We start from the raw sequence: 57,384 nt of genomic DNA, 5'->3' as shown, positions 1-57,384 counted from the left end.
CGGCGAGATATTTCGCCATGTTGGCTTGCGCCCCGCAGGGCTGACCAGCATCGTAGCGGCGGCAGGCTTCCCAACGCATCAGGCTCGCAGCTTCGACCTCGATGAAAGCTTCGGCGATCGGGAACTGAACCCCCTGATTCTGGCCGATGGGGCGACCGAATACCACGCGTTCCTTTGAATAATCCACGACCCGGTCGGTGAACCAGTAGCCATCACCGATACATTCAGCGGCAATCAGAGTGCGCTCGGCGTTCAGACCGGTCAGGATATATTTGAACCCCTGACCTTCTTCGCCAATAAGGTTTTCTGCCGGGATCTCCAGATTATCGAAGAACAACTCGTTCGTTTCGTGGTTAACCATATTGGCGATGGGCTTGACCTCCATCCCGCTTTCCATGGCAGCCTTGATGTCCACGAGGAAGATCGACATGCCTTCGGATTTCTTCTTGACCTCGGACAGCGGCGTTGTCCGTGCCAGAAGGATCATCAGATCGGAATGCTGCACCCGGCTTATCCAGACCTTCTGGCCATTGATGACGTAACGGTCGCCTTTCCGCACAGCCGTGGTCTTGATCTTCGTGGTGTCGGTGCCAGTCGTCGGTTCGGTCACGCCCATGGATTGCAGCCGCAACTCTCCCGAGGCGAGCTTCGGCAGGATATCCTGTTTCTGCGCCTCGGAGCCATGCCGGACAAGCGTGTTCATGTTATACATCTGGCCGTGGCAGGCGCCCGAATTCCCGCCGGCGCGATTGATCTCTTCCATGATGACGCTGGCCTCGGTCAGGCCGAGACCCGAGCCGCCATATTCTTCGGGGATCAGCGCTGCCATCCAGCCGGCGCGTGTCAGCGACTCGACGAACTCTTCGGGATAGCCACGCTCTTCGTCGATGCGGCGGTGATATTCATCGGGGAATTCCGCGCAAAGTGCACGGATCGCGTCGCGAATATCCTGATAGTGGTCGCTGTCTTGCCGGTACATGCCCTCTCCCCCAATCATCACGCGCGTCAGTCCTGCGGTGCCGACCATATTGGGGGACTCACATCTATCTATCAAATATCTGAATGGACTTTCAGCTATACTTTTGAAGCATGGGTAAGCGGAGAAATTTCAAGCGCCGGAGGCAGAGCGGGCAGCGCGGTCGCCGGGCTGCCCGCCAATAATCGGGTTTTCCAAGGATTTACGGGATCAGACAGGGTCCCAGCTGAACACATCTGCTGAAACGTCCAGCGGAAGAAAGCTCGACCGCAGCGACGGGATGGCATGATTGCGCACGCTGTCGATGTCCCAACCTTCGCCGCGATGAACCGAGCGGACCGGCCGCGGTTGCGAAATGAGGAAGATCTCGTTGTTGCGCACCGCGAAGATCTGCCCCGTGACATCGGCACCGTCGTCCGAGGCAAGATAAAGCGCGACCGGTGCGATCTTTTCGGGGCGCATCTCCTTCATCCTGTTCACACGTTCTTCCTGTTCGGGGCTGTCCACCTTGATCGAAGATGTCATGCGGCTCCATGCGAAGGGGGCGATGCAGTTCGAGCGGATTCCCCAGCGCTGGAGGTCGAGCGCGAGCGATTTCGACAGCGCGGCGATGCCCAGCTTTGCTGCCGAATAATTCGCCTGCGCCAGGTTGCCGATCAGACCCGAGGTCGATGTCATATGGATCAGGCTGCCAGAGCCTTGTTGGCGCATCACGTCGGCTGCCGCCCGGCTGACATTGAATGTGCCGTAAAGATGCACTTTGATCACCGCATCGAAGTTCTCATAGGTCATCTTGTGAAAGAACCCGTCGCGCAGAATGCCGGCGTTATTGACCACCGCATCCAGGCGGCCGAACGCATCGCTTGCCTGCCGGACCATCGCCTGCGCGCCGTCCGGATCCGACACGTCATCGCCATTCGCGACCGCCCTGCCGCCTGTGCTTTCGATCTCTGCCACGACCTCATCTGCGGCAGAGCTGGATTCGCGTTTTCCCTCCAGCGATGCGCCGATGTCATTAACAACCACCGCCGCGCCGGAGTTGGCTGCCTCCAACGCAATGGCGCGGCCAATGCCGCAGCCGGCGCCGGTGATCAGCAGCACCTTCCCTTCAAGAGGTTTCCTATCAGACATGTAACAGCTCCGTTTTATGTTGTTGGGGGTGTAAGGGCAGGGTCCGCTTTGACGGTCCCGCCAAGCACGCAGCGCTCGACCTGTTCTGCCGTGCTCACCAGCGATGCCGCGACCTGATCGAGGGCGGAGTCTTCATTCTGACCCGCGATGGTAATGCTGCTGATACCTAGCCGAGGCGTTCCGGTGGGATCGCTGGCAATGGCCGCGACGATGTCCAAACCGCGAAACAGATTGCCACGATCGGTGGCGAAACCGGTATCCCTCGCATCGAGAATATCCTGCCAATAGCCCGCAAAGCCCGGCGCATTCTGCCAGCGGACACTCTCATATCCCTTCCGTGCCGCTTTTTCGTCAAGCCTCAGCCTGGCCGCATAGCAGCGCCCGACGGCGCCCGCAAAAACCGGCAGGCGGCTATGCGGATGGATCATGGCCTGCACGATGTTCGGGGCAGCAAAACTATCGGTCAGCACGATCCTATGCGCGACGGTGATCTGCCACAGCGCGATCATCACGCCGTGCTTCTGGGCAATCTCGGTCAGCGCTGGACGCAGCAGATCGGATGAACCTGCGCCCAGCAACGGTGCCGCGAATTCCATCAGACCCATCCCGATCTGATAGGTTTTGTCGTCCGGATTGAAGCTCAGAAGTCCCTCATAGCTGAGTGAGCGCAGGATGTTGAACGCCGATGAGACGTTCAGATCTGCCTCGCGCGCGATCTGTGTCGCGCCCATCGGACGGCCGGCCGCGGCCAGCAACCGCATGATGCGCACCGCGTTCTGAACCGCCGGGACAAGCTTATGGTTGGGGTCGCCCATCGATTATTCCCTCAAGAGAATGATATTTACTATACAGAATAATTCTGCTAATTCAAGTCGCGACAATGCACGCACCGATGGGAGGGATGGCAATGGCGGTTGGTGTTGACAGTGACGTTTTCGAACAGCTTCTGACGACGGTAGAGCGATTCGCGCGGGAGCGACTGATCCCCGCCGAGCGAAGGGTCGAGGATGAAAATGACATCCCCGAGGAAATCATTGCCGAGATGAAGGAGATGGGGCTGTTCGGCCTGTCCACCCCAGAGGAGTATGGCGGGATCGGTCTGAACGTCCCGCAGGAAGCGCGTCTGATCGAGACGCTGTGCTATGCCTCGCTGACGTTCCGGTCTCTGATCGGGACAAATGTCGGAATCGGCTCTCAGGGTATCGTCATGGACGGAACGGAAGAGCAAAAGCGGCAATGGCTGCCTGGCATTGCCAGCGGCGATGTGATCGCGTCCTTTGCCCTGACCGAGCCCGATAATGGATCGGACGCGGGCGGTATCCGGACATCCGCGCGGCGCGATGGCGACGCGTTCGTGATCAACGGGACCAAGCGTTACATTACCAACGCGCTGCGGGCCGGCGTCTTTACCGTCTTTGCGCGCACGGATCCTGATAAGTCAGGGGCGGATGGCGTGTCCGCCTTTATCGTCCCCGCCGACACCCCAGGGATCACGGTGGCGCCTGCCGACCGGAAAATGGGTCAGCGCGGCACAAAGACCTCGGACGTGATCTTCGAGGATGTGCGCGTTCCCGAAAGCGCGATCCTTGGCGGACCGGAACGGCTGAACAAGGGCTTTCGCACCGCGATGAAAGTGCTGGATCGTGGCCGGATCCATGTCGGCGCCATGGCGGTTGGGCAGAGCCAGCGAATGCTGGACATCGCGACGGATTACGCGCTTGAGCGCAAGCAGTTCGGCAAGCCCATCGGAGAACATCAGCTGGTGCAGGGGCTTCTGGCCGACAGTCAGGCCGAACTCCATGCGGCGCGCGCGCTGGTGCGTGCCTCTGCCGATACGTTCGACCGTGAAGGCAAGGCGATCCTCGAGGCATCCTGCACGAAATATTTCTGCACCGAGGCTGCTGGCCGCATCGCTGACCGCGCTTTGCAGGTCCACGGCGGCGCGGGTTATATGGCCGAATACGATATCGAACGGCTCTATCGCGATATCCGGCTGCTGCGCATCTATGAAGGAACGAGCCAGATACAGCAGCTTGTGATCGCAAGACGCACGCTGGCGCAGCGGGCGGGCTGATCGTGACCCGGCCCGCAGCCCGCTCGCTGGACGAAATGCCGCCGAGATCGCGATTCTCGGACTTTCTGGGCATCGAGATCCTGACCTGCACCCCAGAGGAAGTCGTCTGTCGCATGACGATCACGGAGGATATGGGAAATCGAAACGGGGTGCTGCATGGCGGTGCGCTGATGACCCTCTCGGATACGGCGGCGGGCACGACTGCGTTCATAAATACACCGAGCGGGGTCACCAACACGACGGTCGAGGCAAAGACGAATTTCCTGCGTCCGGTGAAAGTTGGGGCAGTGCTGACGGCACGCTGTGTGCCGCTACATGCAGGGCGCAGCATGATGGTTTTGCAAGTCACCATGACGCGCGATGACGGCAAGATAGTCGGTGTGACCACACAGACTCACATGTTGATGCAGTGGAAAGACCGACCCCAAGCGGAGGAGGAAAAAAGATGAGTGGGACCGATATCGACAGGCTGGGGCCGCAAGCCGCGTATGAGGCGCATCTGGCCGCAGGACGTTTCATGATCCAACGTTCCGCAAGCACCGGCGAGTGTGTCTTCTGGCCGCGCGTCACGACGCGGAGCGGCGCCACAGATCTTGAATGGATCGAAGCGCAGGGGACCGGGACTGTCTACGCCATCACGGTGAATCGGTCCCGAAGCGGCTCGTATAATGTCGCGCTGATCGATCTCGATGAAGGAGTGCGGATGATGTCCACGCTCCCCAACGTTGAAACGGCGCCGATCGGATCGCAGGTCAGGGCGCGGATCGAAGACGGGGCCGATGGTCCGCGTGTCGTTTTCGATCCCATCGGAGAGGATGAGGCATGAGTCGGCAGGACATCAGGGGTAAGAGCGCCATCGTCGGAATGGCAACCGCTGGCATCGGTGAAGCACCCGGCTTTACGGCGATCGAGCTTCTGGGGCAGGCCGCAGTCAAGGCTGTGGCAGATGCCGGTTTGAAGCTGCAGGATATCGACGGCGTCTTCGCCGCCACCAGCAGCCACGCTTTCCCGACGATGAGCGTGGTCGAATATCTGGGTCTGAGGCCGAGTTTCTTCGACAGCACCAATGTGGGCGGTTCGAGTTTCGAGCTGCATCTGTTGCAGGCGACCTTGGCGCTGCAGGCTGGGCTCTGTGAAGCGGCACTGGTCTGCTATGGCTCCAACCAGCGGACCGCAGGCGGCAAGCTGGTCTCGATGAGCGAACCGCAATGGCATGAAACGCCTTACGGTCCCCGCCATCCGATCACGGCCTATGCGCTGGCGGCAAGTCGCCATATGGCCGAGTATGGCACGACGCGCGAGGATCTGGCCGAGGTGGCGCTGGCCGCTCGCAGTTGGGCCAACCTTAATCCGGAGGCTTTCGCGCGTGGGCCGCTGACCAAGGAAGATGTCCTGTCTTCCCGCATGATTTCCGATCCGCTGAGCAAGGCCGATTGCTGTCTTGTGACCGACGGGGCGGCGGCCTGTGTGCTGGTCCGCGCCGACCGCGCCAAGGATCTTTCGGCGAAGCCGGTCTATTTCCTTGGTGGTGGGGCGGCGAATTATCACCGCTCGATCGTCGCGATGCCGGATCTGACCAAGACCGCTGCCGCCGAGAGCGGTCCGCGAGCGCTCGAAATGGCGGGTGTGTCGCGCGATGAGATCGATTTGGTCATGCTCTACGATGCCTTCACCATCAACACGATCCTGTTCCTGGAAGATCTCGGCTTCTGTCCCAAGGGAGAAGGCGGACGCTTTGTTCAGGACGGGCGCATTGCGTCGGGCGGTGATCTGGCGGTGAACACGAATGGCGGCGGGCTGTCCTGCGTGCATCCCGGTATGTACGGGCTGTTTCTGATCGCTGAAGCGGTCGCCCAGATCCGCGGTGAAGCTGGCGATCGTCAGATCCCCGATTGCAACCTGGCGTTGTGCCACGGAAACGGCGGCACATTGTCCAGCCAGTGCACGGCCATCCTTGGTGCCGAGGCGGTATTGTGACGAGCGCGCCAAATATCGACCGACTGATCTCGCCGCGCTCTGTGGCTGTGATCGGGGCATCGGAGGACGTCACACGGATCGGCGGGCGGCCGATCGCCGCGATGTTGAGGGCGGGTTATGCAGGGCATATCATGCCGGTCAATCCCCGGCGGGAAAGCGTGCAGGGGCTGCCTTGCTATGCCAGCGTGAACGATCTGCCCGAGACGCCGGACGCCGCGCTCATCGCCGTGCCCGCAAAACTCGTCCCCGAGACGATTGATGCGTTGGGCCGCAAGGGTTGCCGGGCGGCAACGCTGTTTTCCGCTGGCTTCGCCGAAACCGGAAACGAAGGCGAAGCGGCGCAGCGTGATCTTGCCGCGAAGGCACGGGGTCTGGGAATGCGGCTTCTCGGGCCGAACACGCTGGGCGTCTATAATGTCGATATCGGCTATTTTGGCACGTTTTCATCCTCGCTGGACACCGGGCACCCTCTGCCGGGGAATATTGGCATCGCCAGCCAGTCGGGCGCGTTCGGGGCTCATCTCGGTGCACTGGCGCGGGATCGCGGCCTGGGCTGTTCAGTCCTGATCACAACCGGGAACGAGGCCGATATCAACGTCGCCGAGGCGATCCGGTGGATGGCCGACAGCCAGAGCATCGATGTGATCTGCACCTATATGGAGGCGGTGAATGATGCAAAGGCACTGCTCGCGGCCTTGGATGCCGCAAGGGCGGCGGGCAAGCCTGTCCTGGCGCTCAAATCGGGCCGCTCCGCCGTCGGGGCTCGCGCCGCCGCTTCGCATACGGCATCGTTGACCGGCGACGCCGTGGTGGCTGATGCGGTGCTGTCGGATCACGGAGCAATCATTCTGCGCGATCCGGAAACCATGATGGATATCGCCTATGCCGCGTCGAAGGGAATATTTCCCTCGCGACATTCGCTGGGGGTGATTACGGTCAGCGGGGGTGCCGGTATCGTTGCCAGCGATGAGGCGGAAAGGACCGGCCTGCCCATGCCGGCGATGCCCGACGAGGCACAGGCGCGGCTGAAGAACGTTCTACCCTATGCCTCGCCCGTCAATCCGCTCGACTGCACGGCGCAGGCGCTGAACGATCCGTCCTTGCTAGAGCAGTTCACGCGTGCCGCGCTGGAGGATGGAGGATACGGGGCGGTTCTGTGCTTCCTCACCTATGTCGCGGGGAGCGCGGCGATGGCGGACACGATCCTGAAGGCAGTAAAGCCGCTACGCGCCGCATATCCCGACCGGATCATCGCGTTCTGCGCCCTTGGCCCCTCTGAGGTCTTGCGCCGTTACGACGACGCCGGAATCCTCATCTTCAGCGATCCCTGCCGGGCGGTGCGGGCATTGGACGCTGTGCTGAGGATCGGCTCGGACGACGCTCAGGGCGGTCGCCCGGCCCTGCCCGACATAGCTTCGGTCGACTTGCCCGCAGAAAGCCCGGATGAAGCCGAGGCGAAGGCCATTCTGGCCAGCGTCGGGATCGAGGCCGCGCCCGAGCGCACCGTAAACGACGCCGATGAGGCGGTCACGGCGGCGGATGGCCTTGGCTATCCGGTCGTGTTGAAGATCCTGTCGCCGGATATCCTCCATAAATCGGATATCGGGGCGGTGAAGCTGAACATCCAAAGCGCTGATGAGGTTCGGACGGCCTATGCCGAAATCCTCGATGCGGCGGCGACGAGGGCGCCGGGCGCCACCGTGACAGGCGTGCTCGTGGCACGGCAGTTATCTGGCGGTGTAGAATGCCTGATGGGGATCAATCGCGACCCGACATTTGGCCCGGTGGCGGTGTTTGGTCTGGGCGGCATTTTTGTGGAGCTTCTGAACGACGTGGCTCTGCGGGCCTGCCCGTTCGATCCTGAAACCGCGAAAGAGATGATCCTGTCGATCCGCGCCGCCGCGATCCTGCAGGGCGCGCGCGGCGCAGCCCCGGTCGATATCGGCGCGCTGGCGCAAATGCTGTCGCGGCTGTCGGTCTTTGCGGCCGGTGCGGGCGAACGCCTTGTTTCGGTTGATCTCAATCCGGTTCTGGCAATGCCTGATGGGCAGGGCGCATTCGCTCTGGATGCGGTCATCGAGTTGCAGCGGGAAGGGATGGGTTCCGATGGCGATTGATTACGATCATCTGTTGAATTTCGACATTCCGGAAATACGGCAGAGCTATGGCGCTGCCGAGGTCGCGCGATACGGGTTGAGCGTCGGCCTAGGGCAGGACCCGCTCGACATGCGGCAGCTTGCCTATCTCGACGCGCTGAAAGACGACCGCCGCGTCATGCCTGCCATCGTGAATGTGCTCGGCCATCCGGGATTTTGGCTGGCCCGTCCCGAAACCGGGGTGGATGCGGTTCGTCTGGTTCATGGCGAGCAAGGCATGACCATCCATCAGACCATCCCGCCCGAGGCCACCATTGTCGCGAAAACCCGCGTCACCGGATTGGTCGACAAGGGCGAAGGCAAAGGCGCGCTGCTGTACTATGAAAAGCAGGTGCATGACGAAGATAACGGGGCGCTTCTGGCCACCTGCCGCGGTACGACCTTCCTTCGCGGCGATGGCGGGTTCGGCGGCCCGACAGGCCCAACCAAACGCGCGCATCAACTGCCCGATTCCGCGCCTTCACATGTCTTCGACACCCCGACACGGCCCGAGCAGGCGCTGCTCTATCGCTGGAACGGCGATCCCAACCCGCTGCATCTCGACCCGCGCGCGGCTGACGCCGCAGGGTTCGAGCGGCCAATTCTCCACGGTCTGTGCAGCTTTGGCCTTGCCGCTCACGCACTTCTTGCGGTGATGTGCGATTACGATGCCGAGCGCTTCGGCGCCATGGATGCGCGCTTCACCGCTCATGTGTTCCCGGGCGAAACCCTCAGGACCGAGATCTGGGATGACGGCTCGTTCCGAACCATCGCTGTCGAGCGAGACAAGATGGTTATCGGCAATGGCCGCTTCCAATACAGGACCGAGGCATGAGCGTTCAGACAGAACTTCTGGACAAGGGGCTGTGTGTCATCTCGCTGAATGAGCCGGCGCGCCGAAATCCCATCGGCCATGCGCAACGTCTGGAGTTGACCGCCGCGCTGTCCCGGGCCGAGGCTGACGAAACGGTGCGCGCGGTTGTCCTGACCGGGTCCGGCGGGCATTTCTCGGCAGGCGGCGACATTCGTGACCAGGCAGAGCGCAGCCTGGCTGAACATCGCGAAAGATTTGCGGCGATACGGGATCTCGTGACCCGCCTGTCCCGATTTTCCAAACCTCTGGTTGCCGCCGTCGAGGGCTGGGCTGCGGGGGGTGGCTTTGCGCTCGCGCTGGCCTGTCCTTCGGTGGTGATGGCGGAGGATGCGCGCTTCGTGGCCAGTTTCACGCGGATCGGACTGATCCCGGATATGGGCCTTCTATCCACCTTGCCCGCCCGCGTCGGTCCTGCGCGGGCGAGGCGGCTTTTGCTTAGCAACCGGGTCGTCGAAGCACATGAAGCGCTAGAGCTGGGCCTTGCAGATGAGCTGGCCGCACCTGGCGAGGCTGTAGCCATCGCAGGCCAGAGGGCGCTTGACGAGGCCGAGGGCGCTGCCATGCCGCGCCAGTTCATCATCGACTGGTTTGCGCGCGATATTTCCGAAGCGCTTGATTACGAACAATCGGTTCAACCGATCTTGCTGAACAGCGCCGACGCCGCCGAAGGTCGCGCCGCCTTTGCCGAAAAAAGAGCTCCGCTGTTCGGGGGGCGCTGATGCCGGACGGCTCTGGGTCTCGCCGCTCCGGGTCTGGGTCCGTCTCTGGAAATCTGGTTTCCATGCGCAGAGCGCTGATGCTTTTCGTCATGCTGAGCGCGGTGACGCTGATCTTCGTTCAGATGCAGATCCTGCTGGCCGCCGCTGCGGTGGCCGTTCTGTGCTATCTGCTTCTTGCCTGGCCGCAATTCACCATCGGCACATGGGTGCCGGTCCTGCTGTCGGCTCTGGCGCTTGTGGTCGCGCTCTGGCGCGGAACAGAGGCTGAGGTGCTGTGGCAGGCGTCGGATCGAATGGTTTTTCTGGCGGCGCTGATAGCGATGCTGGGCACGCTGCGTTCGGCTGCGGCGATGGCCCCGGAAGTGGCGCAGGCCGGACAATTCGTCACCAGCCAGCCTGCTTCGCGCCGCTATCTCGCAATGACCTTCGGCGGCCATCTGTTCGGGGTGCTGATCAATTTCGGGGGTTTGGCGCTGTTGCTGGACATCGCAAAAACCTCTGCGACCGGACCCGCCCGGATGGATCTGCCGCCCGGCGTTCAGGAAGCGCGGCTCAAGCGCATGTCATTGGCGGTCATCCGCGGCTTTTCGATGATCTCGCTATGGTCGCCTTTCGGCTTCGCAACCAATGCCATCCTCATTACCATACCCGGGATTGCGTATACGGATTTCGGTCCTCTGGGCTTTGCGATGACGTTTATATTCATTGCGATCGGATGGGCTTTCGACCGTGGCGAGGGCAGGGTTTTCCTCGGCATGCGCCTGCCGAGCCAGAGACCGCCGCCTGGAAGCTGGATCAGCGCGGCGATGCTGGTCGGCCATGTTGCGGCGCTGGGCATGTCGGTCTTTCTTCTTCACGATCTGGGCGAAATAAGCTTTCAGCAGGCGCTCATCATTGCCGTGCCGGCATATTCCGCAATCTGGGCGATTGCGGTCGGCCGCCGCGTTTCCGGGGCAGCTGGTGGCAGCCTGATCCGTGCCGGACAGATCAGCTGGCGACGCCTTTCCGATCTTGGCCCGGAGGTCGGGGTTTTCGCCTCTGCCGGGTTCTTGCCGGTGACGCTCTTGGCGCTGATCCCCGCCGAAGACCTGCGCGCGCTGATCCTGACGCTCGATCTCTCTCCGATAGCGCTTGCAGTCGGGTTGTGCGTGTCTGTCGTTGGCTTCGGCCTGATCGGTGTAAACCCGATCGTGGTCTCGTCCGTGCTGGGCGCAATTGCCGCTCAGCTTGCCGTGCCAGGGCTGAGCAATGCCGCGATTGCGCTTGCCATCACAGGGGGCTGGACGGCGGTCATCGGCTTGTCGCCATTCATCACCACACTGACTATTGGAAGCGCGATCCTCGGACGGTCGCCGGTGCGGATCGGGTTGATCTGGAACGGGCCCTATTGTCTCGTCATTCTGATCGTGTGGGTCGTGCTGCTTTCGTCGCTGATGCTCGGCGGAGTGATCTAGCAAGCCCGCATTCTTTCAAGCCAGAGCCGCGGCGGTAACCTATAGCGTTGTGCCGGGCCATTGCTCTGATGTCACGAGAGAGTGGATCTCGGCAGTCAGGAACTCTGCAAACTTGCTGATCAGCCGTGAGCTGGGTCGGTTCAGCGGGCTCATCAGGATCAGCGTCCGGTCGATCTTGCTTCGCTCGATGCGCCGGGCGACCAGCCTCCCCGACGTTACATGCTGTATCACGCTGGCACGCGGTAGGATGGTGCTGCCGAGCCCGCGTTCGACGAAGGCCAGCATGGTCGGAAGGATATCCACTTCCAGCACGATATCCAGCGTAATGTCGGCCTCTTGGGCAATCGTCTCGATGCGGCCGCGCAAACCGTGTTCGCGGTCAGGCAGGATCAGAGGCTGCGCGAGCGCGGCGCGCGCGCTTACCGGCGATCCCTCTTTTGCGCCGTCAGCGTCCGGAGACTGGATCAGAAACAATTGCTCGATGATGATCGGGCGGGTCTTGATCGAGGGGGATGTCTGCCCTTCATAGGCGACGCCCAGATCAATCTTGCCGCGCAACAGCCAGTCCTTCACATGGCCGCTGAACCCCGAGATCACCCGCAGCTTAACATCGGGATAGGTCTCCATGGTCCGCTCGATCAGATGGGTCGCAAGAATCTCCGAGACGGTGGGCGGCAGGCCGATGGTGATGGTGCCGGATAGCGGCGCGAGGTTGCCCGAGATCTCGCCGGCCAGCTCTTGCACATCTTCGAGCACCGTGGCAGCACGGCGGGCCAGAATGATGCCCTCCTCGGTCGGCATCACGCCGCGCCCGTGGCGGCGCAGAAGCGAAACCTGCAGTTCTTCTTCGAGAGATTTGATCTGTCGGCTAAGTGCGGGCTGGGCAATGTTCAGACGTTCTGCCGCGGCGGTGATACTGCGCAGTTCGACGACATGGATGAAGTTTCGAAGCTGCCTGAGGTCCATTTATTCCCAATTTATATGGCAGTTATACTAATAATGCATTTGAAATATAGCTTCCAGTCTCACACACTCGGGGTTCAGGGAGGAGGTCGTCGAATACGTTGCATAAATGGGCGCGTCCTTAGCGGATGGCGTTGATCGAGGACCGGCGTAGCGACGAACCTCCATATGAAGTGGAGGAATAGATGAACCCCAGGAAGCATCTTGGTGTGGCACTCGGTGGCCTTTTGGCGCTTTCGGCCGTTCCGGCCCAGGCGCAGGAAATGCCGCAAACCATGGTATGGACGGCATATGACGTTGGCTCGGCAGGTTATGCCGAAGCTTCCGCCATTGCCGATGCATTTGGCCGTCAGTTCGATACCCGCGTCCGTATCCAGCCGTCCGGCAGCGGTATCGGGCGCCTGCAGCCCTTGCTACAGGGCACCGCAGATTACGCGTTCTTGGCGACAGAGGCGTTTTTCATGGGCGAAGGCGCCTATGATTTCGCGACGCCTGACTGGGGTCCGCGCCAGCTGCGCGCGGTGGCCGGGCGGCCAGCGGGTATCACCCTTATCACGGCCGCGGATGCCGGGATCGAGACGGTGGCAGATGCGCGCGGCAAAAGGATCGCTTTCGTTGCCGGGAACCCCTCGGTCAACGTCAAATGCGAGGCGATTCTGGCCTTTGGCGATCTGACTCTCGACGACGTCGAGGTCGTGACATTCCCGACCTATGCCTCGGCGATGTCGTCGATGACGCGCAACGAATCGGATGCGACCTGCACAACGCCGACCACCAGCCAGCTTTACGAACTCGCGGAAAGCCCGCGCGGCATTCATTACGCACCGCTTGAGGCGGATAATACCGAGGGATGGGAGAAGCTTCTCAACGTATTGCCGATCATGGGGCCGTCTGATGAGGACATCGCCGCCGGGCTCCCCGAGGGTGAGATCGCCAAGATGGCCGCCTATCGCTACCCGGTGATTACCACCACTGCGGAAAAATCCGCTGATGAGGTCTATGCCTTCATCAAGGCACTGGACGAGACTTTCGATCTATACAAGGACGGCACCGCGACGATGAACCGCTGGGCGCTCGATGTGTCCGGAAAGCCGGCCATAGATGTGCCGTTCCACGAAGGTGCAATCCGGTATCTGAAGGAAAAGGGTATCTGGACCGATGAGGATGACGCCTGGAACCAGAAGCGCCAGGCGCGGATGGATGCTCTTGTTGCCGCTTGGGACGAATTCAAGCCTGCAAACGAGGATCTGTCGGAGGAAGACTTTGCTGCCGCGTGGATGGAACGTCGCGCTGAAGTCGTGGCCGGTCTGAACTGATCGGATTTTCATATCGACCGCCCCGGCAGCCTTCCTGCCGGGGCCGACATCTTCGGTTCAGGGCGTAGACATGAAGTTACCGGGTAACGACGATCAAGGCGGGGCAGTGCCCGCGGCGCCAGCCTCGGCCAAGGTAGAGAGCGGACCCGCAAGCTGGCTGGTCATGTTGCTGGGATTCGTTGGTGTTTTCATGGCCATCAACCAGCAATTCCTGCTGAACATTTTCGGGTTTCAGCCGCTGGGCAACGCCTATCTCTATTACCTGATTGGCATATTCCTCGCCGTCGCGTTCCTGACACTGCCGATCAGTTCGACGCGGCAGGGGCAGCTATTCGGACTGAATCTGGTGCTGGCGGTGCTGGCATTGGTCAGCGGCGGGTGGCTGGGTTATCACGGGCTGCAGATCATTCAGCAGGGTTGGGAATACGACGCACCGTTGATCGCCGACATAATGGCGACGATCCTGATCCTGCTGGTGCTGGAGGGGGTGCGGCGCGCGGGTGGAACGATCCTTCTTTTTACCGCCCTGCTATTCGGGACATATCCACTTTACGCCGACTCCATGCCAGGCTTCTTATGGGGCACGGAGTATTCGCTGGTCGGCACGATCCGAGCCCATGTGCTGGGTGTCGAATCGATCATCGGTATCCCGATGCAGGTTGTCGCCGAGCTGGTGATCGGTTTCGTCATCTTCGGCTCGGTTCTCGTGACGACCAAGGGCAGCGATTTCTTCATGGAATTGGCCTCGGCGCTTCTCGGCCACAGCCGCGGAGGACCGGCAAAGGTGGCGGTGATGGGATCAGGCATTCTGGGATCGCTCTCGGGCAGCGTGATTTCGAATATCTTGACCTCAGGGCCTTTCTCGATTCCGACAATGCGCAAGGTTGGCTATCCGGCAAGCTACGCCGCAGCGATCGAAGCATGTGCATCGACCGGTGCGACATTGATGCCGCCGGTCATGGGCACGGTGGCCTTCGTCATGGCATCGTTCCTGGGTGTGCCCTATTCTTCGATCATCATCGCCGCGGTCATTCCAGCCCTGCTGTTCTATGCTGCGCTTCTTTTCCAGGTCGACATGTATGCCGCCCGCCGCGGTCTGGAGGGGCTGCCGCGCAGCGAAATCCCGCCAGTCTGGCCCGTACTGAAATCCGGCTGGCCCTATTTGCTGAGCCTCGCCGTCCTGATCTTCGTGCTGATGGGTCTGCGTATGGAAGCGCGCTCGCCCTATTACGCCTCAGCCGTGATGCTGGTCGCAACGGCATTTCGCAAGGAAACCCGTCTGACTCTGAGCCGGGCGAAAGAACTGCTTTTGGATGTCAGCAAAAACATTGCCGCTCTGGTCGCGGTGCTGGCCGGTATCGGCCTGGTCGTGGGCGGCCTGTCCTATACCGGCGTGGCTGGGGCGTTTTCCCGCGAATTGCTGCTTTACGCGGGTGGCAGCATCCCGCTGATGCTGCTCGCCGGGGCGATCACGAGCTTCGTGCTGGGCATGGGGATGACGGTGACGGCCTGCTATATCTTCCTGTCGATCCTGCTGGCCCCGGCGCTTGTGCAGGCCGGGCTGCATCCCATCGCCAGCCACCTGTTCATCCTTTATTGGGGAATGTTGTCTTATATCACCCCACCAGTGGCGCTGGCGGCGATCACCGCGGCGAATGTTGCCGGGTCGAAGCCGATGGAAACCGGGTTCCGCGCCATGCGGCTGGGAATGCCGCTGTTTTTCCTGCCCTTCATTTTCGTCTACGATCCAGCCCTTATCATGGATGGAAGCCCGCTTCGGATCCTGGAAAGGATCGTGCTAACGCTGATCGCGATCTGGGCGATCACCTCTGCCTTCGAGGCCTGGATCTATAAGGTCGGCAGGATCGGCATCGTCAGCCGTGTGGCCACCGCGGTTGGCGGAGTTCTGGTCATCGTGCCGGAATTGATGACCAGCGTCATCGGTGCGGCTGTCCTTGTCGTGGTGATCGGGATCAATCTTGCTCTGCGGCGTAACGGCAGCGCTGCGGGGGCCTAGCTTGGTGATGCTATGATAGACAAACGTGTTTCTGATATGGCCGAGGCCGTGGCCCCGATCTTCGACGGGGCAAGCGTGATGATTGGCGGCTTCGGATCCTCCGGCATTCCCTTCGGCTTGATTGACGCCCTGCTGGATCAGGGAGCGAAGGAACTGACCATCATCTCGAACAACGCCGGGGCTGGCGAAACAGGGATAGCCAGGCTCCTGAAAGAGGGGCGTGTCGCAAAGGTCATCTGTTCCTATCCCCGTTCTCCCGGCTCGATCTGGTTCGAGCGGCGGTTCGAGGCGGGCGAGATCGCGCTAGAGGTCGTGCCGCAGGGCACGCTGGCCGAACGGATCCGCGCAGCCGGTGCCGGGCTGGGTGGATTTTTGACACCCACAGGATATGGCACGCGTCTGGCCGACGGCAAGGAGACCCGGATGATCGATGGGTTGGGATATGTGCTCGAAGCGCCGCTGCATGCCGATTTCGCGCTGCTTCGGGCCGAGCGGGGGGATAAGTGGGGCAATCTCAGCTATCATGCGACGGCCCGGAACTTTAATCCGGTGATGGCAGCAGCAGCGCGCCACTCTATCGCCGAGGTCCGGCATTTATTGGATGAGCCGCTCGATCCTGAAACCGTGGTGACGCCGGGAATCTTCCTGCAAAGCGTCGTGGAATACGGGGTGCGTCCATGAACCGACTGACCGATAACGAACTGGCTGCACGCGTCGCCCGCGATATTCCCGACGGCGCCTATGTCAATCTGGGCATCGGCAAGCCGACCCATGTCTCGACCTATGTGCCTGAGGGGCGAGAGGTGATCTATCATTCGGAAAACGGGGTTCTGGGCGTCGGCCCGGCCCCGGCCGAGGGCGAAGAAGATCCCGAGTTGATCGACGCCAGCAAAAGGCTGATCACCACCGCTCCGGGGTCGGCCTTCTTCGAACATGCCGACAGCTTCGCGATGATGCGCGGTGGGCATATCGATATCGCCGTGCTGGGCGCCTATCAGGTCGCGGAGAATGGTGATCTCGCGAATTGGGCCACCTTGGACGAGAAATTCCCGCCTGCGGTGGGTGGGGCGATGGACCTTGTCGTCGGTGTTCCGACGATCTTCGTGATGATGCGTCACACTGATCGCGATGACGGGCCGAAATTACTGAAGCGCTGCACATATCCCCTGACCGGTCTGGCTGTTGTCAACCGCGTCTACACCGATCTGGCAGTGCTGGACGTGACGCCGGACGGGTTCCGCCTGGTCGAGCTTACCGAGGGCAACTCGCTGGAAGAGGTCCAGTCGGTCACCGAAGCCCGGATTCTGCCGCCCGTTTGAGCGACGCTCCCGTGCGGCAAAATTGCAGAGAGGATGCAAGGTGCACGCAGAAACCATCAGCAATGTTCCCGATAGCCGGGGCAGCAATCTCTATCGCGCCGATCCGGTCTTTGCGGCGCTGCTTTCAGTCTATCTGCCAGAGCCGCTGCGCACGACATTACAGCCGCAGATTGACCGCATGGGGGCACTTGCCGGAGGCCCGCTGGAAGAGCTGGCGCTGAGCGCGGATCAGAATCCGCCGGAGCTGATCCTGCGCGACCGCACCGGTGCCGAATGTCAGCGGATCAAGAAACATCCCGCCTATCAAGAGTTGGAGCGGGTGGCGTTCGGCGACTTCGGTCTTGCCGCCATGTCACACCGGGCAGGTGTCTTCGATCACCCCGATAAGCTGCATCCGCTGGCGAAATACGCACTTGTTTATCTTTTTGTGCAGGCCGAGTTCGGGCTCTGCTGCCCGCTCAGCATGACCGACTCGTTGACGCGCACCTTGTGCAAATTTGGCTCGAACACGCTGATCGATCGCTATCTGGATCGGCTGACCAGTCAGGATATGGACAGCCTGTTTCAGGGCGCGATGTTCATGACCGAGCAGGTTGCCGGGTCTGATGTCGGTGCCATCCAGACGGTGGCGCGGCGGACAGAAGAGGGTTGGCGGCTCTACGGTGATAAATGGTTCTGTTCGAACCCGGATGCGGAACTGGCCATGGTGCTTGCCCGGCCGGAGGATGGCGGCGAAGGCACCAAGGCGCTGTCGCTCTTCCTGCTGCCTCGCCATTTGTCAGATGGCAGGCTGAATGCCTATCGCATCATCCGCCTGAAGGACAAGATGGGCACACGCTCGATGGCGTCCGGCGAGATCGTGCTGGAAGGCGCAGAAGCCTATCTGGTCGGCGATGCCCAACAGGGTTTCAAGCAGATGACCGACATGATCAACATGTCGCGCCTGGCCAATGGCGTGCGCAGCGCCGGGCTGATGCGGCGCTCGGTCTTCGAGGCATTGTTCATCGCCCGCAACCGCAAGGCGTTCGGCAAGCGGCTGATCGACATGCCGCTGATGCGACGCCAGCTGGCCAAGATGCTGCTCTGGTCCGAGCAGGGGCGCAGCATGGTGTTTCACACCGCGCGGGTGCTTGATGCGGCCGACCGTGGCGATGCGGCAATGGGTCAGGCGCTGCGCATCCTCACCCCGCTGATCAAGTTCCGCGTCTGTCGCGATGCCCGAAAGGTCGCAGGGGATGCAATGGAGGTACGAGGCGGCTGCGGCTATATCGAAGAATGGTCCGATGCACGTGTCCTTCGCGACGCGCATCTCGGCTCGATCTGGGAGGGCACCAGCAATATCGTTGCTCTCGACGTGGCGCGGGCGGCGCGGCGAGAAAGTGCCTTGTCGGCGCTAGGCGATTACCTTGAGATGTGCCTGTCCGAGGTAGAGGAGGATCTGGCGAAGCCACATCGCGATGCCCTGCACCGCGCGATCTCACTGATGCAGCGTGTGGCAGGGCGCGATGCGCCGGCAAACGAAGCCGAGACGCGCCGCGCGGCGACGGCTTTGTATCATGTCTCATCATCTGTGTTCATGATGTGGGAAGCTGCGCAACTTGCGGAGGAACACCCGGAAATTGCCGCGGACCGCGTCCATCTGGCTCAGATGGTTCTACAGCATCGTCTTTCCGCTTCCGATCCGCTTGCGCCGGCCGAGGACGAGCCCGCGTGGTTGCCGGAGCTTTTGGCGCGCGCAGCAATTGATGGCGATGTTTCGGGGAAGGAACCGGCATGACTTCTGGCATGAGCATAGCGGAACGTCTGGCAGATTTCGCGGCTGCTGCACCCCGGTTCGACGACACTATGGAGCGCTTTGTCCGGTTCTCACTTTTCGACTGGGCGACCGTCGGTATTGCCGGCCGGGATGAGCCGGTGGCTCGGGCTGTCCGGAAAATGGCCCTAGAGAATGCGGTCCTGTCCTCTGGTGCAACCCTGTTTGGCGGAGGCTCCGTCACCGCAGCCGCGGCTGCTCTTGCCAATGGCGCGACCAGCCATGCGCTGGATTACGACGACACGCATTTCGGTCATATCGGTCACCCGAGCGTCGCGGTGATCCCCGCCGCCGTGTCGCTCGCCGAGATCGGTCGCACCGACGGTCAGGCTTTCATCCATTCGGTCGCCATCGGTCTCGAAACCGCATGTCGCGTCGGCGCCTGGCTCGGCCGGGCGCATTACGATGCCGGGTTTCATCAGACTGGCACCTCGGGGGCGTTCGGGGCGACCGCCGCTGCGGGCCGGATACTCGGGCTCGATACGGATCGGATGGCCGAGGCATTCAGCCTGACCGCCACGCGGGCCGCGGGGCTGAAAAGCCAGTTCGGGACGATGGGAAAGCCGCTGAATGCGGGTTTCGCCGCTGAGGTGGGAGTGACATGTGCGCTTTTGGCGCAGGCCGGAGCAATCTCGACCCGCAGCGCAATCGAGGGGGTGCAAGGTTTCGGCCCCACCCATGCCGCTGAGGCAAACCAGGCCGCTTTTGATGGTCTGGGGGAAAACTGGATATTCCCGAGCATTTCCTACAAGTTCCATGCCTGCTGTCACGGCTTGCACGCGATGCTCGAGGCACTGCGCAGGCTGATCGCTGAGGGACTGCCTGTCGACGCTGTCGAGCAGGCCGAGATCCGAACCAACCCTCGCTGGCTTGCGGTATGCGACCAGCCCGAGCCAGCTACCGGCCTACAGGCCAAGTTCAGCTATCGATTGACGGCGGCGATGATGCTGGCCGGGCTGGATACTGCGGCATTGGATGTCTACAGCGATGCAACATGCGCTCGCGAAGATCTGTGCGCGCTGCGCGACCGGATCAGTGTCACCGGCGATCCAGAGCTGACCGACAGCCAGGCTAGGATCACCGTCATCGCCAATGGGCGGAGCTATGAGGCCTTTCACGATATCCTCGCCGATATGGACCCGGATAAGGTCGAGCAAAGGCTACGCGAAAAATCCGCCACGCTTCTTGGGGCCGCGCCGGCGCGGGAACTGTGGCAGAGCGTCACCGAGCTGGGTCCGCGAAAACAACTTTCCGGCTTGATTGCGAAGATCGCTAGTGCGTGACATCAGAAAGGGCCTGGAGGGGCGGTGACTCTGTATGCCGATCAAGCCCCTATGAACCGTTCAGGCGTAGCTATGCGCCTCGGCTAACCCGTCGAACTCAGCAATACCGCTCCGGGCCGCGCCACTGCACTTCAGAGTATCGATCTCCATGTGCCCACCCGACAGGCAGAGCCTCTTCGATCCGGTCGAGATCCTCTGTGCTCAAGGTGATGGCCGCTCCCTTGGCGACTTCTTCGAGATGCGCGGTGCTTCGCGTTCCTGGAATGGGGATCACAGACGTGCTGCGATGTAGCAGCCAAGCGATCGCAAGTGTTGCGGTGGCCAAGCCCATCTCTGATGCAAGGCTGCGGAAGCGGTCGGTTGCGGCGTGATTGGCCCCCAGGTTCGGTTCCACGAAGCGCGGATTTTCCTTCAGAAATGCTGACGCTTCTACCCTGGCGCGGTCCGGCGGTGTGTCGGTCAGAAGACCTCGGCCCACGGGCGAAAAGGCGACCAGAGACGTCCCCAGGGTTTCGCAACACTGAACGAGGCCAAGCTCTGGTGCGCGAGTGCCAAGGGAATATTCCGACTGAACTGCCGCTACCGGATGAACGGCAGCCGCACGGCGCAATGATGATGGCGCGATCTCGGAGAAGCCGAAGGCACCGATCTTTCCCGCGCGAACGAGGGTCGCGAGCGTATCGGTGACCTCTTCAATAGGCCGATTGGCCTCGCGCCGGTGGACGTAGAATAGATCGACGTGATCGACCCCGAGACGCGCGAGACTCGCCTCGATCGAACTTGTCAGTTCGGCGACGCTGTTGTCGTAATACCGTGCGCCTGTATTCGCATTGCGGCAGATCCCTGCCTTGGTCGCAAGCCGGAAGACTGGACCGCGATCGGCAAGATAGCGGCCGATGACCTCCTCCGAGTGGCCCATGCCATAGACATTCGAAGTGTCGAGATGGTCTATACCCAGTTCCCGAGCGCGGTCGAAGAGGGCGAAGGCTTCCTCTTCTGTTGCCGGGCCGTAAAAGCCCGAAATATTCATGGCGCCGAGACCGATTGCGGATAGCTCGGGCCCGGCCTTGCCCAGTCGGCGTGTCTTCATCTTTCAGTTCTCCCCGCGCAATAGAGGCTGCTCGATCAACAGCGGCCCGCCGGTTTTCTGCGTCATCTGCGATCTTTTCATCGGATGATCCTCGTTAGAGCAATATCCTCAGTCGGTCACGCGGCATGCCGCGTCGATGGAGGGCTCCTCGGCGGGGGCACCAGGCCCTTGAGATAGCATAGGATTGAAATTGTCCAAACTACGTCCAGGCGAATTTACCAATTTCAGAGACGCTTGCTACGAAAGGGCGAATGCTCGCGACATTAGGTAAAGATTCGCTCGCTCTGCCCGTTCTTGCATTGCCGACCGATTGCACCTTCATCCGGCATCGTCTTGCGCAGTCAGTGGCTTTGGGGGTCATTTCCGTTGCAGGAGAGAAAACCGACCTGACCATCTGCCGACGGACGCGCGAGGTAGATCGCTGTATCGAGTGTCTCGGCACTCACCCGACAATGGAAGGCAGCGGCGTTTCCCGGGAAGTCACCGAATTCGATAAGCGGGTCGCAGACATCGAGAAAGCGCAACTCAGACCTCGGATAGGCTCAGCAGGGGACGGCCCGCGAAGTAAGCCGCAATGTTGTCGAGAACAAACTGTGCCATCGCCCGTCGTGACTCGACCGTGGCAGAGCCGATATGCGGGGTCAGTATGCAATGCGGCGCCAGCTATGCTGCCCTGTCTCAGGGCGCGCGCAGGTGCTACAGCATCGACCACCGGCCCGCGGGAAACGTTAACGATGATTCCATCAGGCCCAAGCGCGTCGAGCACCTCTGCATCGACAAGCCCACCTGTTTCGGGGCCACCGGCCGCCGTTACGAAAAGAAGATCGCATTCCATCGCAAGGGCAACCGCATCAGCGCAAAAGCGATCCGGCGTTGCTGTCCTTTCGTGGCGGGCGGTGTAGCATAGCTCCAGCCCCATGCCGCGCAAAAGCTCGGCCAGCCTGCGGCCGATCCGACCATATCCGAGTATTCCCGCCCGGCGCTCCAGGACCGAGCGGCCCAGCCAGAATTTATCCCCGGCGGCCCAGCTTCCCGACCGGATGAAGCTGTCGCCTCCGACGATCCGGCGGCCCACCCCAATTGCAAGACCCAAAGCCATCTCGGCCACGGCCATCGACAGGACATCGGGTGTGGTGATGACTGCGATTCCAAGGTGTCGCGCCTGCGCCAGATCTGTTGCATCGACCCCAACGCCGTTGACTGCGATCAACCGCAATGCGGGCATGGCATCCATCTGAGCCCGCGAAAGGCCCAGGCTTCCGGTGGTCAGAACAGCTTCGACTTTGCCGGCAGCGGCTATATCGCGAATGACATGATACTCCGCCTCGAGCTGCTACATCATCTCCTGCGGTTTCAGATCGGCGAGAACCAACAGCGACGGTCGGTTCATGCGATCTGGCCGAGAAAGGTTTTCAGCCGTTCGTTTTTCGGATTACGAAAGAATTCTTCAGGGGCATTCTCCTCGACCACGACGCCCTTATCCATGAAGATCACGCGATCAGCGACGGCCCTGGCAAATTCCATCTCATGCGTCACACACATCATGGTCATGCCTTCGCGCGCCAGATCGATCATCGTGTCCAGCACCTCCTTGACCATTTCCGGATCGAGGGCACTGGTCGGCTCGTCAAACAGCATGATACGGGGCTTCATGCACAAAGCGCGCGCGATGGCCACACGCTGCTGTTGTCCTCCTGAAAGCTGCGCGGGATATTTTTCGGCCTGCTCAGGAATCTTGACCCGTTCGAGATAATGGCGCGCTGTCGCCTCAGCCTCGGCCCGAGCTATCTTGCGCGTCTTCATCGGCGCCAGAACGCAGTTTTCGAGCACAGTCATATGCGGGAACAGGTTGAAGCTCTGGAACACCATCCCGACATCCTGGCGAACCTTGGCCACGTTGCCGCCTCCCGCGGTCAGTTCGACCCCGTCTACGGTTATGGTCCCGGACTCAATCGGCTCGAGCTGATTGATGGTGCGGATAAGCGTTGATTTTCCTGAGCCGGAGGGACCGCAGATCACGATCCGCTCGCCTCGTTCAACGGTCAGGTCGACATCGACCAAGGCATGATAGGCGCCGTAATACTTATTCACGTCGCGCATGATGATGGCATGTTCAGTCATGGTCCGGCCCCCAGCTAGGCGCCCGGCCAGTTAAGGCCGGGCGTAACGTGTCATTCGGCGCTCTTGACGAAGTCGGGCAGGGGTTCGCCAAGCCATTTCTGATGGATCTCATCCAGCGTGCCGTCGGATTTCGCCTGATCTACGAAAGCGTTGATCTTTTCAAGAAAAGCGTCGGACCCTGGCGAGACGGCGATCCCCTGAACCTGGCTGGAGAGGTCGAACTTCTTGTCAAAGCGATCACCTGCGACGCTGCCGACCTGCGAAAAGACCACATTCGACAGCCCGATGAGCTTGACCTGGCCCGACATCAGTGCCTGAACGGCGCTGGCATCGTCGTCGAAGCGGCGGATCTCGGCGTCATCCGGGGCAACGCCGGTCACGCCGGTATCCTGTGTCGAGGCGCGGGCCACGGCGATGGACTGCCCGGACAGCCCGGCACCATCGGCGACCTCTACCGTCTTGTCTCCGTAGACGGCGATGCTGATCCCGGCATAGGGGTTCGAAAAGTCGACTTTTTCGGCGCGTTCCTCGGTGATTCCCAGCGAGGCCACCAGAACGTCGACCTGCCCCGACAGAAGATAGGGTATGCGGTTGGGGCCTGTCACCGGGACGATCTGTGGCTCGACCCCAAGATATTCGGCGAGCGCCTTGGCTACATCTGCGTCATAGCCATCGGGATTGCCCGATGCATCCTGAATACCGAAGGGCGGAAAATCGACAAGCATTCCGATCTTGACGGCACCGGCATTTTCGATTGCCTCGATATCTGCGGAGGCGGCGGGTACGGCAAGCCCGATGCAAATTGCAGCGGCGAGGGCAGAGAAGTTACGGCGGTTCAGTTTCATTTTACTCTCCTTGTTGTTGGACGTTCAGCGCGTGATGGCTCGGCGCATTCGGGATTCCAGGCGGCGCGCCAGTAGCGACAGCGGCCAGCACAAAACAAAATACATTGCCGCAACCGTTCCGAAGACGAGGAATGGCTCGAATGTTGCATTGTTTATAATCTGTCCGGCTCGCGTCAGTTCGGTAAATCCGATGATAGAGGCCAGTGAAGTTCCCTTGATCAGTTGAACCAGAAACCCGACTGTCGGAGCAATTGCCAGGCGCATTGCCTGCGGAAGCACGACGTATCGCATCCGGTTTCTGTAGGATAGCGAAAGTGCGGTGGCTGCCTCGGTCTGTCCCGATGGAACAGCTTCGATGGAGCCGCGCCAGATCTCGCCCAGATAGGCGCTCGCGTGCAGGGTCAGTGCGACGGCTGCGGCCAGCAACGGGTTGATCGGCAGCCCGACCACAGCCAGCCCGAAATAAACCAGAAAAAGCTGCATCAACAGCGGCGTGCCCTGGAACACCTGGATGAAGCCGGTCGCGATCCGGCGCAGAAGTTTCTGTTGAGAGCTGCGCGACAGCGCAACGATCAGCCCGCCAACAGCGCCACCAAGAAACGCGATGGCCGATAATATCAAGGTCCACCGGGCCGCGCCGATGATGAACATAATATCGCCTGAGGAAAACTCGCGGATCATGTCAGCGGCTCGCAGGATAGGTGAAAAAGACCCGCCGAATTGCACCGAACAGCGTCGAGAATCCGAGGGCCAAAAGGAAATACATCACAGTCAGCACCAGATAGATTTCGAAGCTTGCAAAGGTCCGTGCGTTCAGATCGGCGCCTGCCGAGGCAAGATCATTCGCCGAAATGACCGACACCACGCTGGAGGTCAGCATCAGATAGATGAACTGGCTGGTCAGCGACGGATAAATATTCCTGAGCGCCGGCTTCATCACGATATGGCGGAAAATCTGAACCGGGCTCAGACCAAGTGCCTTGCCTGCCTCGATCTGGCCTTGCGGGATGGATTCAATCCCTGCGCGGATGATCTCTGTCCCATAGGCGCCAACGTTGATTACCAACGCGACAAGGGCCGCGGTATTGGGTGACATATTGATCCCGGCTGCGGGGAGTCCGAAGAAGATGAAGAATATCTGAACCAGAAATGGTGTGTTTCGGATCACCTCCACATAGATGTCGACCAGCCAGCGGAGCGGACGGATGCCTGATGTCTTGGCGACCGCCCCGAGAACCGACACGATCAGACCGAACACCATAGCCGTCAGCGACAAGCGGATGGTCAACCACGCGCCATAAAGCAGCATGTCCAGATTTTCAAAGACCGGCTGAAAGTTGAACTGATACATCCGCCCTCCCCGCCGATGTCTAGTTTCACCTTATTTAGATCGATCTAAATGAGGCTATCAAAAATGTAAACTCTGCCGCTGGCTGCTTGCTCTGATGACGAGACGAGGCGGCAGAACGGACCGTTCCGGCGCGGCATACGCCTCGCGCAGCCGCCGCGTAAGGAGCCTTGCCGCCGCATTGCCGATCTTTTCGGGCTGCATGGCGACGCTGGTCAGCGGCGGATAGGTCAGCTGCGAGAACGCCAGATCGTCCAGCCCCACCACCGCCATATCACGCCCCGGTTCGCAATTCATGCGACGAAGCCCCAGCATCAGCCCGGCTGCAAGCACATCATTGAAACACAATACCGCAGAGGGAGGATCGCTAAGATCCAACAGATCTCTCGCCGATTGCGCAGCGCCTTCCCAGGTCAGGTCCGCCTCTACAATGCCGGCGCTCTCTGCGTTGGTTTCCTTCAATACCTTGAAGAACCCCGCCAAACGCTCTTCCCGCGCCGAGGTTCTGGCCTTCACTGAAAGAAACGCGATCCGTCGATGCCCCATGTCGATCAGATGCCTTACAGCAAGGCCGACCCCCTCTATATAGTCGGCGCCGGCATAGTCGGTGACCCTGTCACCGACCTCGCGGAGGGACTGCACAACCGGCATTCTCCATTGTCTCATCCTTGCAAGCAGCGCCGGATTCGTTCCCTCTGCCGGGCACAGGATAACGCCGTCGACGCCATGGCCGCGAAATCTTTGCAGAATTCCGTTCTGCCGCTCTGTGTTGTCATGGCTGTTGGCAAGCAGCACGACGCGATCGTCTTCACACATCACCTGCTCTACGCCGGACAGAAACTCCGTAAAAAACGAGTTGACCAGGTTCGGGACGATAATGCCAACGGTGCGGCTGCTGTTATTGCGAAGACGCGCCGCGCCGATGTCACGGACGTAATCCATATCTTCCAATACCTGCTGAACCTTCCGGCGGGTCTGGTCAGCGACCAGCGGCGAGCTGCGGACAACCAGAGAAACTGTAGCCCGCGATACGCCAGCCGCCCGGGCCACCTCGTCCAGCGTCACTTTCTTTAACATGAGCCCTCCGTATCTAGGCATTGATCTTAGCGAAACGAAAAAGAAGGGACAGCGCCCTGTCGAATATGCGCCCCGGTGCGGAGCTGAAGAGCCGCAACCCTTGGCAAGATCACGCAGGTGATACGGCAAGCGATCGACTCAAACCCTCAGTCGCGGGTCTTGCGCGTCGTCATCAAGGGCAGGAGGTCGCGGGATTTTCAAGGCGCCCGTTGCCTTATGGTGGATGAGGAACACTGTGCGTTCGTTCAGGTACAAGATGCCTGGCGGGCTGCGCTTTGATTTCAGCGCATCCATGACACCCTCTTGGAAGTGTTTCAGTGTCCGCTGCCGCAGTTTGCGGTGAGCGCTTGACGCCCTGCCGAGCTCCGGCAGTCAGGTCTCGCGGCGGTGCCGCGATTAGGACGACCCAAGAAACCCACCACGGCCGAAGCAGTGGCCGCTCGGCTTGTGTCCATTTTTCGGCGCGCCCGTCTGGTTGCCGAAAGTCATTGGGGGCAGCGCAAGATCAATGTGCCTCGCCATCGCTTCCGCCGAGTTTGGCATTCTGTATTGCTGTCATTGTCAGGCTCAGGCCCGTTGATAACCGGCGCTGGCGGCGATCAGGTGGCGGGTATAATCCTGCGTCGCACCCCCGTGGCGCAGTTGATCGACGGTCATGATCTCCACGATCCGGCCACCACGCATCACTGCCAGCCTGTCGCACATATGGCCGACCACAGACAGGTCGTGGCTGACCATCATATAGGTCAGCCCATGCTCGGCCCGCAGATCGGTCAGCAGGTTCAGGATCTCGGCCTGAACGCTGACATCCAGCGCCGAAGTCGGCTCGTCAAGCAGAAGCAGGCGCGGCTCGGCGGCGAGGGCGCGGGCAATGGCGACGCGTTGACGCTGACCGCCCGAAAGCTGGTGCGGATAGCGGAAGCGAAAGCCCCTGCCCAGACCCACATCTTCCAGCAACCGGGTGATACGGGCATCGATATCGTTCATGCCTTGCAGCTTCAGCGTCTCTGACAGAACGCGGTCGACCGAATGGCGTGGGTGAAGGCTGGCATAGGGGTCCTGGAACACCATCTGGACGGTCTTATGAAAGACGCGGTCGCGCGACCGGCCTTTGACTGTTTGCTCTGCCACCTCGATCCGGCCCGACCAGCTTTCGATCAGCCCGGTGATGGCGCGCAGGATGGTGGACTTGCCGCTGCCGGATTCGCCCACGAGGCCGAAGCTTTCGCCTTGTGCCACATTGAATGTGGCGTCCTGGACGGCATCGACGCGGTCGGGAGGGAAGCCGAACCAGACATTGAGATCGGCGACGCTCAGCATGGTCTCACCGCTGGCATCGGGGTCTTCGCACCCATGGGGCCACCCGAGATAATCATGGACGAAAGCAAGCGCATCTGGTCAGAGCCCCCCGGGAAACTCGGTTTCCATACTGTCATCGACCAAAGCCCCGTCGCGCCAACTGTCCTGACGCTGCAGCACCGACAGACGCTCGACCGGCTGATCGAGGCGCGGCAGGCTGTTCAGCAAGCCCTGGGTATAGGGATGGCGGGCGCTGTGAAGGTCCTTCGCGGCCAGCGTCTCGACAATACGACCGGCATACATGATCAGAACGCGGTCGCAGAAATGCGAAACGAGGTTCAGGTCGTGACTGATGAAGATCAGGCCCATGCCGCGATCCTTGACCAGCGCGTCCATGATGTTCAGCACCTCGTTGCGGACCGAAACGTCCAGCGCCGATGTGGGTTCGTCTGCGATCAGGATTTCGGGATCGGGCGCCAGCATCATCGCGATCATGATGCGCTGGCCCATGCCGCCCGAAACCTCGTGCGGATAGGCCTCCATCACCCGTTCAGGGTCGCGGATCTGGACGGCACGCAGCATCTCAAGCGCCTTGTTCCGGCCCGCCCCTTTGCTGCCGCCGGCATGCAGGCGATAGGCCTCGATGATCTGATCGCCGATGCGCATGACCGGGTTGAGGCTGAATTTCGGGTCCTGCATCACCATGCTGATCCGGCTGCCGCGAATGGCGCGCATCTTGCGTTCGGGCAAATTGAGGATCGGCTGGCCGTTCAGCTCCATACGGTCGGCGGTGACGCGGCCGGGCGGACGGACAAGGCCAAGAATGGCGCGCCCGGTCATGGATTTGCCCGAGCCGGATTCGCCTACCACGCCCAGCCTTTCACGCCCAAGATCAAAGCTGACGCCGCGCACCGCCTCGAACACGCCCTGACGCGTGGGGAAGGCGACCCGGAGGTTCTTGACCGAGAGCAGCGCGCTCATTCCTTCGCCCCTTTCGGGTCCAGCACGTCCCGCAGCCCGTCGCCGAGCAGGTTGAAGGCCAGCGAAACGATGAAGATCGCCATACCCGGCATGGCGGCGACCCACCAGAAATCAAGGATATAGGTGCGCCCGTCCGATATCATCGCGCCCCATTCGGGCATGGGCGGCTGCGCGCCAAGGCCAAGAAAGCCAAGGCCAGCGGCAGAGAGGATGATCCCGGCCATGTCCAGTGCCACCCGCACGATCAGAGAGCTGATGCAGAGCGGCCAGATATGCCCGATCAGCAGGCGCAGCGGACCGGCGCCCTGCAATCGCGCGGCAGCGATATAGTCGGCGTTTCGGATGGTCAGGGTCTCGGCCCGTGCAAGGCGCGCATAGGGTGGCCAGGCGGTCAGCGCCAGCGCCAGCACCGCGTTGCCGATGCTGGGCCCCAGCGCAGCGACAAAGGCCAGCGCAAGGATAAGCTTCGGGAATGCCAGGAAGATGTCGGTGATCCGCATCAGCACCTGATCGACCCATCCGCCGGCAAAGCCCGACACCGTGCCGATGAACAGCCCGATGATCGGCGCGATCAGGGCCACGGTGCCTACGATGAACAGCGTGATGCGCGAGCCATGGATCAGCCGCGACAGGATATCGCGCCCCAGATGGTCGGTGCCCAGCCAGTGATCGGACGAGGGCGGCTGCAACCGACCGGTCAGGTTCTGGCTAAAGGGGCTTTGCGGCGACAGCAGGGGCGCGAAGATGGCCATGCCGATCAGCAGGACCAGGATGATCAGCCCGAACATCGCCAGCTTGTTGCTGCGAAAGGTCAGCCAGCCCTGATAGAACGCGCCGAGCCGCGCCTGACGGCGGGTCTGGGGTGCGTCGGATAGCAGCCAGTCGCGACGGCTTTGCGGGGGGGTCATGCCGGCTTCGCTCATGATGCCCTCGGATCCAGAACGCGATACAGAAGATCGCTGAGAAGATTCAGCCCGACAAAGCAGACACCGATGACGATGGTGCCGCCAAGGACGGCGTTCATGTCACCCGCCAAAAGGGCCTTGGTCACATATTGGCCGATGCCCGGCCACGAAAAGATGATCTCGGTCAGGACCGAGCCTTCCAGCAGCGAGCCGAAGCTGAGCGCAATGACCGTGACCAGCGGGATCGAGATATTGCGGAACGCATGGCCCCAGATCACCGCGCGTTCGCTGAGCCCCTTGACCCGCGCAGTGGTGATATATTCGGCCGAAAGCTGTTCCAGCATGAAGCTGCGGGTCATGCGGCTAATATAGGCGAGGCTGAAATAGCCCAGAAGCGAGGCGGGTAGGATAATGTGGCTGAAGGCGTCCTTGAATGCGCCCCAATCGCCCGCAATCAGACTGTCGATCAGCAGGAGGCGGGTGACCTGGGGAACCATCCCGTCATAGATGATGTTCTGCCGACCGGGGCCGCCGACCCAGCCCAGAATACCGTAAAAGACCAAAAGGCCCATCAACCCCAGCCAGAAGATCGGCATGGAGTATCCCACAAGCGCCACGACGCGGGCCACCTGATCGACGATGCCGCCGCGATGGGCAGCGGCGATCACGCCCAGGGGGACGCCGATCAGCACACCGATCAGGGTGCCAAGCGTCGCCAGCTCGACCGTTGCGGGGAAGACGCGCTTGATATCCTCGATTACCGGTTGCCCGGTCGAGATCGACCGCCCGAAATCGCCCTGCAGCACATCGCCGATATAGGTCATGAACTGCACGATCAGCGGGCGATCCAGACCCATGGCCTGATAAGCCGCATCATATTGGGCTTGCGTGGCGCGGTCTCCCACGACTTTCAGCACCGGGTCGATCGGCATCACCCGACCGATGATGAAAGTCACCAGCAGCAATCCCAGCAGGGTCAGGATCAGCGACAGGAAAACTCCGCCGATCCGCTTGGCCCTCCGCCGGCGCGCGGCACGTCGGTGGTTGGGGGGCGGCGCATCGCCCCGCCCCTCTTCCGCGTCAAGATCGGTGCTCGCCAAGGCTTACTCGCCCTTGGTCACGCCGCGATAGATCACCGATGTGACCGATCCGCCCGACTGGAAGTTCTCGACACCGTCGCGCAGGCCGGTCGGCTCGATGCGCTGGAAGAGCGGAATGATCGGGGCTTCCTCCTGATATTGGCGCTGGATATCCTGATACATCGTCGCGCGCGCGTCGCTGTCCTGTTCCTGCGTTGCGGCAACCGTGGCCTCGTTCATGGCCGCTGGCACCTCATAGGCGTTGCGCCAGGCCAGAAGACCGGTGGCATTCGCCTCGTCGCTGTTGTCAGGGTTGAAGGCGAAGGTCGCGGCATTGGTGTTCGGGTCGGCGTAATCCGGGCCCCATTCACCCAGGAAGATCGGAACCTCGCGGGCGCGATAGGCGTCCAGAACCTGTGCGCCGGTCATCTGCTGAATCTCCAGCGTCAGCCCGGCCTCGGCCATGCTGGCCTGCAGCGCCTGAGCCACGTCGGTATATTCGCGCAAATCGCGCACTGCGGTCGTCACCGTCCCACCTTCGACACCGGCATCGGCCAGAATCTGCTTGGCTTTCTCGACGTCATAGCTCCAGGGCATTTCATCCAGCGCGCCCAGATAGCCCTTGGGCAGGAAGGACTGATGCGGGACGAACTGACCCTTGAGGAAACTGTTGGCGATTCCGTCGTAATCGACGAGATATTTCATGGCCTCGATTACCGCGGGGTTCGACAGCAATTCGTTCTTCTGGTTCAGGCCCATATACAGGATGCGGCCGCGCGGCTGATCCTCGATGCTGACGCCCTCGCCGCTGGCAATCGCCTCGGCATCGGTCGGCGACAGGTTGCGGGCCACGTCGATATCGCCTGCCTCAAGCTGCAGACGCTGTGCGCTGGATTCCTGCACGTTCTTCACGATGACCCGCTTCATCGCGGGCGCGCCCTTGAAATATTCCTCGAATGCGGTCAGTTGCACGACCTCATTGGCGCGCCAGGCGGCCAGGACATATGGGCCCGAGCCCGCATCATTGGTCGATAGCCAGGTATTGCCCAGATCCTCGCCCTCGACATTCTGCATCACCAGCTCTTTGTCGATGACGCTGGCGACATTGGCCGTCAGGCAGTTCAGCACGAATGATTGCGCATAGGGCTTGTCCAGGTTCAGCGTCAGCGTGTTGCCATCGGCCACGATCTTTTCCTCGACATTGTCGGGGGTAAAGCCGAACTGAGTCAGGATGAAGGCCGGGGTCTTGTTCAGCTTGACGGCGCGCTGTAGCGACCATGCCGCATCCTCGGCGCGGACCGGGTTGCCGGAATGGAACGTGACACCTTCGCGCATGGTAAAGGTAATTGACATGCCATCTTCGCTGACTTCCCAGCTTTCGGCGAGGCTGGGCTGGAAGCCCTTGTCCAGATCAAGCGGATCGAAATCGACGAGCCGGTCATAGGTGTTGTTGTTGACGTCATTGCCCGAAAATTCAAAAGACTGCGCCGGGTCCAGCGAGATGATGTCATCAATCGTCGCCGCTACGACGAGCGTATCGGCAGGCGTCTCGGCATAAGCGGCGGGCGCGATCGCCAGCGCACTGGCCAACAGAATCGCACGTGCATTCAGCATCTTGTTCATCTCAGTTCTCCCTGTGTTCGTTATAGCGGCGGGCATTGCAGCACGAGCGTCATGTCGCGCAGTTTGTGCAAGTGAGACTGTTACATTAATTGACGGGTTTGGCCACGCTCAGGTTTCGTTCAACGAGAGTGCGCCGCGCAAGTCACCAAGCGGGCCTCACCGTCTTCTGTGCGAGGGGCATATGGATGTTATCACCACCCAGGAAAACTCGCGACCGGTCCGGCGCGGGCCCGGTCTATTGCCGGCCCGTCGACAATTCCGTTTCCGGATCGAAGATATGCAGTGAGCCGGGCGCGGCGCGGGCGCCAATCCTTGTTCCGACCTCTGGAATATCATGCGCGGCCGCCGTCGCGATGAGCGTGTCGGCGCCGCCGTCCGGTCTGATATGCACCAGCGTTTCGGGCCCGAGCGTTTCGACCGCGACGACGCGCCCCAGGATGTCCAGCACGGACGGCCCGGCTGCATTCACCCGCAAATCCTGAGGGCGTATGCCGACAAGGGCGGGGCCTTTCTCATCCGGCAAGAAGGCTTTGTCGCTGTGCGCTGCGCGCAGAATGTTCATCGATGGGGTGCCGATGAAGCGGGCGGTGAACACGTCGCGCGGGTGGTCATAGACGTCCATCGGGGCGCCGGTTTGCAGGATATGGCCGCCCTTCATGACGACGATGCGGTCGGCCATGGTCATCGCCTCGACCTGGTCATGGGTGACATAGACGATGGTCGTGCCAAGGCGGTTGTGAAGCTCCTTGATCTCGATGCGCATCTGGGCGCGAAGCTGGGCGTCGAGATTAGACAGCGGCTCGTCGAACAGGAATGCCTGCGGGTCGCGGACCATCGCGCGGCCTATGGCGACCCTCTGCCGTTGACCGCCGGACAGGGCGGCAGGCCGGCGCTCCAGATAGGGGGTCAGGCCGAGAAGCCCGGCGACCTCTTCGATCTTGCGGTCCTTTTCGCCCTTGGACAGCCTGGCAGTATGCAGTCCGAAGCCTATATTGCGGCGCAGAGAAAGATGCGGATAGATCGCGTAGTTCTGAAACACCATCGCGATGTTCCGGCTTTTCGGCGGCATGTCGTTGACCAGCTCGCCGCCGATCCGGATTTCGCCGTCCGAGACATCTTCCAGCCCGGCGATCATGCGCAGCGTGGTCGATTTCCCGCAGCCGGAAGGGCCAACCAAGACAACGAATTCGCCGTCTTGAATATCCAGGTCGATCCCGTGGATGACTTCGGCCTTTCCGTAGGATTTGACGAGATCGGAGATCTGGATGCGGGCCATCAGCCAAGTTCCTTCAAGCGGTCAAAACGGTCGGCAAGCGCTGCTGCGCTGTTGTCGGCGGTGGCCTTGCGGACAATCATGCGGCTGCCGATGTCGTCCAGTTCGGCGCTATAGTCGCCAAACGCGGCATTAAGGGCGGCGGCTGCCGGGCCGCCGAAGCGATTGCGGCGATCCACGAAATTGCGCGCGGATACTGCGGCAGTGAATGCGGCGGGGGACAGGGCCGGGGGGCGGCCGACAATGCTCTTAAACGCGTCCGAAAACGGAGCGAACCCTTCAGAGAGGCCCTTGCCGCCAGCCACGACAGCCCGCGCTGTCGCGGCCGCGATATCATGGGCGGTGCGGAACGAAAGCCCCTCATCCCGGACGAGCGTATCCGCGAGCTCGGTGATGGTGATGCAGGCGCGGGACGTGGTGGCGGCCACGCGATCCTCGTTGATGCGCAACGACGGGATCAGCGCAGCCAGCAGCGATAGAACGCGTTCGGCGACATCGAAAGCGGCATATCCCGCCTCCTGCGTTTCGCCCTCGCTGTCATTCATGTCGGTGAAGGGGGTGTTGTGGATGATTGAAATCTGCGCGCGCGCGCGGCTCGCCGCCTGGCTTGCCAGATGGCGCAGATGTTCGATCGGAACCGGGTTGCGCTTTTGCGGCATGATAGAGCTGATCTGCACGAAAGCGTCGGGAACATGGATCTGGCCGACCTCGAACGCGGACCAGAATTGGAGATCCTGGATAAGCCTGCCAAGATGCAGCATCGGCAGCTCCAGTGCCGCATAGGTCGCAGTGATATAGTCGACGGCGGCGATACAGGAATAGCTGTTTTGCTGCGGTCCGGCAAAGCCCAGAAGCCGGGCAACAAGATGGCGGTCTATCGGAAAGCCTGACGTGGTGATCGCTGCGGCCCCCATCGAACACAGATCCACCGTGTCCCGGGCGGCTTCCAGTCGCCGCATATCCCTCAGCAGGATTTCCAGCGCCGCCGACAGGTAATGTCCGAAGGTCGAAGGCTGCGCGGGCTGGCCGTGGGTATAGGCCACGATCAGGGTGTCTCGCTCGCGTTGCGCGGTGCGAAGCATCACCTCGGCAAGATTGTGCATCTGCGCCAGAAGCGCGTCGATCCGCCCCCGCAGCGCCATCTTGAAGATGGTATGATCGATGTCGTTGCGTGACCGCGCGGTGTGCAGCCGTCCGCCGAGATCCGGGCCGAGACGACGCTTGAGCTCGTTCTCGACGACAAAGAAGTAATCCTCGAATTCTCCGGTATAGCGCATCTTATCGAGATCGCGGTCCTGCCGGATCTCTTCCAGCGCGACGGCGATCCGCCCGGCATCCTCCGGGGCGAGTATGTCTGTCTCCGCCAGCATGACCAGATGCGCCCGATCTATGGCGTCGAACGCGTCAGCATGAAAGCGTTTAGCGCCTTCGAACAGCGGTGCCAGCACCTTGCGGGCATAGGTCGGGTCGGGGAATTGGTCGTAATCGCTCATCTCAGCCTTTCAGACCGGCCAGCATGACACCGCGCACGATATAGCGTTGCAGCAAAAGGAAGACGATCAGTGTCGGGATCGTGGCCAGCGCCGCGCCGGTCATGATCATTTCCCATCTGATCGCCTGCTCGACCGCGAAGGAAGAAAGACCTATCGGCAGCGTATACAGCTCTTGCGAGGTGGTCACGATGAGCGGCCAGAAGAACGCCGTCCAGTTGCCCAGGAAGGCAAAGATCGCCAGCGCCGAGAGCGCCGGTGTGACAAGCGGCATTGCCACGCGCCACCAGATCTGGAACTCGTTCAGCCCGTCGATGCGGGCGGCCTCAAGGAAATCGTCCGGCACGGTTTCGAAAAACTGCTTCATCAGGAAGGTGCCGAAACCGGTCATCATGCCGGGGAACATGATGCCCCAATAGCTGTCGATCCAGCCGAACTGCGCCGAGAGCAGATACCACGGGATGACCAGCATCTCAGTGGGGATCATCAGCGTCGACAGGATCGCGATAAACACAAGCTGCCGCCCTCGGAACCGGAATTTCGCCAGTGTGTAACCGACGAGACTGTCGAAAAACACGGTTGAAAGCGTCACGCATACCGCGATGAACGTCGAATTCAGAAACCACCGCATGAACCGGCCGTCGGACAGAACCGCGCGGTAATTGTCCAGCGTGACGGTTTGCGGGATCAGCCGGAGGTCATAGATGTCTGATCCCGGCTTGAGTGAGCTGGAAAACATATACAGCAGCGGCGCGATCATGATCAGCCCGCCAAGGAACAGCAGCGTCCAGCGCAATACGGCGCCGGGGTCCACACGGTGCATCCAATGACCGCCTTCGCTCATGCCCGGTCTCTCATCACCCAGAGTTGCAGGAGCGACACGATGAGCAGGATGGTGAACAGCACCACTGTCTGCGCCGCCGCATAGCCCATTTCATACGATGAAAACGCGGTCTGATAGATCAGCAGCACCAGAGGCTTGGTCGAATTGAGCGGTCCGCCCGGATCGTTCGAGGTCATGTTGTAGACCTGATCGAAGATCCTCAGGAAACCGATCGAGCTGAACACGACCAGAAACACCATCGTCGGTTTCAAAAGGGGCAATGTAATGCGCCGCAGGATCGCGCCCTCGCCCAGCCCGTCGATGCGCGCGGCTTCGTAATAGGTGGTGGGAATGGCCCTCAGACCGGCCACAAAGATGATAATCTGGAATCCCAGCCCGGCCCAGACCGCCGTCACGAGGATCGAGGGCAGTGCCCATGTCGTCGATTTCAGGAATTGGACCTGCGCGAAGCCGAGGCTGCCCAGGATGTCGTTGATCACCCCGGTCGGCGCGGGCTGGTAGAACCAGCGCCAGACCCACGCCATGGCCGCGGCGGTGGTGATATAGGGCACAAAGTAAAGCGCCCGAAGGAAACCGTGCAAAAGCCGTGTCTTATCCAGATAATAGGCGATGATGAAGGACAGCACGAGGCTGATCGGTGTGCCGATGATCAGATATAGGAAGGTGTTCACAAACACTTTCCAGAAAACCGGATCGGCGAACATTTCCTGATAATTGGCCAGGCCGATAAACTCGGCCTCCGACATCAGATCCCAATCGGTCAGCGACAGCCAGAAGGCCTGCGCCGTCGGATAAAAGCGGATGAGCCCGTAGAACAGCACCGGCACAGCAAGAAATGCCCATGCCCACATGGCCTGACGCCGGGACAGTGACATGGACCTGCGTGGCCGCGATGTGTCGGTGGGCATGGGTTATCCTTGCGCGGTCAGAGCACCGCCCATCCCGGCGCGGGTCCGGAACGGGCGATCCGGGACGATCGCGTCAATCTGCGGCGTCGTCGATGATCTTCTGTTCTTCCTCGGCGGCCTGAGCAAGCGCATCCGGGATCGCCTGATCTTCCAGCATCACCCGGTTGACCATGTCGATGGCAACCTGACGCTGCGCGGCCTCATCCACGAAACGTGTGGTATGCGCGTATTCCAGACCTTTCAGGAAGGGCGCATAGGTTTCGTTGGCGAGGTTTTCATCGGTCAGCGCGGCGCTGCGGCGGGCCGGCAATTCGCCGACGACCTCCAGCCAGATCTCCATCGCTTCGGGAGAGCTGACATATTGCAGAAACTTGATCGAGGCTTCCAGCTCCTCACCTTCGGTCTTGGCGCCGATGGCATTGGCGAAATAGCTGGCATAGTTCGACCGCTCGCCCTCGGCATTCGCCGGCAGTTCTGTAACGGCCCATTCGAAATCGGTGATCTCGCTGAACGATCCCAGCCGGAACGTGCCGTCGATGGTCATCGCCGCCCTTCCTGCCTTGAAGGCCGCCTGCCCTTCATCCATGAAGCCAAGCTGGGTGACGTTCTCGTCGCGGGCAAGGCCGATATAATAGCCAAGCGCCTCGGCCCCGGCCTCATCGGCATAGGTGACCTGGGTATAATCCTCGTTATAGGGCGCGCCGCCCATTTGGCGGTCAAGCACCTCGCGCCACCAGTGATGGTCCTGCCCGGCCGGGTCCATGGTGATCCCGACGGTCTCGAGATTGCCCCCCGCATCGGCCTTGGCGGTGGCCTTGGCAACGGCAACAAGATCTTCCAGAGTGGTCGGAGGCTCGACCCCGGCTTCTTGCAGCAGCGCCTTGTTATAGAACAGCGCCAGTGAACGCACGGCGGTAGGCAGGCCATAATACTGCCCGTCACGCTGCATCGCGCTGACGATCGGGAAGAACTCTGCCTCAATCTCGGCGGGGGGGAACGCATCCTCTGGCAAGGGCTGGATCAGCCCGCCCGCGATGAACTGATCTGCCCAGCCATAGAAAAGCTGCATCACGTCCGGAGCCTGGCCCGCCATATTTGCCGCAACGATGCGGGTCTGATAATCGGCGTAGGGGAAAGTCACCTGCTTGACCGTAATGTCCGGATTGGCCTCCTGGAACTTTGCGATCAGCTGGTCCATGGCTTCGACACGAGTGTCATAGACATATTGCCAGTATTCGATCTCGACGGCACCGGCAGAGCCGGCAATGACGGTAGAGCCTGCGAGGGCGGCAGCTGCGATGATGCGATAGGTCATTGGTCCTCCCTTGGGATCTGGGCGGGCTTACGCGTCCAATAGCGTCCGCGCCTCCATGATTGCAGGCTGCGCTGCCGCGGGCGGTCATGTCAATAATAATGAAAGAAGCTTGTCTTTTTCGAGGATGGGCCGCAGTCTGGACGGCGGGTGCGGAAGCAATCAGAAGCAAGGTGCCGTGTCAGATCCCGCAGACAAGCATCGTAACATCCCTTGGCAGAAAGGGCTCCGGCCCGGTGGCGGGCGCAATGCCGGGCGGCTGATGGATATTCTGCGCGCGCGCGGCCCGACAGGCCGCCGGGAACTGGCCTCGGCGCTTGGCGTCACGCCGCAGACCATCGGCAATCTGGTCGATACGCTGGCGAGCGATGGCTGGATCTCGACGCTGGGTCCCAAGATTTCGGGCCGCGGCAAGCCCGGCGCACGCTACGCCGTCAATCCGTCCGGGGCGATGTCCATCGGCTATGAACTCGCTCAGGACCGGGTCAATTGGGTTGTCATGGACCTTGCCGGAGAGATGCGGGATTCGGGCAGGTTCCCGGTCGCGGATGCGGCTCCGGCGGCGCTTCTGCCCGCCCTTCTGCGCCAGACGGATCTGTTGCAGTCAACGCTTTCTGCTCCTCTGGCCGGAGTCGGCGTGGTCGCACCCGGCCCGTTCGGTCCCCTGCGCCGCAGGGCTGGCCATGGCGGGGCTGCGACATGGGCCGGCCCCGACCCCATCGCGCCGCTTCGGGCGGTGCTGGATGTGCCGGTCTATCTGGACAATGACGCCAACGCAGCCGCGCTTGCCGAGGCCCTGTTCGGGGCTGGTGCCCAGATGAGCGATTTCCTGACCCTGTATTTCGGAGCGGGCGTCGGACTGGGCATCGTGACGGGCGGCCGGCCCTTGCGCGGAGCATTCGGAAATGCTGGTGAAATCGGATTGCTGAGGCTGAATGGCGCGGATGCGCCGCTGGATGTGGTCGCCTCGGCTGCGGCGCTGCGAGACGATGCCGGCCCGGAAGCCATCGCCGAGTGGATTGCTCGCGCCGCGCCGCCTCTGGTGCAGGTTCTCACCATGCTCGAGGATATCTTCGACCCGGAACGCATCATTGTCACAGGCGATCTTCCCGATGACGCGGCAGAATGGCTCTGCGACGCGCTGTTGGACGGCGGCGTTTCAGTGCCCGGCCCGATCGCCGGGACGGCAGGACCGCTGACTGCGGCCACGGGTGCGGCCGCACTTCCCCTGTTCGATGTGCTGACGGCGCGATCCGATACGCATGGCCGCGCCATGGCGTCGAGCTGAACCGGATACACGCCATGAAGAACAACGCCGATATCGACATGTTGATCCGCGACGAAGCCCAGGCCGAAGCCGCAGGCGACGATATCCGCCTCTGGCGCGCCTTGGGCAGATTGCGGTCGACCATCGCGTTCATGAATACCGGTGCGCATCCGGACGACGAGCAAAGCGGCCTTATCGCCTGGTTGCGTTTCGGCTTGGGAATGCGGGTCGGCATCGCCTGTTCGACGCGTGGAGAGGGCGGCCAGAACGCCCTCGGTCCGGAGCGTGGGGACGCGCTTGGCCTCATCCGCACCTCTGAGATGGAGGCGGCTGCGCAGGTGCTGGACGCACATGTTGCGTGGCTCGGCTTTGGCACCGGCGATCCGGTTCACGATTTCGGCTTTTCCAAGGATGGTGACGATACGTTGCGCCGCTGGCAGGGCGATCTGGTGATCCGGCGGCTTGCCGGGGCCTATCGCGCCTTCCGGCCGGACATCGTTCTGCCGACCTTTCTCGATGTGCCCGGGCAACACGGGCACCACCGTGCCATGACCCGCGCGGCAGAGCAGGCGCTTCAGCTTGCCGCCGATCCCGGTGCCGCGCTTGGCGATGTGCATGGCGGCGGCTTGCCAGTATGGAAGGTGGCAAAGTTTTATCTGCCGGGCTGGTCCGGCGGCGGCGGCACCTATGATGACGAAACGCCGCCGCCTCCGACGACGCTCACCGTCCGGGCCGGCTCGTCGGAGCCAGCGCTCGGCGTCCCCTACGACCGTATCGGTGAATGGTCCCGCCGGCGTCACGCGTCTCAGGGCATGGGATGCTGGCCCGACCCGCCCCGACAGGAATGGCCGCTGCACAATACCGCCGGCCGGGCCGAGAACAGCATCGCAGACGGGCTTCCGGCCGATCTTCACCAGCTTGCGACGCTGACTGACCTTCCCGCTCTGAGCGAAGCCGCCGAAGCGATCGACGAGGCGATAGCTGCCTATCCCCGACGCGGCGCGGTCATTTCCGCGCTTCAGACAGCCGCATCGTCGCTTCGTGATGCGGGCAGTGCCATGACACCCGAGACCGCGCTCCGCCACGGTCATCGGATCCTGAACAAGTGCCGAGAGGCTGAGATTGCGCTTGCCGAAGCGGCGGGTCTGCGGTTCAGCCTGTCTGTTTCACCGCGTCTTTGCACAGCAGAAAACCCTGGACGGATCAGGCTTGAAATCGAAACCGGAGCACGGGCGCGCATCCTGTCGGCCAGTTATCGCACGCCGCCCGGAACCTCCGTCGTCGAGGGGCAGATCGTCGTCGCCGACGATGCGCCGCCGACACCCAACTTCACCGCCGGGTGGAACCCGTCAGGCGAATTCGCGGCGCTGGCGGTCGATATTCGCGCCGAGTTGGACGGGCATATCCTTCAAATATCGGTTCCGAGCCAAGCCGAGCTGCGTGTTCTTCCCCCCGCCATCGCGCAGATCTCGCCCCAGAGCGCGCTGCTGACGCCGTATGATCGCGACGCGAGACTTTCGATTCGGCCCGGCACCATGGCTCTGCCCGACATCGCCGGAATTTCGCAGGAGGCTACGGACGGAAGGGTTACGCTGCATTGGCAAGACAAGGCGGCACCGATCCACAGCCGCATCCACTTTGATAATGCTGACGGCAGCCCGGCCTACACCACCCGGACGATCAGCCTGCCGGGGGGCGGGCAAGATACGCTGCTGGAAAGGGCTGCTGTTGATCTGCTCGCCGTCGACACTGCACTTCCAAGGGGAAGGATCGGCGTGATCGCGGGCACGGACCGCAGTGCCGAATGGCTGACCCGCCTGGGTGCCGAAATCGACGTAATCGACGCGCCGGAAACGGGAAAGCTCGCCGGATACGATACGGTCGTGCTCGGGGTGATGGCGATGTCGCGCGGCGATGTGGCCCCGGGCACCCTGCGCGATTACGTCGAAGATGGCGGCAATCTTGTCAGCTTCTATCAGCGTCCGGACCGAGGCTGGGATGCGAGCGAAAGCGGGCCGCGCTATCTTCGCGTAGGCACGCCCTCGTTGCGCTGGCGCGTCACCGACCCGGAGGCGCCGATCGATCTGCTGTCGCCCGGCCACGAACTGCTGAACTGGCCGAACCGGATCGGCGCGTCGGATTGGCAAGGCTGGGTAAAAGACCGGGGGCTTTACTTCGCCGCCGAATGGAATTCGGTCTACGAGCCTCTTCTTTCGCTATCGGATCGCGGCGAGGCCGAGTTGCATGGCGCTTTGCTTTCTGCAGGGATCGGGAAGGGGCGTCATATCTATTGCGCGCTCTCCCTGCCTCAGCAGCTTGACGCGCTTGTGCCGGGAGCCTTTCGGCTGTTGGTCAATCTCGTGTCGCCTTTTCGAGCCGCGGAGGACACGGCCTGAGGACCTGTCATATCAACTGCTGAGACTTTCTATCGGCGGCTATACAGGCGTTTCGCCCGGCCGCCCGAAACAATTGGCCGACGAAGGCGATTCCGTTGATCTTTCCGATCACATTGGCATCGCTGTGGGCCTCGCCGGTGACAATCAAAGAAGCGACTGATAACCACGGATCGCGTCTGTCGCCCTCGCCCGGCGATGAACCGTCGAGGCATCAGCGACGACGCCACTTTCGGCGAGCAGTTCCCAAACGTTGCGGTACGAAAACGGGTGGCGAACCTGCAGCCTCACCGGCAGCAGGACGAAAGCTCGTGGAAGCCAGTGCAGCTTGACCGGATTGCGCCGGGATACGGCTCATTTTTCACCTTGGGTCAACGCTGTTTTCGACCTCTGAACGGCCAGTATAAGCGACCCGACCGAAGGGAGACTGGCGCGACGGCGGGTTTCAGGCTATGCTTAACCGTCCGGTATAATGGAAAAATTTCAATGGATTCGACCCCGAGTGTGCTCAGTCGCGCCGAATCGGCTATCGACCTGGAGAGGCTGCCATCCTTTCTGTTGAACCATATCGTTCACCAGTATCATCAAACTCTTCAGAGCCGGCTACGGCCCGCCGGGGTCTCGACGTTGAAGATGCGGATCTTAATCTCGCTGAAAAGCCATGGCCAGCTCACCGTCACCGAACTTTGCAACTATGCCATTGCCGAACAGCCGACGATGAGCAGGGCATTGGACAGTCTTGAAGCGCAGGGCATGGTGCAGCGCCAGCCATGCAGAGAGGACAGCCGGATCCGGCTGGTGACCCTGACCGAGTCGGGGCGCGAGCTGTCGGAGCGGGTTTATCCCGAGGTGGCGCGGACCAATGACGGCATGCTTGCCGGGCTGAGCGAGTCTGAAAGCGCGGAGTTGATCCGGTCCCTTCGCCATGTGCTCGCCAATCTGCGCGAACGTTAGGGCCGCTTTGTGACCCTCGCGCGGCATGCTGCCCATCAGGAACCTGCCAGATAGGCTAAGTGGGCGCCTCGGAAAGATCGGTTCGCAAGCGCCGCATGATATCCCGCATGGCATCCAGATCCTCATCCCCCAGCGCCGAGAGAAGCCCGTCCAGCACCGCGCGATGCTCTGCCGCGAGGGTTTCGAAACTCGACAGCCCCTCCTCGGATAGGCGCACGGTGATACGGCGGCGATCCTCTTCGGAGGGAATTCGCTGCACGAGACCGTCTTCGACCAGGCGATTCACCACGGCGGTGGCGTTTCCGTTGGAGATGAGCAGAGTGCGCGAGAGCTCTGTCATGGTCAGCCCGTCGCGTCGGCGGTGCAGGGCGGCCATGACATCGAAACGCGGCAAGGTCGTGTCGTGCCGGACGCGAAGGAATTCTCGCAGTTCGTTCTCCACTTGGCGCGTGACGCCGAGCATGCGTATCCACAGCTTGAGGCGACGCACCGAAAGGTCGGAATCTGCGGGGGTATGTGTCGGGTCAGATGGCAAGGCGGGCCTCACTCGGGCGGGTTCTGCCCGATCATAGGACGAAGCGCGCCTTATCCGTCAAACATAAATATTTTGAAGCCAAATATTTCGGGCGAAAAAAGTCGCTCTGGGAAAGCGCGAAAGCGTTTACCAGACGGCGCCGATCGCCGCGGCGCAGGCCATGACCTGCTCTGCGGCCCCGTCGGGAAGCTCCTGTAGCGCCACGATAGAGACGGCGGCATCCGCAGGCGGTGAACTTGGGTCGGCGGCGATGATCGGTGCGGCGATGCCAACCGCACCCTGCTGCAGCTCGCCGCGGGTCAGGGAGTAACCCTGTTCGCGCGCCAGTGATACGGCGGGCGGATCGTCGGGCGACGCCGGGCGCCCGGAAAGAATAGCCAGGCCTGATGCGCCGCGGGTCAGCGGGTGACGCAGCCCGAGCCGATAGGAGACCCGCAGGAAGCCATCGCCCCCTTCCTGCACAAGGGCGACGACCGCGTTCGGACCGTCGGCGAGCACCACACAAGATGTCGTGCGTGTCGCTTCCGAGAGAGCGGCAAGATGCGGTGCGGCGGCGCTGAGCCGATGTTTCTCTACCTTCGCCGCCAGAGGAATCAGCCCGGCACCGAGCACCGCGCGCCCATCGGGCAGGCGGCGCGCCATGCCATGCGATTCGAGCGTGGCGATCAGGCGATATGCGATGGCCTTGTGCAGCGAAAGACGCTCGGCCAGCTCGGCCGGTCTAAGGCCCTCCGGGGCCTCGGCCAGCGCAGCTAGCGCGGTCAGGCCGCGGTCCAGAGTCTGGAGCGTCGTCGCAACCATTTGAATTAACGTGCCTCCCGCGTTGACAGCCTGCGCATTCCAATGTATCCGATATAGGTAACAGATGGTGCGATAAACGACAATAGCGGGGGAGGCCATGTCGCAGACGCAACGATCCGGCACATCCTGCCCGTTTTCAGAACGTGCCCGCAGCTTCGACCCGTTCGGCCCCGCCTATCAGGCCGACCCGGCAGAGGCGCTGCGCTGGTCGCGCGAGGAAGAACCGGTCTTTTACAGTGAGGCGCTCGGCTATTGGGTCGTCAGCCGATATGACGACATCAAGGCCGTCTTCCGCGACAACATCACCTTCTCGCCCGCAAACGCGTTGGAAAAGATCACCCCCGCCACGCCGGAGGCGATGGAAGTGCTGAAGCGTGAAGGCTACGGCATGAACCGCACTCTGGTGAACGAGGACGAGCCCGCGCATATGGCCCGCCGGCGTTTGCTGCTGGATGCTTTCGCGCCCGAAGCTTTGGCGGCGCATGCGCCCATGGTCCGCAGATTGGTGCGCGAACGGCTTGATGATATCATCGACCGGGGCCAATCCGATCTGGTTCAGGACATGCTGTGGGACGTGCCGCTGTTGGTCGCGCTGCATTTCCTCGGCGTGCCGGAAGACGATATCGAGACGCTGCGCAGCTTTTCGGTCGCGCATACGGTGAACACCTGGGGCAAGCCCACGCCGGGGCAGCAGGTGGCGGTGGCCGAAGGGGTTGCGAAGTTCTGGACCTATTCCGGCGAGGTGCTGGCCCGGATGTCGGCGCAGGTCGATGCGGGCGATGAGGTGCATGGCTGGATGTATGACATGATCCGGCAGAATCGCGTCGCGCCCGAGATCGTGACGGATAATTACCTGCATTCGATGATGATGGCGATCATCGTGGCGGCGCATGAGACGACGGCGCTTGCCTCGGCCAACGCCTTTCGCGAGCTGCTTGGCGACCGGCATCAATGGGACGCGATCTGTGCCGATCCCGCGTTGATCCCCGCCGCGGTCGAGGAATGTCTGCGCCATTCCGGCTCGATGGTGGCCTGGCGCCGCGTGGCGACCCGGGATGCCGAGATTGGCGGCGAGACCATCCCTGAGGGCGGCAAGATCCTGATGGTGATGGCCTCGGGCAATCACGATCCCCGCCATTTCGAGAGCCCGGATGCGCTGAATATCTGGCGCGACAATTCGGCCGACCATCTGACCTTCGGCTATGGCGCGCATCAATGCATGGGAAAGAATATCGGTCGGATGGAGATGGCGATCATCCTCGAAGAGGTTTCCCGGCGCATTCCGCATCTGTATCTGGACGATCAGGACTTTACCTATCTCCCGAATATCTCGCTGCGCGGGCCCGAGGCTCTGCATGTCAGCTGGGACCCGGCGCAGAACCCCGAGAGACATGACCCGTCTTTGCGCGAGGCCGGACGGGACTTTCCGGTCGGCGCGCCGGACCGCAAGGCGATTACTCGCAACCTTGAGATCGCCGACGCCATGCCTCTGGCCGACGGCGTTCTGGGCGTGACCCTGCGCGATCCGGCAGGGGGTGCGCTTCCCTCATGGTCACCTGGCGCCCATATCGACATCGTGCTGCCAGAGGGAGAGAGCCGGAAATACTCGCTTTGCGGCCCCGCCGATACCGGCGATTGGCGCATTGCCGTGCTGCGTGAGAATGAGGGCCGCGGCGGCTCTCGCTGGATGCACAAGAATGCGGCGGCTGGCGCGCAGCTGCGCGTGCGCGGCCCGCATAATCACTTCCGGCTGGAGGAAGACGCGTCGCAGCATATCCTGATCGCCGGCGGCATCGGAATCACCCCGATCATCGCCATGGCCGACCGGCTGAAATCGCTGGGGCGGAACTATGAGCTGCACTATGCAGGGCGGTCGCGGCGGCGCATGGCGCATCTGGATCGCGCCCGTGCCGATCATGGCGACCGCTTGCATCTTCATGTGAGCGAGGAGGGCGCGCGCGCCGATCTCGCCGCCATCATCCGCGATGCGCCGCCACGCAGCTTCATTGCGGCCTGCGGTCCTGCGAGACTGTTGAAGGCCCTCGACGAGCTGGTGGCCCGCCGCGACGATCTGACCCTGCGATTCGAACATTTCGCAACGGATGAGTCGGCAGGGGATCTCGCCTCGGGAAAGCCTTTCGATATTCGCTGCGCCGATAGCGATCTGACCCTGCATGTCCCGGAGGACCGTAGCCTGTTGCAGACATTGCGCGCCGCCGGGATCGATGTCCCTTCGGACTGCGAGGAAGGCATCTGCGGTAGCTGTGAACTGGCGGTCGAAGCGGGCGAGATCGACCATCGCGACCGCGTGCTCACAGCCAGCGAGCGGGCGGCGGGCGACCGCATCATGACTTGCTGCTCACGCGGTAAGGGAAAGTTAACACTCAAGATATAACAACAGTCCAGATTGGGAGGACATAATCTATGAAGACCACCATCGCAGCCAGCCTTCTGGCGCTTGCGGCCGCGGCTCCGGCCATGGCTGAAACAAAGCTCTCGCTCAGCCATTACCTGCCCGCCGTGCATGGCATCCATACCGACTTTATCGAGCCCTGGACCAAGCAGGTCAGCGAATGCTCGGGCGGTGAGGTCAGCTTCGAGATCTTTCCCGGTGGCACGCAAAAGGGGAATGTCGCCAAGCAGCAGGAACAGGTGCTGGCCGGTGTCGTCGACATCGCGCACGGCTTGTCGGGCATCCCGCGCGGGCGCTTCAACCGCACGTCGCTTGTGGAAATGCCGTTCCTGACCCGTGATGCGGGTGCCGCCACACATGCCCTCTGGTCGCTCTATAACGAGGGCGAGCTGGGCGACGAATATGATGGTCTGAAGGTGCTCGCGCTGCATGCGCATAATGGCGGGCTGCTGCACACCAACGGCACCAAGGTCGAGACGATGGAGGATATGCAGGGCCTTCGCATCCGCACGCCCTCCCCGCCGGTTTCCGAAATGCTGACCTTCCTCGGCGCGACCCCTCAGGGCCTCCCGCCGGGCGAGGTGTATGAGAATATCCAGCGCAAGGTGATCGACGGCACTGTCTTTCCGTGGGACCCGGTGAAAAGCTTCGGTCTTAACGAGGTGCTGACCGACCATCTGGATATGGGTGCCTATACCGTCTCGTTCTTCTTCGTGATGAACCAGGACAAATATGACAGCCTGCCCGAAAATGTGCAGCAATGTATCGACGACGCGTCGGGCGACAACCTGGTCGGCAATTTCGGTGATTGGTGGGACAAATGGGATGCAGCCGGCCGCGAAGAGGCCGAAGCGGCGGGCCACAGCATCACTGAACTGTCGGACGAAGAGCGTGATCGCTGGCGCGAGGCGCTCGGCCCGATGATCGACGAATATCTGTCGACGATGCAGTCCGAGGGCGTCGAGGACGCGCCCGAGCTGTATCAGAAGTTCCAGGACAAGGTGGCCGAATTCGAAGGCCAGCAACCGGCGGAATAAGCCTCGTCGCTCTCAGCTTTGCCGTGGCGCGGCCCTGCAGCGCCACGGCAGACGAAGCCCTGAAGGAGTCCCCATGCCATCGTTTTTGCGACGTATCGACGGCCTGATCGAGTTGCTGGCCGCGATCGGCGTGCTGGCCTATTGCGCGGCCGCTCTGGTCAGCGTTGCGGATGTGATCGGTCGCCGTATGGGCGCGCCTGTGCCGGGCGTGGTCGATCTGGTTCAGCTTTTCATCATGGCTGGGGCGTGGCTGTCGATCCCGTGGGGGTTCTCGGTCGCCGCCCATGTCGGGGTGGACTTCCTGATCGAGCGCCTGCCAGACGGCGTCAGCAGGTTTCTGCGGGGGCTGGCCGCAGCCTCGGCTGCCGTGCTTCTTGTGCTGATCTTCATCGAGTGCATTCCGACCTATCGCATGCAGGTCATGCTGGGAGACAAATCACAGCAGCTCGGCATCCCCATCGCTTTCTACTGGCTGCCGCTTCTGGGCGGGGTCGCGGCGTCCGTGCTGGCGTTGATCCCGGTGCTGCTGCGGTTGGTCTTAAATATGCCGCAAACCCGAACCGCCGCGCATTGAGTTCATCATGTCCATGCCATTCATCGGCCTTGCCGGCTTCATTCTCACCCTCGTCCTCATCGGCTTCGGGTTTCCTGTCGCGATCTCGATGGCTGTCATCGGCCTTGCCGGCATCGCGTTGAGCGGCGGGCTGGATCAGGCCGCCTATGTGCTGTCCACCGCGCCCTTCGAATCGATCTTCCCCTACAGCTTCAGCGTCATCCCGCTTTTCGTGCTGATGGGAGTGTTTGCCGCCCATGCCGGGCTGTCGCGCTCGCTTTTCGATGTCATCAACGCCTTTGTCGGCCAGTGGCGCGGCGGGCTGGCCGTGTCCACCGTCGGCGCCTCGGCGATATTCGGCGCGATCTGCGGCTCGTCCCTGGCCACGGTGGCCACAATCGGCCGTGTCGCCATGCCCGAGATGCGGCGCTATGATTACGACGACAGTCTGGCCGCGGCCTCGGTCGCGGCAGGCGGAACGCTGGGGGTGCTGATCCCGCCCTCGATCATTCTGGTGATCTTTGGGCTGCTGACACAGACGCCGATCGGCGCGTTGTTCATGGGGGCCATCATTCCGGGCATCCTTGGCACGGTTCTTTATGCGCTCGCAGTGATCGTCAGGACGCGGCGCAACCCTGCGCTCGGCCCCGCGGGCGCACGCGTCGATTGGGGACGCCGCGTGGCGTTGCTTGGTCGGGTATGGCCGGTGGTGCTCTTGTTCGGCCTCGTGATCGGCGGAATGCAGCTTGGCTGGTTCTCCCCGACCGAAGCAGCGGCGGTGGGCGCGGTCGGCGCCTTTCTCCTGGCGCTCGTGATGGGCGGGCTGAGCGCATCGGTTCTGCGAGAGATCGTGCGCGAGACCGCTGCGCTGACGGGAATGATCTTCCTGATCCTGATCGGGGCCGCATTCTTCAACTTCTTCCTCGAGACCACAGGCCTGCCCATGATGCTGGCCGAGGTGATCGGTAATTCCGGCCTCCATCCCACGATGGTGATGGTGCTGATCCTGCTGTTCTATGTCGTGCTCGGCTGCTTCATGGATTCGATGTCCATGGTGTTGCTGACCGTGCCGCTGCTGGCTCCGGTGGCGATTGCGCTGGAATATGACATGGTCTGGTTCGGCGTGCTGGTCGTGACCGTGGCCGAGATCGGGCTGATCACCCCGCCTGTCGGCATGAACCTGTTCGTGGTTCAGGCCACCGCGCCGGGGCTGCGGCAGGAAACCGTCATTCGCGGCATCCTGCCCTTTATCGGGGCCGATGTGCTGCGGCTGGCGCTGCTGCTGATCTTTCCGTGGCTGGTCTGGTCGGGGCTGTAGCCCTGCCAGGTCATGGCAGCTCGGAAATGATCGCCTGTGCCGCGCCGCGCGGGTCGGCAGCTTGCCAGACGGGTCGGCCCACGACGATATGATCTGCCCCGGCGGATATGGCCGCCGCGGGGGTTTCGACCCGTTTCTGATCGCCCAGATCCGATCCCGCCGGACGCACTCCGGGTGTCACGATCAGCCGACCCTTCGATTGCGGCAGGGCGCGGATCGCGGTCGCTTCGCGCGGCGAAGCGATGACGCCATCGGCCCCCGCCTCGAAGGCGCGGGCGGCGCGTTCCACGGTCAGATCATGAAGGTCTCCGGGCTGAATCATCGCCGCATCGAGATCGCCCCGGTCGAGCGAGGTCAGCACCGTCACCCCAAGGATCTTCAAATCCGAGCCCGACGCGCCTTCTTTCGCAGCGCGAACCACATGAGGGTCGCCATGAACGGTCAGGAAATCCAGATCGAACTGCGCCAGACCGCGCACCGCGGCCTCGACCGTGGCGCTGATGTCGAACAGCTTCATGTCGAGGAAGATCCGCTTGCCGTGATCGTCCTTGAGCTCGCGCGCGAGCGCCAGTCCGCCCCCGGTCAGCATCCCGAGTCCGATCTTGTAGAATGACACCGCGTCGCCGATGCGCTCTGCCATCTCCAGCCCGGCCACTGCATTGCCCACATCCAGTGCCACGATCAAACGGTCATCCATGCTTTCTCTCCATCGGGTGGCGGGCTTGCATAAAAGGCCGCGCTTGCCCAATCTGCGACCAGCCTCGCCTTAACGGAGAAATCCATGTCAAGCCAGATGATCGCAGAGCTTCTTGGCCAGAATGCCGCAATGCTTCTGCTGGCGTTCGTTATCCTTGTCGCGGTGCTGATGGCGGTGCGGATCGTCCCGCAATCCGAGAAATACGTGGTCGAGCGCTTCGGGCGGCTGCGTTCGGTGCTGGGGCCGGGAATCAATCTGATCGTGCCTTTCATCGACCGCGTGCGACACAAGATCTCGATCCTGGAACGGCAGCTGCCGACGTCGAGTCAGGATGCGATTACCGCCGACAACGTTCTGGTGCAGGTGGAAACCAGCGTCTTTTACCGCATTCTCGAGCCGGAAAAGACCGTTTACCGCATCCGAGATATCGATGGCGCCATCGCCACGACCGTTGCTGGCATCGTCCGGTCCGAGATCGGCATGATGGAGCTGGATCAGGTTCAGTCGAACCGCGCGCAGCTGATCGAGCGGGTGAAGGAATCGGTCGCGAATGCGGTCGATGACTGGGGTGTCGAGGTGACCCGCGCCGAGATCCTTGACGTCAATCTCGACGACGCCACACGCGCGGCGATGTTGCAGCAGCTGAACGCCGAACGCGCCCGCCGCGCCCATGTCACTGAAGCCGAGGGCAAGCGCCGCGCGGTCGAACTTGCGGCTGATGGCGAGCTTTACGCCGCCGAGCAGCAGGCCAAGGCGAAGCGGATTCTCGCCGAGGCCGAGGCTTTCGCAACCAGCGCCATGTCAGAAGCGATTTCCAGGGGCGGTCTCGAAGCGGCCCAGTATCAGGTCGCGATGCGGCAGGTCGAGGCTCTGACCGAGATTGGCAAGGGTGAGGGAAAGCAGACACTGGTCCTGCCCGCGAATGCAGTCGAGGCGTTGGGCGACGCATTCCGCTTGTTGCGCGGGGCGCCGAAGTGATGTGGCTGAACGGCTGGACATGGATCATCGTCGCTCTGATCATCTCGACGCTGGAGCTCCTGGTTCCGGGCTATGTCTTTCTGGGCATCGCCATTTCCTGCGCGATGATGGGACTGGTCCTGCTCAGTGGCGTTTTCGCCCCCGGACTGCCGCTTCTGCTGATACTCATCGCCGCGCTATCGGGTGTGATCTGGCTGATCCTGCGCAAGGTGATGGGCGTGCGGAAGGGGCAGGTGCGGATCTGGGACAGGGATATTAACGACGATTGAATGATGCCGTCTGGGCCGGCTTTGGTGAGAGGTGCGGGATAATGGCGCTTTGGGTTGCGCTCGCGGTGCTTGCCGCCGCGATGATCTGGGTCCGCATGGGGCGCTCTGGTGGCGATACCGGGCCGTCTCGCGCTTCGCGTGGCCGGAAGAAATGTCGCTGGCGGCTGGTCGATGACCGCCGCGCGCTGATGGAGTTTCACTGCGATACCTGCAAAGCCGCCGGTTACAGCCGGTCGAAAAGCGGCCCCGAGCAATGCAAGAGGCCGCTCGGCGGCGGGCTATAGCGTCAGGCGATCGGAACAGGTGGGTTGAGCAGGTCGTCATGGAAGGCGGCCACGACCGGGGCGTGATCGGATTCGGGGTGTTTCTCATCGCCCGCGAAGGCCACGGATTCATCGGGCAGGATTTCGTTATGGATCTCGGCATGTGAAAACGCCTGCACGAAACCGCGTGAGGCGAGAAGATGGTCGATCATCTCGCCCTGTCCGTGATGGAACAGCGTATAGCGGCTGCTTTCGGGCACGTTGTTTTCGAGCGGCATCATTACCCGGTGGCCGAGCCTGCCATTGCCGGTATCCTCGGTCCGGCCGCGCAGCGCCATGACCGGCACCTCGTCGCTGTTTGCGTTGAGGTCGCCCGCCACGATGATGAGCGCGCGGGGATCGGCTTCGAAGATGAAATCGATCACCGCCCGCGCTTCAAGCGCTGCCCCGACGCGCTTCATCGAAGATACGAAGAAGCCCTCCGCCCATCCGGCGGCGCTCGTCCATGTATAGCGGTCTTCCATCAGATTGCTGGCGGGCGTGGCGAGCTTTGATTTGAAATGGGCGTTGAGGATATGCATCTCGACACCGTTAGGGCTGGCGATCCGGGTCCAGAGCAGCGGACGTTCCCAGTTCAGCCGCCTGGGCTCCGCGTCCCCGGCGACGGTGCGCTGATAATAGGGGTTCGGGACGAATTCACCATTCACCTGCTGGGCTTCCATAAGCTGGAAATCGGGCGGGATCAGCGTCACCAGATTGCGCTTGTCATAGACCTGCGAACCGTCGCGAAGCCGGGTCGAGATGACCTGGTGGCGTGCATAGCGCGTGCCCGAGATCAGCGCCTTCAGCGCCAGCAGATCGCGCGGAAGGCCGGGGCGTTCCTGCCCGTGCACCTCCTGGAGGCAGAGAATATCGGCGCGCAGCCGTTCGAGCGCAGGGCGCAGCACGGCGGCGCGTTCGGCGAATGTCGGGCGGCCCGGCTCGTCCGCCGGATCCTCGTCCAGATTTTCCATATTGAAGGTGGCGATGCGGAACATGAGGGCCTCTTGAAGGGTTCTGTTGCTATTGTAACACACCTGCCCGATCACCATGTGACAGGGCGAAGACCCGCACCGGGCCGTGCCACGAATGGGCGGCGCCACAGGCGGGGGCTGCAAAGGAGAGATATCCATGGATATGGAAAAATTTACCGAGCGTTCGCGTGGGTTCATGCAGGCCGCTCAGACCATTGCGATTCGCGAGGAAAACCAGCGTGTCGTGCCGGAGCACCTGCTGAAGGCCCTGATCGATGACGATCAGGGATTTGCAACAAATCTGATCACGAAATCCGGTGGTGATGCCAAGGCCGTGCGCCAGGCTGTCGATGCGGCCGTTGCCAAGCTGCCCAAAGTCTCGGGCGGCGAGGGGCAGGTCTATGTCGACCCGTCGCTGGTCCGCGTGCTGGATGAGGCGCAGAAGCTCGCTCAGAAAGCGGGGGACAGTTTCGTTCCGGCAGAGCGGATTCTGACCGCGCTTGCCGTGGCCAACACCAATGCCAAGGATGCGCTGGCTGCCGGCAAGGTGAACGCGCAATCTCTGAACAGCGCCATCAACGATATTCGCAAGGGCCGCACCGCTGACAGTGCGAGCGCCGAGGACAGCTATGAGGCGCTGGCGAAATACGCGCGCAACCTGACCGAAGCCGCCGAAGCGGGGAAGATCGACCCGATCATCGGCCGTGACGAGGAAATCCGCCGCGCCATGCAGGTGCTGAGCCGCCGAACCAAGAACAACCCGGTTCTGATCGGTGAGCCGGGCGTCGGCAAGACGGCCATCGCCGAAGGGCTGGCGCTGCGCATCATCGATGGCGACGTGCCGGAAAGCCTGCGCAACAAGCAGCTTTGGGCGCTGGATATGGGTGCTCTGATTGCCGGGGCGAAATATCGCGGCGAGTTCGAGGAACGTCTCAAGGCGGTGCTGAAGGAAATCGAGAACGCTGCCGGCGAGATTGTGCTGTTCATCGACGAGCTGCACACGCTGGTCGGTGCTGGCAAGACCGACGGCGCGATGGATGCCGCGAACCTCATCAAGCCTGCGCTCGCACGGGGCGAGCTGCATTGCGTCGGCGCCACTACGCTGGACGAATATCGCAAATATATCGAGAAGGACGCGGCGCTTGCTCGTCGTTTCCAGCCGGTGATGGTCGAGGAACCCACCGTCGAGGACACGATCAGCATTCTGCGCGGCATCAAGGAGAAGTATGAGCTTCACCACGGGGTGCGCGTCTCGGACGCGGCTCTGGTGGCCGCGGCCGAGCTGTCGAACCGCTATATCACCGACCGCTTCCTTCCCGACAAGGCGATCGACCTCGTGGACGAGGCCGCCAGCCGTCTGCGGATGGAGGTGGACAGCAAACCCGAGGAGCTGGATGCGCTCGACCGGCAGATCCTGCAAATGCAGATCGAGGCCGAGGCGCTGAAGAAAGAGGACGATGCGGCCAGCAAGGATCGGCTTGAACGGCTTGAGAAAGAACTTGGCGATCTGACCGACCGGTCCAAGGCGATGACTGCGCGCTGGCAGGCCGAACGCGACAAGCTGGAAGGTGCGCGTGGGCTCAAGGAACAGCTCGACCGCGCCCGTGCCGAGCTGGATCAGGCCAAGCGCGAGGGCAATCTCGCCCGCGCGGGCGAGCTGTCCTATGGCATCATCCCTGGGTTGGAGAAGCAGCTTAGCGATGCGGAAGGCGATGAAAGCGCCGATGGGGTCATGGTCGAGGAAGCCGTCCGTCCCGAGCAAATCGCCGAAGTTGTCGAACGCTGGACCGGCATCCCGACCAGCAAGATGCTGGAGGGCGAGCGCGAGAAGCTGCTGAAGATGGAAGAGATCCTGTCTCAGCGTGTGATCGGGCAGGACGAGGCGGTGACCGCCATTGCCCGCTCGGTCCGCCGTGCGCGTGCGGGGCTGAACGAGGAAAGCCGCCCGCTCGGGTCGTTCCTCTTCCTCGGCCCGACCGGTGTCGGCAAGACCGAGCTGACCAAGGCCATCGCCGAGTATATGTTCGACGACGAGAACGCGATGATCCGCATCGACATGTCGGAATATATGGAGAAGCATTCGGTCGCCCGTCTGATCGGCGCGCCTCCCGGATATGTAGGCTATGACGAAGGCGGGGCGCTGACCGAGGCCGTTCGGCGCAGGCCCTATTCGGTGATCCTGTTTGACGAGGTCGAAAAGGCGCATCCCGATGTGTTCAATGTGCTGCTACAGGTGCTGGATGACGGTCAGCTGACCGACGGGCAGGGCCGCAAGGTCGATTTCAAGAACACGCTGATCGTGTTGACGTCGAATCTCGGCAGCCAGTCGCTGTCGAACCTGCCCGATGACGCCGATTCCACGCAGGCGCGGCAAGAGGTGATGGAGGCGGTCCGGGCGCATTTCCGGCCCGAGTTCCTGAACCGTCTCGACGAGATGATCATATTCCGCAGACTTACGCGTGAAAACATGGACGGCATCGTAAAGATTCAGCTCTGGCTGCTCGAGCAGCGGCTTGCCGCGCGCAAGATCACGCTGGATCTGGATGACAAGGCGATGAGCTGGCTGGCTGATGAGGGCTATGATCCCGTCTTCGGGGCACGGCCGCTCAAACGGGTGATACAGCGGGCACTGCAGGATCCGCTGGCCGAGATGCTGCTTTCGGGCGAGGTCCTGGATGGCCAGACCGTGCCCGTCAGCGCCAATGAAGACGGGTTGCTGGTCGGTGATCATGTCGGCACCGCCGGACACAAGCTTGGCGCGGTGGGCGAAGGCCCGAAGGATGCCACGCTGCACTGAGACGCGGAGGGACGCCCTCGCCTGACCCGGCGAGGGCGTTTTTTCAGGAAATACGGCGATCCACGAAATTGTGAGGTAACTTTTCGGGCGGCTGAAACGTAGCCTTGCTAACAGATAAACCGATCACGTCACCCCGAACGCAGGAGCGCGCCATGAAACTCAGCTGGTCAGATGTCACACCCGAAGCAATCTGGCTGAACCGGCGCAGCTTCATGGCTGGTGCCGCTGCGGGCGCGGCGGCGCTCTCGGCGGGTCCGGCGCTTGCTCTCAGCGGCGCGCCCTCGCGCTTTTCGACAGATGCGGAGCCGAACAGCTTCGAAGAGATTACCAACTACAATAATTTCTATGAGTTCGGCTTCGGCAAGGAAGATCCGGCGCGCTACGCCGATGCGATGACCACCGATCCCTGGTCGGTCGAGATCGGTGGCCTGGTTGAGCGTCCCGGCAGCTATGGCGTCGAAGATCTGGCACCCGAAAACGCGCTTGAAGAACGCATCTACCGTCTGCGATGCGTCGAGGCCTGGTCGATGGTGATTCCATGGCTCGGCGTTCCGCTGGCCGGTGTGCTTGACAAGGCCGGCGTACAGCCCGGCGCGAAATTCGTGCGTTTCGAGACGCTGTATCGCCCCGAAGAGATGCGAGCGCAGCGCGGCGGCGGCATCGACTGGCCCTATCACGAGGGGCTGCGGCTGGATGAGGCCATGCATCCGCTGACGATCCTGGCGACGGGGTTATATGACAAGCCCATGCCCAATCAGAACGGCGCGCCGATCCGGCTGGTGGTGCCGTGGAAATACGGCTTCAAGTCGATCAAGTCGATCGTCAAGATAACATTGACAGACACCCAGCCGGCCACAAGCTGGCAGACCCTGCAACCGCGCGAATATGGCTTCTATGCGAATGTGAACCCTGAAGTGGATCACCCCCGCTGGAGCCAGGCGACCGAGCGTGTCATTGGCGCCGGACTTCTTGGCGGTCGGCAGGAGACGCTGATGTTCAACGGCTATGGCGAGCATGTCGCGGATCTGTATGCCGGCATGGATCTGGCGCAGAATTATTGATGCAACAGCTCAATTCTCTGCTGCGACGCGTTCCCGAATGGGCGGTGTGGATCGCGGGGTCGATCCCGCTTGCGCTGCTGGTCTTCGATGTTTTCGTCGGCAATCTTGGCGTTGATCCGGTCCGCGACATCGAACATCGGCTTGGGCGGACGGCACTGTATTTCCTGATCGGCACACTTGCGATCACCCCGATCCGGCGCGCTTTCAGAATCAATGCCGTTCATCTGCGGCGTGCTCTTGGACTGACCTGCTTCAGCTATGCGGTGCTGCACCTGGCTGCATGGGCGGTGTTCGATATGGGGCTGCTTTGGTCCCAGATGCTGCAGGATGTGGTGAAGCGCCCCTATCTGCTTTTCGGCATGATGGCGATCCTGATTCTGTTCGCCCTCGCGGTAACGTCCAATCGCGCATCGATTCGCCGGATGGGCAAAAACTGGCAGAAGCTGCACAAATTCATCTATGCCGCGGCGATTCTGGCCAGTCTGCACTGGCTATGGGCGCTGAAGCTGCTTGAAGGTTGGCCGCTGTTCTGCACCGGGGCGATTCTCGTCCTGCTCGCCCTGCGCCTGCCGCCGATGGTACGGTTTCTTGGAAATATACGCGAAAAAACAATAGGTTAGAAATTTTCTGGAAATTTTCCGTATAAGCCGCTTGCGCCTGCCGGTCACGACCCGTAGACACCGCCTCACCGAAACGGCGGCGACGCTGGATCGGGCGGGGCTCAGGCAGCCAGGCCAAAAAAGTTGAGAAAGTTTCTTGACGTTTTCGGAACCGGTCGCTAGATAGATC

At 61.9% G+C, this 57,384-nt stretch carries 52 protein-coding genes (1 of these 52 cut by a window edge); 27 read left to right on the top strand and 25 right to left on the bottom strand.

Features of this window, described 5'->3' with window-relative positions:
* The 3 genes from PAF18_RS12430 to PAF18_RS12420 form a co-directional block, all read right to left on the bottom strand.
* Positions 1-979, bottom strand: partial view of an acyl-CoA dehydrogenase family protein gene (locus PAF18_RS12430; RefSeq protein WP_271118128.1) — the 5' portion only. 185 nt of this gene lie to the left of the window's left edge; 979 of the gene's 1,164 nt are visible here — the first part of the coding sequence; it begins with the start codon at positions 977-979; the stop codon falls past the left edge of the window.
* A 207-nt stretch (positions 980-1,186) separates the two neighbouring features.
* On the bottom strand, positions 1,187-2,107 hold the full coding sequence (locus PAF18_RS12425) for an SDR family oxidoreductase (RefSeq protein ID WP_271116023.1): 921 nt from the start codon (positions 2,105-2,107) through the stop codon (positions 1,187-1,189).
* 14 nt (positions 2,108-2,121) lie between these two features.
* Positions 2,122-2,922 carry an IclR family transcriptional regulator gene (locus PAF18_RS12420; RefSeq protein WP_271116022.1) on the bottom strand — a complete coding sequence of 267 codons (801 nt, stop codon included), beginning with the start codon at positions 2,920-2,922 and terminating at the stop codon, positions 2,122-2,124.
* A 92-nt stretch (positions 2,923-3,014) separates the two neighbouring features.
* On the opposite strand from PAF18_RS12420, the gene PAF18_RS12415 reads away from it, so the two are divergent.
* The 8 genes from PAF18_RS12415 (at position 3,015) to PAF18_RS12380 (ending at position 11,340) form a co-directional block, all read left to right on the top strand.
* Entirely contained in the window at positions 3,015-4,181 is a 1,167-nt protein-coding gene (locus PAF18_RS12415) for an acyl-CoA dehydrogenase family protein (RefSeq protein WP_271116021.1), read from the top strand.
* A gap of 2 nt (positions 4,182-4,183) precedes the next feature.
* Positions 4,184-4,630, top strand: coding sequence for a PaaI family thioesterase (locus tag PAF18_RS12410; RefSeq protein WP_271116020.1), 447 nt, complete (start codon positions 4,184-4,186; stop codon positions 4,628-4,630).
* On the top strand, positions 4,627-5,007 hold the full coding sequence (locus PAF18_RS12405; RefSeq protein ID WP_271116019.1) for a Zn-ribbon domain-containing OB-fold protein: 381 nt from the start codon (positions 4,627-4,629) through the stop codon (positions 5,005-5,007). Before PAF18_RS12410 ends, PAF18_RS12405 begins: the two co-directional genes overlap by 4 nt.
* A complete protein-coding gene (locus PAF18_RS12400; protein ID WP_271116018.1) occupies positions 5,004-6,158 on the top strand; it encodes a thiolase family protein in 1,155 nt (384 codons plus the stop codon). The genes PAF18_RS12405 and PAF18_RS12400 overlap by 4 nt, the downstream gene beginning before the upstream one ends.
* Positions 6,155-8,275 (top strand): acetate--CoA ligase family protein, encoded by a 2,121-nt coding sequence (locus PAF18_RS12395; RefSeq protein WP_271116017.1) that lies wholly within the window; start codon positions 6,155-6,157, stop codon positions 8,273-8,275. The genes PAF18_RS12400 and PAF18_RS12395 overlap by 4 nt, the downstream gene beginning before the upstream one ends.
* Complete coding sequence (locus PAF18_RS12390; protein ID WP_271116016.1) at positions 8,265-9,128, top strand: MaoC/PaaZ C-terminal domain-containing protein; 864 nt, start codon at positions 8,265-8,267, stop codon at positions 9,126-9,128. Before PAF18_RS12395 ends, PAF18_RS12390 begins: the two co-directional genes overlap by 11 nt.
* Entirely contained in the window at positions 9,125-9,886 is a 762-nt protein-coding gene (locus tag PAF18_RS12385) for an enoyl-CoA hydratase/isomerase family protein (protein WP_271116015.1), read from the top strand. Before PAF18_RS12390 ends, PAF18_RS12385 begins: the two co-directional genes overlap by 4 nt.
* 62 nt (positions 9,887-9,948) lie before the next feature.
* Positions 9,949-11,340, top strand: a complete 1,392-nt coding sequence (locus PAF18_RS12380) for a hypothetical protein (protein WP_271116014.1) — start codon at positions 9,949-9,951, stop codon at positions 11,338-11,340.
* A 39-nt stretch (positions 11,341-11,379) separates the two neighbouring features.
* Here PAF18_RS12380 and PAF18_RS12375 read toward each other — a convergent pair whose 3' ends face one another.
* Positions 11,380-12,306 carry a LysR family transcriptional regulator gene (locus tag PAF18_RS12375; protein WP_271116013.1) on the bottom strand — a complete coding sequence of 309 codons (927 nt, stop codon included), beginning with the start codon at positions 12,304-12,306 and terminating at the stop codon, positions 11,380-11,382.
* Between the two features lie 182 nt (positions 12,307-12,488).
* Between PAF18_RS12375 and PAF18_RS12370 the strand changes: the two genes are divergently transcribed.
* From PAF18_RS12370 to PAF18_RS12345, 6 genes are all read left to right on the top strand, one after another.
* Positions 12,489-13,619 carry a TAXI family TRAP transporter solute-binding subunit gene (locus PAF18_RS12370; RefSeq protein ID WP_271116012.1) on the top strand — a complete coding sequence of 377 codons (1,131 nt, stop codon included), beginning with the start codon at positions 12,489-12,491 and terminating at the stop codon, positions 13,617-13,619.
* 70 nt (positions 13,620-13,689) lie between these two features.
* Positions 13,690-15,636: a TRAP transporter permease gene (locus tag PAF18_RS12365; protein ID WP_271116011.1), complete on the top strand. Its 1,947-nt coding sequence runs from the start codon at positions 13,690-13,692 to the stop codon at positions 15,634-15,636.
* 12 nt (positions 15,637-15,648) lie between these two features.
* Complete coding sequence (locus PAF18_RS12360; RefSeq protein WP_353620659.1) at positions 15,649-16,317, top strand: 3-oxoacid CoA-transferase subunit A; 669 nt, start codon at positions 15,649-15,651, stop codon at positions 16,315-16,317.
* Positions 16,314-16,955, top strand: coding sequence for a 3-oxoacid CoA-transferase subunit B (locus tag PAF18_RS12355; RefSeq protein ID WP_271116010.1), 642 nt, complete (start codon positions 16,314-16,316; stop codon positions 16,953-16,955). Before PAF18_RS12360 ends, PAF18_RS12355 begins: the two co-directional genes overlap by 4 nt.
* A 40-nt stretch (positions 16,956-16,995) precedes the next feature.
* On the top strand, positions 16,996-18,732 hold the full coding sequence (locus PAF18_RS12350) for an acyl-CoA dehydrogenase family protein (RefSeq protein ID WP_271116009.1): 1,737 nt from the start codon (positions 16,996-16,998) through the stop codon (positions 18,730-18,732).
* Positions 18,729-20,051, top strand: a complete 1,323-nt coding sequence (locus tag PAF18_RS12345) for an MmgE/PrpD family protein (RefSeq protein ID WP_271116008.1) — start codon at positions 18,729-18,731, stop codon at positions 20,049-20,051. The genes PAF18_RS12350 and PAF18_RS12345 overlap by 4 nt, the downstream gene beginning before the upstream one ends.
* A 97-nt stretch (positions 20,052-20,148) precedes the next feature.
* Here PAF18_RS12345 and PAF18_RS12340 read toward each other — a convergent pair whose 3' ends face one another.
* From PAF18_RS12340 to PAF18_RS12260, 17 genes are all read right to left on the bottom strand, one after another.
* Positions 20,149-21,141 (bottom strand): aldo/keto reductase, encoded by a 993-nt coding sequence (locus PAF18_RS12340; protein WP_271116007.1) that lies wholly within the window; start codon positions 21,139-21,141, stop codon positions 20,149-20,151.
* Positions 21,142-21,583: 442 nt separating this feature from the next.
* Positions 21,584-22,396: an NAD(P)-dependent oxidoreductase gene (locus tag PAF18_RS12335; protein ID WP_271118126.1), complete on the bottom strand. Its 813-nt coding sequence runs from the start codon at positions 22,394-22,396 to the stop codon at positions 21,584-21,586.
* Positions 22,397-22,527: 131 nt separating this feature from the next.
* Entirely contained in the window at positions 22,528-23,262 is a 735-nt protein-coding gene (locus PAF18_RS12330; RefSeq protein ID WP_271116006.1) for an amino acid ABC transporter ATP-binding protein, read from the bottom strand.
* Positions 23,263-23,312: 50 nt separating this feature from the next.
* Positions 23,313-24,107, bottom strand: a complete 795-nt coding sequence (locus PAF18_RS12325) for a transporter substrate-binding domain-containing protein (protein ID WP_271116005.1) — start codon at positions 24,105-24,107, stop codon at positions 23,313-23,315.
* Between the two features lie 24 nt (positions 24,108-24,131).
* Entirely contained in the window at positions 24,132-24,788 is a 657-nt protein-coding gene (locus PAF18_RS12320) for an amino acid ABC transporter permease (RefSeq protein ID WP_271116004.1), read from the bottom strand.
* Position 24,789: 1 nt separating this feature from the next.
* A complete protein-coding gene (locus tag PAF18_RS12315; RefSeq protein WP_271116003.1) occupies positions 24,790-25,458 on the bottom strand; it encodes an amino acid ABC transporter permease in 669 nt (222 codons plus the stop codon).
* A 57-nt stretch (positions 25,459-25,515) separates the two neighbouring features.
* Positions 25,516-26,532, bottom strand: a complete 1,017-nt coding sequence (locus PAF18_RS12310; RefSeq protein ID WP_271116002.1) for a LacI family DNA-binding transcriptional regulator — start codon at positions 26,530-26,532, stop codon at positions 25,516-25,518.
* A 567-nt stretch (positions 26,533-27,099) separates the two neighbouring features.
* Positions 27,100-27,852: an ABC transporter ATP-binding protein gene (locus PAF18_RS12305; protein ID WP_271116001.1), complete on the bottom strand. Its 753-nt coding sequence runs from the start codon at positions 27,850-27,852 to the stop codon at positions 27,100-27,102.
* A 78-nt stretch (positions 27,853-27,930) separates the two neighbouring features.
* On the bottom strand, positions 27,931-28,812 hold the full coding sequence (locus tag PAF18_RS12300) for an ABC transporter ATP-binding protein (RefSeq protein ID WP_271116000.1): 882 nt from the start codon (positions 28,810-28,812) through the stop codon (positions 27,931-27,933).
* Positions 28,809-29,735 (bottom strand): nickel transporter permease, encoded by a 927-nt coding sequence (gene nikC, locus PAF18_RS12295; RefSeq protein WP_271115999.1) that lies wholly within the window; start codon positions 29,733-29,735, stop codon positions 28,809-28,811. Before nikC ends, PAF18_RS12300 begins: the two co-directional genes overlap by 4 nt.
* Complete coding sequence (locus PAF18_RS12290) at positions 29,732-30,724, bottom strand: ABC transporter permease (RefSeq protein ID WP_271118125.1); 993 nt, start codon at positions 30,722-30,724, stop codon at positions 29,732-29,734. Before PAF18_RS12290 ends, nikC begins: the two co-directional genes overlap by 4 nt.
* A 96-nt stretch (positions 30,725-30,820) precedes the next feature.
* On the bottom strand, positions 30,821-32,419 hold the full coding sequence (locus tag PAF18_RS12285; RefSeq protein ID WP_271115998.1) for an ABC transporter substrate-binding protein: 1,599 nt from the start codon (positions 32,417-32,419) through the stop codon (positions 30,821-30,823).
* 235 nt (positions 32,420-32,654) lie between these two features.
* A complete protein-coding gene (locus tag PAF18_RS12280; RefSeq protein WP_271115997.1) occupies positions 32,655-33,695 on the bottom strand; it encodes an ABC transporter ATP-binding protein in 1,041 nt (346 codons plus the stop codon).
* A complete protein-coding gene (argH, locus tag PAF18_RS12275; protein ID WP_271115996.1) occupies positions 33,695-35,185 on the bottom strand; it encodes an argininosuccinate lyase in 1,491 nt (496 codons plus the stop codon). The genes PAF18_RS12280 and argH overlap by 1 nt, the downstream gene beginning before the upstream one ends.
* A gap of 1 nt (position 35,186) precedes the next feature.
* Entirely contained in the window at positions 35,187-36,026 is an 840-nt protein-coding gene (locus tag PAF18_RS12270; protein ID WP_271115995.1) for a carbohydrate ABC transporter permease, read from the bottom strand.
* Positions 36,023-36,901 (bottom strand): carbohydrate ABC transporter permease, encoded by an 879-nt coding sequence (locus PAF18_RS12265; protein WP_271115994.1) that lies wholly within the window; start codon positions 36,899-36,901, stop codon positions 36,023-36,025. The genes PAF18_RS12270 and PAF18_RS12265 overlap by 4 nt, the downstream gene beginning before the upstream one ends.
* Before the next feature lie 106 nt (positions 36,902-37,007).
* Positions 37,008-38,249 carry an extracellular solute-binding protein gene (locus tag PAF18_RS12260; RefSeq protein ID WP_271115993.1) on the bottom strand — a complete coding sequence of 414 codons (1,242 nt, stop codon included), beginning with the start codon at positions 38,247-38,249 and terminating at the stop codon, positions 37,008-37,010.
* A gap of 175 nt (positions 38,250-38,424) precedes the next feature.
* Here PAF18_RS12260 and PAF18_RS12255 point away from each other — a divergent pair, with 175 nt between their 5' ends.
* The 3 genes from PAF18_RS12255 (at position 38,425) to PAF18_RS12245 (ending at position 42,860) form a co-directional block, all read left to right on the top strand.
* Positions 38,425-39,534 carry an ROK family transcriptional regulator gene (locus PAF18_RS12255; protein WP_271115992.1) on the top strand — a complete coding sequence of 370 codons (1,110 nt, stop codon included), beginning with the start codon at positions 38,425-38,427 and terminating at the stop codon, positions 39,532-39,534.
* A 14-nt stretch (positions 39,535-39,548) separates the two neighbouring features.
* A complete protein-coding gene (locus tag PAF18_RS12250; protein WP_271115991.1) occupies positions 39,549-41,909 on the top strand; it encodes a PIG-L family deacetylase in 2,361 nt (786 codons plus the stop codon).
* 483 nt (positions 41,910-42,392) lie between these two features.
* Entirely contained in the window at positions 42,393-42,860 is a 468-nt protein-coding gene (locus PAF18_RS12245; RefSeq protein WP_271115990.1) for a MarR family winged helix-turn-helix transcriptional regulator, read from the top strand.
* 55 nt (positions 42,861-42,915) lie between these two features.
* Here PAF18_RS12245 and PAF18_RS12240 read toward each other — a convergent pair whose 3' ends face one another.
* Positions 42,916-43,302: a MarR family winged helix-turn-helix transcriptional regulator gene (locus PAF18_RS12240; protein ID WP_271115989.1), complete on the bottom strand. Its 387-nt coding sequence runs from the start codon at positions 43,300-43,302 to the stop codon at positions 42,916-42,918.
* 219 nt (positions 43,303-43,521) lie between these two features.
* Entirely contained in the window at positions 43,522-44,196 is a 675-nt protein-coding gene (locus tag PAF18_RS12235; RefSeq protein WP_271115988.1) for an IclR family transcriptional regulator, read from the bottom strand.
* A 97-nt stretch (positions 44,197-44,293) separates the two neighbouring features.
* Between PAF18_RS12235 and PAF18_RS12230 the strand changes: the two genes are divergently transcribed.
* The 4 genes from PAF18_RS12230 (at position 44,294) to PAF18_RS12215 (ending at position 49,517) form a co-directional block, all read left to right on the top strand.
* Entirely contained in the window at positions 44,294-46,591 is a 2,298-nt protein-coding gene (locus PAF18_RS12230) for a cytochrome P450/oxidoreductase (RefSeq protein WP_271115987.1), read from the top strand.
* Between the two features lie 29 nt (positions 46,592-46,620).
* The gene (locus PAF18_RS12225; protein ID WP_271115986.1) at positions 46,621-47,646 is read left to right on the top strand and encodes a TRAP transporter substrate-binding protein; all 1,026 of its coding nucleotides are present in this window, start codon (positions 46,621-46,623) and stop codon (positions 47,644-47,646) included.
* Between the two features lie 73 nt (positions 47,647-47,719).
* Positions 47,720-48,220 (top strand): TRAP transporter small permease, encoded by a 501-nt coding sequence (locus PAF18_RS12220; protein ID WP_271115985.1) that lies wholly within the window; start codon positions 47,720-47,722, stop codon positions 48,218-48,220.
* A 7-nt stretch (positions 48,221-48,227) separates the two neighbouring features.
* Positions 48,228-49,517 carry a TRAP transporter large permease gene (locus PAF18_RS12215; RefSeq protein ID WP_271115984.1) on the top strand — a complete coding sequence of 430 codons (1,290 nt, stop codon included), beginning with the start codon at positions 48,228-48,230 and terminating at the stop codon, positions 49,515-49,517.
* Positions 49,518-49,527: 10 nt separating this feature from the next.
* Here the strand turns inward: PAF18_RS12215 and pyrF are convergent, their stop codons facing one another.
* Positions 49,528-50,214, bottom strand: a complete 687-nt coding sequence (gene pyrF, locus PAF18_RS12210; protein ID WP_271115983.1) for an orotidine-5'-phosphate decarboxylase — start codon at positions 50,212-50,214, stop codon at positions 49,528-49,530.
* Positions 50,215-50,298: 84 nt separating this feature from the next.
* On the opposite strand from pyrF, the gene PAF18_RS12205 reads away from it, so the two are divergent.
* The 3 genes from PAF18_RS12205 to PAF18_RS12195 are packed head-to-tail and all read left to right on the top strand — an operon-like array spanning position 50,299 to position 51,745.
* Positions 50,299-51,192, top strand: coding sequence for an SPFH domain-containing protein (locus PAF18_RS12205; RefSeq protein WP_271115982.1), 894 nt, complete (start codon positions 50,299-50,301; stop codon positions 51,190-51,192).
* Positions 51,192-51,461, top strand: a complete 270-nt coding sequence (locus PAF18_RS12200) for an NfeD family protein (RefSeq protein ID WP_271118124.1) — start codon at positions 51,192-51,194, stop codon at positions 51,459-51,461. The genes PAF18_RS12205 and PAF18_RS12200 overlap by 1 nt, the downstream gene beginning before the upstream one ends.
* A 41-nt stretch (positions 51,462-51,502) precedes the next feature.
* Entirely contained in the window at positions 51,503-51,745 is a 243-nt protein-coding gene (locus PAF18_RS12195) for a hypothetical protein (protein ID WP_271115981.1), read from the top strand.
* Positions 51,746-51,747: 2 nt separating this feature from the next.
* Here the strand turns inward: PAF18_RS12195 and PAF18_RS12190 are convergent, their stop codons facing one another.
* Positions 51,748-52,761 (bottom strand): endonuclease/exonuclease/phosphatase family protein, encoded by a 1,014-nt coding sequence (locus tag PAF18_RS12190; RefSeq protein ID WP_271115980.1) that lies wholly within the window; start codon positions 52,759-52,761, stop codon positions 51,748-51,750.
* Between the two features lie 133 nt (positions 52,762-52,894).
* Between PAF18_RS12190 and clpB the strand changes: the two genes are divergently transcribed.
* The 3 genes from clpB (at position 52,895) to msrQ (ending at position 57,215) form a co-directional block, all read left to right on the top strand.
* Entirely contained in the window at positions 52,895-55,534 is a 2,640-nt protein-coding gene (gene clpB, locus PAF18_RS12185) for an ATP-dependent chaperone ClpB (RefSeq protein WP_271115979.1), read from the top strand.
* A 152-nt stretch (positions 55,535-55,686) separates the two neighbouring features.
* Positions 55,687-56,595: a protein-methionine-sulfoxide reductase catalytic subunit MsrP gene (msrP, locus tag PAF18_RS12180; RefSeq protein ID WP_271115978.1), complete on the top strand. Its 909-nt coding sequence runs from the start codon at positions 55,687-55,689 to the stop codon at positions 56,593-56,595.
* Positions 56,595-57,215: a protein-methionine-sulfoxide reductase heme-binding subunit MsrQ gene (gene msrQ / locus PAF18_RS12175; RefSeq protein WP_271115977.1), complete on the top strand. Its 621-nt coding sequence runs from the start codon at positions 56,595-56,597 to the stop codon at positions 57,213-57,215. Before msrP ends, msrQ begins: the two co-directional genes overlap by 1 nt.
* Positions 57,216-57,384: the final 169 nt, after the last annotated feature.

This window comes from Paracoccus sediminicola (assembly GCF_027912835.1).
Classification (GTDB): domain Bacteria; phylum Pseudomonadota; class Alphaproteobacteria; order Rhodobacterales; family Rhodobacteraceae; genus Paracoccus; species Paracoccus sediminicola.
Note: the sequence above shows the minus strand (reverse complement) of the source record. Positions and strands in the feature narration are given on the sequence as shown.

Bases quoted from the DNA above. Each gene is read 5' to 3' on its own strand.
- PAF18_RS12425 (WP_271116023.1), bottom strand. From the start codon at position 2,107: ATGTCTGATAGGAAACCTCTTGAAGGGAAGGTGCTGCTGATCACCGGC.
- PAF18_RS12420 (WP_271116022.1), bottom strand. From the start codon at position 2,922: ATGGGCGACCCCAACCATAAGCTTGTCCCGGCGGTTCAGAACGCGGTG.
- PAF18_RS12415 (WP_271116021.1), top strand. From the start codon at position 3,015: ATGGCGGTTGGTGTTGACAGTGACGTTTTCGAACAGCTTCTGACGACG.
- PAF18_RS12405 (WP_271116019.1), top strand. From the start codon at position 4,627: ATGAGTGGGACCGATATCGACAGGCTGGGGCCGCAAGCCGCGTATGAG.
- PAF18_RS12400 (WP_271116018.1), top strand. From the start codon at position 5,004: ATGAGTCGGCAGGACATCAGGGGTAAGAGCGCCATCGTCGGAATGGCA.
- PAF18_RS12390 (WP_271116016.1), top strand. From the start codon at position 8,265: ATGGCGATTGATTACGATCATCTGTTGAATTTCGACATTCCGGAAATA.
- PAF18_RS12385 (WP_271116015.1), top strand. From the start codon at position 9,125: ATGAGCGTTCAGACAGAACTTCTGGACAAGGGGCTGTGTGTCATCTCG.
- PAF18_RS12380 (WP_271116014.1), top strand. From the start codon at position 9,949: ATGCGCAGAGCGCTGATGCTTTTCGTCATGCTGAGCGCGGTGACGCTG.
- PAF18_RS12375 (WP_271116013.1), bottom strand. From the start codon at position 12,306: ATGGACCTCAGGCAGCTTCGAAACTTCATCCATGTCGTCGAACTGCGC.
- PAF18_RS12370 (WP_271116012.1), top strand. From the start codon at position 12,489: ATGAACCCCAGGAAGCATCTTGGTGTGGCACTCGGTGGCCTTTTGGCG.
- PAF18_RS12365 (WP_271116011.1), top strand. From the start codon at position 13,690: ATGAAGTTACCGGGTAACGACGATCAAGGCGGGGCAGTGCCCGCGGCG.
- PAF18_RS12360 (WP_353620659.1), top strand. From the start codon at position 15,649: ATGATAGACAAACGTGTTTCTGATATGGCCGAGGCCGTGGCCCCGATC.
- PAF18_RS12355 (WP_271116010.1), top strand. From the start codon at position 16,314: ATGAACCGACTGACCGATAACGAACTGGCTGCACGCGTCGCCCGCGAT.
- PAF18_RS12345 (WP_271116008.1), top strand. From the start codon at position 18,729: ATGACTTCTGGCATGAGCATAGCGGAACGTCTGGCAGATTTCGCGGCT.
- PAF18_RS12340 (WP_271116007.1), bottom strand. From the start codon at position 21,141: ATGAAGACACGCCGACTGGGCAAGGCCGGGCCCGAGCTATCCGCAATC.
- PAF18_RS12330 (WP_271116006.1), bottom strand. From the start codon at position 23,262: ATGACTGAACATGCCATCATCATGCGCGACGTGAATAAGTATTACGGC.
- PAF18_RS12325 (WP_271116005.1), bottom strand. From the start codon at position 24,107: ATGAAACTGAACCGCCGTAACTTCTCTGCCCTCGCCGCTGCAATTTGC.
- PAF18_RS12320 (WP_271116004.1), bottom strand. From the start codon at position 24,788: ATGATCCGCGAGTTTTCCTCAGGCGATATTATGTTCATCATCGGCGCG.
- PAF18_RS12315 (WP_271116003.1), bottom strand. From the start codon at position 25,458: ATGTATCAGTTCAACTTTCAGCCGGTCTTTGAAAATCTGGACATGCTG.
- PAF18_RS12310 (WP_271116002.1), bottom strand. From the start codon at position 26,532: ATGTTAAAGAAAGTGACGCTGGACGAGGTGGCCCGGGCGGCTGGCGTA.
- PAF18_RS12305 (WP_271116001.1), bottom strand. From the start codon at position 27,852: ATGCTGAGCGTCGCCGATCTCAATGTCTGGTTCGGCTTCCCTCCCGAC.
- PAF18_RS12300 (WP_271116000.1), bottom strand. From the start codon at position 28,812: ATGAGCGCGCTGCTCTCGGTCAAGAACCTCCGGGTCGCCTTCCCCACG.
- nikC (WP_271115999.1), bottom strand. From the start codon at position 29,735: ATGAGCGAAGCCGGCATGACCCCCCCGCAAAGCCGTCGCGACTGGCTG.
- PAF18_RS12285 (WP_271115998.1), bottom strand. From the start codon at position 32,419: ATGAACAAGATGCTGAATGCACGTGCGATTCTGTTGGCCAGTGCGCTG.
- PAF18_RS12280 (WP_271115997.1), bottom strand. From the start codon at position 33,695: ATGGCCCGCATCCAGATCTCCGATCTCGTCAAATCCTACGGAAAGGCC.
- argH (WP_271115996.1), bottom strand. From the start codon at position 35,185: ATGAGCGATTACGACCAATTCCCCGACCCGACCTATGCCCGCAAGGTG.
- PAF18_RS12270 (WP_271115995.1), bottom strand. From the start codon at position 36,026: ATGAGCGAAGGCGGTCATTGGATGCACCGTGTGGACCCCGGCGCCGTA.
- PAF18_RS12265 (WP_271115994.1), bottom strand. From the start codon at position 36,901: ATGTCACTGTCCCGGCGTCAGGCCATGTGGGCATGGGCATTTCTTGCT.
- PAF18_RS12260 (WP_271115993.1), bottom strand. From the start codon at position 38,249: ATGACCTATCGCATCATCGCAGCTGCCGCCCTCGCAGGCTCTACCGTC.
- PAF18_RS12250 (WP_271115991.1), top strand. From the start codon at position 39,549: ATGAAGAACAACGCCGATATCGACATGTTGATCCGCGACGAAGCCCAG.
- PAF18_RS12245 (WP_271115990.1), top strand. From the start codon at position 42,393: ATGGATTCGACCCCGAGTGTGCTCAGTCGCGCCGAATCGGCTATCGAC.
- PAF18_RS12235 (WP_271115988.1), bottom strand. From the start codon at position 44,196: ATGGTTGCGACGACGCTCCAGACTCTGGACCGCGGCCTGACCGCGCTA.
- PAF18_RS12230 (WP_271115987.1), top strand. From the start codon at position 44,294: ATGTCGCAGACGCAACGATCCGGCACATCCTGCCCGTTTTCAGAACGT.
- PAF18_RS12225 (WP_271115986.1), top strand. From the start codon at position 46,621: ATGAAGACCACCATCGCAGCCAGCCTTCTGGCGCTTGCGGCCGCGGCT.
- PAF18_RS12220 (WP_271115985.1), top strand. From the start codon at position 47,720: ATGCCATCGTTTTTGCGACGTATCGACGGCCTGATCGAGTTGCTGGCC.
- PAF18_RS12215 (WP_271115984.1), top strand. From the start codon at position 48,228: ATGTCCATGCCATTCATCGGCCTTGCCGGCTTCATTCTCACCCTCGTC.
- pyrF (WP_271115983.1), bottom strand. From the start codon at position 50,214: ATGGATGACCGTTTGATCGTGGCACTGGATGTGGGCAATGCAGTGGCC.
- PAF18_RS12205 (WP_271115982.1), top strand. From the start codon at position 50,299: ATGTCAAGCCAGATGATCGCAGAGCTTCTTGGCCAGAATGCCGCAATG.
- PAF18_RS12200 (WP_271118124.1), top strand. From the start codon at position 51,192: ATGTGGCTGAACGGCTGGACATGGATCATCGTCGCTCTGATCATCTCG.
- PAF18_RS12195 (WP_271115981.1), top strand. From the start codon at position 51,503: ATGGCGCTTTGGGTTGCGCTCGCGGTGCTTGCCGCCGCGATGATCTGG.
- PAF18_RS12190 (WP_271115980.1), bottom strand. From the start codon at position 52,761: ATGTTCCGCATCGCCACCTTCAATATGGAAAATCTGGACGAGGATCCG.
- clpB (WP_271115979.1), top strand. From the start codon at position 52,895: ATGGATATGGAAAAATTTACCGAGCGTTCGCGTGGGTTCATGCAGGCC.
- msrP (WP_271115978.1), top strand. From the start codon at position 55,687: ATGAAACTCAGCTGGTCAGATGTCACACCCGAAGCAATCTGGCTGAAC.
- msrQ (WP_271115977.1), top strand. From the start codon at position 56,595: ATGCAACAGCTCAATTCTCTGCTGCGACGCGTTCCCGAATGGGCGGTG.